Source organism: Hyphomicrobium sp. DY-1 (assembly GCF_047497105.1).
In the GTDB taxonomy this organism is placed as follows: domain Bacteria; phylum Pseudomonadota; class Alphaproteobacteria; order Rhizobiales; family Hyphomicrobiaceae; genus Hyphomicrobium_B.
The window spans coordinates 3,300,960-3,358,630 of the sequence record NZ_CP134870.1 but is presented as its reverse complement, the minus strand read 5'-3'; the positions used below and the strand labels follow the sequence as shown (position 1 = coordinate 3,358,630).

The 57,671-nt window shown below is 60.3% G+C and carries 54 protein-coding genes and 1 tRNA gene (2 of these 55 cut by a window edge); 31 read left to right on the top strand and 24 right to left on the bottom strand.

Annotation, left to right across the window (positions count from 1 at the left end; translation table 11 throughout):
* From RLW41_RS16220 to RLW41_RS16190, 7 genes are all read right to left on the bottom strand, one after another.
* A protein-coding gene (locus RLW41_RS16220; RefSeq protein ID WP_414462131.1) for a hypothetical protein crosses the window boundary here: on the bottom strand, positions 1–518 show its 5' end (the start). 1,480 nt of this gene lie to the left of the window's left edge; 518 of the gene's 1,998 nt are visible here — the first part of the coding sequence; its start codon is at positions 516–518; its stop codon lies beyond the left edge, outside the window.
* Positions 519–689: 171 nt separating this feature from the next.
* On the bottom strand, positions 690–2,903 hold the full coding sequence (locus RLW41_RS16215; RefSeq protein WP_414462130.1) for an OmpA family protein: 2,214 nt from the start codon (positions 2,901–2,903) through the stop codon (positions 690–692).
* Positions 2,904–3,195: 292 nt separating this feature from the next.
* Entirely contained in the window at positions 3,196–4,218 is a 1,023-nt protein-coding gene (locus tag RLW41_RS16210; protein WP_414462129.1) for an NAD(P)-dependent oxidoreductase, read from the bottom strand.
* Between the two features lie 175 nt (positions 4,219–4,393).
* A complete protein-coding gene (locus RLW41_RS16205) occupies positions 4,394–5,731 on the bottom strand; it encodes a cytochrome c (protein ID WP_414462128.1) in 1,338 nt (445 codons plus the stop codon).
* Positions 5,728–7,878, bottom strand: a complete 2,151-nt coding sequence (locus tag RLW41_RS16200; RefSeq protein ID WP_414462127.1) for a molybdopterin cofactor-binding domain-containing protein — start codon at positions 7,876–7,878, stop codon at positions 5,728–5,730. The genes RLW41_RS16205 and RLW41_RS16200 overlap by 4 nt, the downstream gene beginning before the upstream one ends.
* 11 nt (positions 7,879–7,889) lie before the next feature.
* Positions 7,890–8,342, bottom strand: coding sequence for a (2Fe-2S)-binding protein (locus RLW41_RS16195; RefSeq protein ID WP_013946796.1), 453 nt, complete (start codon positions 8,340–8,342; stop codon positions 7,890–7,892).
* A 169-nt stretch (positions 8,343–8,511) separates the two neighbouring features.
* Positions 8,512–9,435, bottom strand: a complete 924-nt coding sequence (locus tag RLW41_RS16190; RefSeq protein WP_414462126.1) for an alpha/beta hydrolase — start codon at positions 9,433–9,435, stop codon at positions 8,512–8,514.
* 317 nt (positions 9,436–9,752) lie between these two features.
* Here RLW41_RS16190 and RLW41_RS16185 point away from each other — a divergent pair, with 317 nt between their 5' ends.
* From RLW41_RS16185 to RLW41_RS16170, 4 genes are all read left to right on the top strand, one after another.
* Complete coding sequence (locus RLW41_RS16185) at positions 9,753–10,403, top strand: DedA family protein (protein WP_409562743.1); 651 nt, start codon at positions 9,753–9,755, stop codon at positions 10,401–10,403.
* 261 nt (positions 10,404–10,664) lie between these two features.
* Complete coding sequence (locus tag RLW41_RS16180) at positions 10,665–12,098, top strand: phenylacetate--CoA ligase family protein (RefSeq protein ID WP_409562742.1); 1,434 nt, start codon at positions 10,665–10,667, stop codon at positions 12,096–12,098.
* 344 nt (positions 12,099–12,442) lie between these two features.
* A complete protein-coding gene (locus RLW41_RS16175) occupies positions 12,443–13,903 on the top strand; it encodes a two-component system sensor histidine kinase NtrB (RefSeq protein ID WP_414462125.1) in 1,461 nt (486 codons plus the stop codon).
* Positions 13,900–14,550, top strand: a complete 651-nt coding sequence (locus tag RLW41_RS16170) for a response regulator transcription factor (protein ID WP_414462124.1) — start codon at positions 13,900–13,902, stop codon at positions 14,548–14,550. Before RLW41_RS16175 ends, RLW41_RS16170 begins: the two co-directional genes overlap by 4 nt.
* A gap of 327 nt (positions 14,551–14,877) precedes the next feature.
* Here RLW41_RS16170 and RLW41_RS16165 read toward each other — a convergent pair whose 3' ends face one another.
* Positions 14,878–15,222, bottom strand: coding sequence for a hypothetical protein (locus RLW41_RS16165; RefSeq protein ID WP_409562739.1), 345 nt, complete (start codon positions 15,220–15,222; stop codon positions 14,878–14,880).
* A gap of 239 nt (positions 15,223–15,461) precedes the next feature.
* Positions 15,462–15,554 (bottom strand) — tRNA-Ser (locus RLW41_RS16160).
* Positions 15,555–15,712: 158 nt separating this feature from the next.
* Here RLW41_RS16160 and RLW41_RS16155 point away from each other — a divergent pair.
* Positions 15,713–16,351 (top strand): hypothetical protein, encoded by a 639-nt coding sequence (locus tag RLW41_RS16155; protein ID WP_409562636.1) that lies wholly within the window; start codon positions 15,713–15,715, stop codon positions 16,349–16,351.
* A 41-nt stretch (positions 16,352–16,392) separates the two neighbouring features.
* Here the strand turns inward: RLW41_RS16155 and RLW41_RS16150 are convergent, their stop codons facing one another.
* The gene (locus RLW41_RS16150) at positions 16,393–16,665 is read right to left on the bottom strand and encodes a sel1 repeat family protein (protein WP_414462123.1); all 273 of its coding nucleotides are present in this window, start codon (positions 16,663–16,665) and stop codon (positions 16,393–16,395) included.
* A gap of 423 nt (positions 16,666–17,088) precedes the next feature.
* Between RLW41_RS16150 and RLW41_RS16145 the strand changes: the two genes are divergently transcribed.
* Positions 17,089–17,361 (top strand): hypothetical protein, encoded by a 273-nt coding sequence (locus RLW41_RS16145; RefSeq protein ID WP_414462122.1) that lies wholly within the window; start codon positions 17,089–17,091, stop codon positions 17,359–17,361.
* 37 nt (positions 17,362–17,398) lie between these two features.
* Here RLW41_RS16145 and RLW41_RS16140 read toward each other — a convergent pair whose 3' ends face one another.
* Together RLW41_RS16140 and RLW41_RS16135 are read right to left on the bottom strand one after the other, a co-directional pair.
* Complete coding sequence (locus RLW41_RS16140; protein ID WP_409562634.1) at positions 17,399–18,043, bottom strand: glutathione S-transferase N-terminal domain-containing protein; 645 nt, start codon at positions 18,041–18,043, stop codon at positions 17,399–17,401.
* An 8-nt stretch (positions 18,044–18,051) separates the two neighbouring features.
* Positions 18,052–19,020 (bottom strand): quinone oxidoreductase family protein, encoded by a 969-nt coding sequence (locus RLW41_RS16135; RefSeq protein ID WP_414462121.1) that lies wholly within the window; start codon positions 19,018–19,020, stop codon positions 18,052–18,054.
* Positions 19,021–19,177: 157 nt separating this feature from the next.
* On the opposite strand from RLW41_RS16135, the gene RLW41_RS16130 reads away from it, so the two are divergent.
* From RLW41_RS16130 to RLW41_RS16110, 5 genes are all read left to right on the top strand, one after another.
* Positions 19,178–19,636, top strand: coding sequence for a hypothetical protein (locus tag RLW41_RS16130; protein WP_414462120.1), 459 nt, complete (start codon positions 19,178–19,180; stop codon positions 19,634–19,636).
* Positions 19,637–19,732: 96 nt separating this feature from the next.
* Complete coding sequence (locus RLW41_RS16125) at positions 19,733–20,287, top strand: DedA family protein (RefSeq protein ID WP_414462119.1); 555 nt, start codon at positions 19,733–19,735, stop codon at positions 20,285–20,287.
* 111 nt (positions 20,288–20,398) lie between these two features.
* Positions 20,399–20,563: a hypothetical protein gene (locus RLW41_RS16120; RefSeq protein WP_013946780.1), complete on the top strand. Its 165-nt coding sequence runs from the start codon at positions 20,399–20,401 to the stop codon at positions 20,561–20,563.
* A 72-nt stretch (positions 20,564–20,635) separates the two neighbouring features.
* A complete protein-coding gene (locus RLW41_RS16115; protein ID WP_414462118.1) occupies positions 20,636–22,000 on the top strand; it encodes a cytochrome P450 in 1,365 nt (454 codons plus the stop codon).
* Positions 22,001–22,161: 161 nt separating this feature from the next.
* Positions 22,162–22,320, top strand: a complete 159-nt coding sequence (locus tag RLW41_RS16110; RefSeq protein ID WP_409562629.1) for a hypothetical protein — start codon at positions 22,162–22,164, stop codon at positions 22,318–22,320.
* Here the strand turns inward: RLW41_RS16110 and gatB are convergent.
* From gatB to gatC, 6 genes are read right to left on the bottom strand one after another with little or no spacing between them, the layout of a single operon-like run.
* Positions 22,317–23,798, bottom strand: a complete 1,482-nt coding sequence (gene gatB, locus RLW41_RS16105; RefSeq protein ID WP_414462117.1) for an Asp-tRNA(Asn)/Glu-tRNA(Gln) amidotransferase subunit GatB — start codon at positions 23,796–23,798, stop codon at positions 22,317–22,319. The two genes, RLW41_RS16110 and gatB, sit on opposite strands and share 4 nt — an antisense overlap.
* Positions 23,795–24,106: a hypothetical protein gene (locus tag RLW41_RS16100; RefSeq protein WP_409562627.1), complete on the bottom strand. Its 312-nt coding sequence runs from the start codon at positions 24,104–24,106 to the stop codon at positions 23,795–23,797. Before RLW41_RS16100 ends, gatB begins: the two co-directional genes overlap by 4 nt.
* Positions 24,096–24,446: a chorismate mutase gene (locus RLW41_RS16095; protein WP_013946775.1), complete on the bottom strand. Its 351-nt coding sequence runs from the start codon at positions 24,444–24,446 to the stop codon at positions 24,096–24,098. The genes RLW41_RS16100 and RLW41_RS16095 overlap by 11 nt, the downstream gene beginning before the upstream one ends.
* Positions 24,447–24,450: 4 nt before the next feature.
* Positions 24,451–25,950: an Asp-tRNA(Asn)/Glu-tRNA(Gln) amidotransferase subunit GatA gene (gatA, locus tag RLW41_RS16090; RefSeq protein ID WP_414462116.1), complete on the bottom strand. Its 1,500-nt coding sequence runs from the start codon at positions 25,948–25,950 to the stop codon at positions 24,451–24,453.
* Positions 25,947–26,363, bottom strand: coding sequence for a hypothetical protein (locus tag RLW41_RS16085; RefSeq protein ID WP_414462115.1), 417 nt, complete (start codon positions 26,361–26,363; stop codon positions 25,947–25,949). The genes gatA and RLW41_RS16085 overlap by 4 nt, the downstream gene beginning before the upstream one ends.
* 4 nt (positions 26,364–26,367) lie before the next feature.
* On the bottom strand, positions 26,368–26,655 hold the full coding sequence (gatC, locus tag RLW41_RS16080; protein ID WP_013946772.1) for an Asp-tRNA(Asn)/Glu-tRNA(Gln) amidotransferase subunit GatC: 288 nt from the start codon (positions 26,653–26,655) through the stop codon (positions 26,368–26,370).
* Positions 26,656–26,864: 209 nt separating this feature from the next.
* Between gatC and ruvX the strand changes: the two genes are divergently transcribed.
* The 10 genes from ruvX (at position 26,865) to rpmG (ending at position 38,725) form a co-directional block, all read left to right on the top strand.
* A complete protein-coding gene (ruvX, locus tag RLW41_RS16075; RefSeq protein ID WP_409562624.1) occupies positions 26,865–27,365 on the top strand; it encodes a Holliday junction resolvase RuvX in 501 nt (166 codons plus the stop codon).
* Between the two features lie 211 nt (positions 27,366–27,576).
* Positions 27,577–28,551 (top strand): aspartate carbamoyltransferase catalytic subunit, encoded by a 975-nt coding sequence (locus RLW41_RS16070; RefSeq protein WP_013946769.1) that lies wholly within the window; start codon positions 27,577–27,579, stop codon positions 28,549–28,551.
* Positions 28,548–29,879, top strand: a complete 1,332-nt coding sequence (locus RLW41_RS16065) for a dihydroorotase (RefSeq protein ID WP_414462114.1) — start codon at positions 28,548–28,550, stop codon at positions 29,877–29,879. The genes RLW41_RS16070 and RLW41_RS16065 overlap by 4 nt, the downstream gene beginning before the upstream one ends.
* Before the next feature lie 50 nt (positions 29,880–29,929).
* Positions 29,930–30,562 carry a glycerol-3-phosphate 1-O-acyltransferase PlsY gene (plsY, locus tag RLW41_RS16060; protein WP_414462113.1) on the top strand — a complete coding sequence of 211 codons (633 nt, stop codon included), beginning with the start codon at positions 29,930–29,932 and terminating at the stop codon, positions 30,560–30,562.
* Positions 30,546–31,727: a DNA-processing protein DprA gene (gene dprA / locus RLW41_RS16055; RefSeq protein ID WP_414462112.1), complete on the top strand. Its 1,182-nt coding sequence runs from the start codon at positions 30,546–30,548 to the stop codon at positions 31,725–31,727. Before plsY ends, dprA begins: the two co-directional genes overlap by 17 nt.
* A 434-nt stretch (positions 31,728–32,161) precedes the next feature.
* Positions 32,162–34,954: a type I DNA topoisomerase gene (gene topA, locus RLW41_RS16050; RefSeq protein WP_414464599.1), complete on the top strand. Its 2,793-nt coding sequence runs from the start codon at positions 32,162–32,164 to the stop codon at positions 34,952–34,954.
* A 23-nt stretch (positions 34,955–34,977) separates the two neighbouring features.
* A complete protein-coding gene (gene rnr, locus RLW41_RS16045) occupies positions 34,978–37,254 on the top strand; it encodes a ribonuclease R (RefSeq protein WP_414462111.1) in 2,277 nt (758 codons plus the stop codon).
* 57 nt (positions 37,255–37,311) lie between these two features.
* Positions 37,312–37,770 (top strand): DUF983 domain-containing protein, encoded by a 459-nt coding sequence (locus RLW41_RS16040; protein WP_409562619.1) that lies wholly within the window; start codon positions 37,312–37,314, stop codon positions 37,768–37,770.
* 6 nt (positions 37,771–37,776) lie between these two features.
* Positions 37,777–38,481: an NUDIX hydrolase gene (locus tag RLW41_RS16035; protein ID WP_409562618.1), complete on the top strand. Its 705-nt coding sequence runs from the start codon at positions 37,777–37,779 to the stop codon at positions 38,479–38,481.
* A 76-nt stretch (positions 38,482–38,557) separates the two neighbouring features.
* Positions 38,558–38,725 (top strand): 50S ribosomal protein L33, encoded by a 168-nt coding sequence (gene rpmG, locus RLW41_RS16030; RefSeq protein WP_013946760.1) that lies wholly within the window; start codon positions 38,558–38,560, stop codon positions 38,723–38,725.
* A gap of 578 nt (positions 38,726–39,303) precedes the next feature.
* Here the strand turns inward: rpmG and RLW41_RS16025 are convergent.
* Together RLW41_RS16025 and RLW41_RS16020 are read right to left on the bottom strand one after the other, a co-directional pair.
* Positions 39,304–40,674, bottom strand: a complete 1,371-nt coding sequence (locus RLW41_RS16025; protein ID WP_409562617.1) for a PleD family two-component system response regulator — start codon at positions 40,672–40,674, stop codon at positions 39,304–39,306.
* Between the two features lie 24 nt (positions 40,675–40,698).
* Positions 40,699–41,133: a response regulator gene (locus tag RLW41_RS16020; protein WP_409562616.1), complete on the bottom strand. Its 435-nt coding sequence runs from the start codon at positions 41,131–41,133 to the stop codon at positions 40,699–40,701.
* A gap of 50 nt (positions 41,134–41,183) precedes the next feature.
* Here RLW41_RS16020 and RLW41_RS16015 point away from each other — a divergent pair, with 50 nt between their 5' ends.
* A complete protein-coding gene (locus tag RLW41_RS16015) occupies positions 41,184–41,546 on the top strand; it encodes a DUF3572 domain-containing protein (protein ID WP_414462110.1) in 363 nt (120 codons plus the stop codon).
* A gap of 7 nt (positions 41,547–41,553) precedes the next feature.
* On the opposite strand, the gene RLW41_RS16010 is transcribed toward RLW41_RS16015, so the two are convergent.
* Positions 41,554–42,438: a cell envelope integrity EipB family protein gene (locus RLW41_RS16010; RefSeq protein WP_013946756.1), complete on the bottom strand. Its 885-nt coding sequence runs from the start codon at positions 42,436–42,438 to the stop codon at positions 41,554–41,556.
* A gap of 130 nt (positions 42,439–42,568) precedes the next feature.
* Here RLW41_RS16010 and RLW41_RS16005 point away from each other — a divergent pair, with 130 nt between their 5' ends.
* From RLW41_RS16005 to RLW41_RS15985, 5 genes are all read left to right on the top strand, one after another.
* The gene (locus RLW41_RS16005) at positions 42,569–43,030 is read left to right on the top strand and encodes a RidA family protein (RefSeq protein ID WP_414462109.1); all 462 of its coding nucleotides are present in this window, start codon (positions 42,569–42,571) and stop codon (positions 43,028–43,030) included.
* Between the two features lie 4 nt (positions 43,031–43,034).
* Positions 43,035–43,787: a glycerophosphodiester phosphodiesterase family protein gene (locus RLW41_RS16000; protein ID WP_414462108.1), complete on the top strand. Its 753-nt coding sequence runs from the start codon at positions 43,035–43,037 to the stop codon at positions 43,785–43,787.
* A 117-nt stretch (positions 43,788–43,904) separates the two neighbouring features.
* Positions 43,905–45,077 (top strand): GNAT family N-acetyltransferase, encoded by a 1,173-nt coding sequence (locus RLW41_RS15995; RefSeq protein WP_414462107.1) that lies wholly within the window; start codon positions 43,905–43,907, stop codon positions 45,075–45,077.
* Positions 45,078–45,121: 44 nt separating this feature from the next.
* A complete protein-coding gene (locus RLW41_RS15990; RefSeq protein WP_414462106.1) occupies positions 45,122–45,541 on the top strand; it encodes an HIT family protein in 420 nt (139 codons plus the stop codon).
* 84 nt (positions 45,542–45,625) lie between these two features.
* Complete coding sequence (locus RLW41_RS15985; RefSeq protein WP_414462105.1) at positions 45,626–46,267, top strand: NAD(P)-dependent oxidoreductase; 642 nt, start codon at positions 45,626–45,628, stop codon at positions 46,265–46,267.
* Positions 46,268–46,338: 71 nt separating this feature from the next.
* Here RLW41_RS15985 and clpA read toward each other — a convergent pair whose 3' ends face one another.
* Both clpA and clpS read right to left on the bottom strand, forming a co-directional pair.
* A complete protein-coding gene (clpA, locus tag RLW41_RS15980; protein WP_013946750.1) occupies positions 46,339–48,792 on the bottom strand; it encodes an ATP-dependent Clp protease ATP-binding subunit ClpA in 2,454 nt (817 codons plus the stop codon).
* Positions 48,793–48,799: 7 nt separating this feature from the next.
* Complete coding sequence (clpS, locus tag RLW41_RS15975) at positions 48,800–49,147, bottom strand: ATP-dependent Clp protease adapter ClpS (protein ID WP_029670871.1); 348 nt, start codon at positions 49,145–49,147, stop codon at positions 48,800–48,802.
* Between the two features lie 660 nt (positions 49,148–49,807).
* On the opposite strand from clpS, the gene RLW41_RS15970 reads away from it, so the two are divergent.
* A complete protein-coding gene (locus tag RLW41_RS15970) occupies positions 49,808–51,469 on the top strand; it encodes a D-alanyl-D-alanine carboxypeptidase (RefSeq protein ID WP_414462104.1) in 1,662 nt (553 codons plus the stop codon).
* Positions 51,470–51,534: 65 nt separating this feature from the next.
* Positions 51,535–51,900, top strand: a complete 366-nt coding sequence (locus tag RLW41_RS15965) for a cupin domain-containing protein (RefSeq protein WP_414462103.1) — start codon at positions 51,535–51,537, stop codon at positions 51,898–51,900.
* 9 nt (positions 51,901–51,909) lie between these two features.
* Here the strand turns inward: RLW41_RS15965 and putA are convergent, their stop codons facing one another.
* Entirely contained in the window at positions 51,910–55,092 is a 3,183-nt protein-coding gene (gene putA, locus RLW41_RS15960; protein ID WP_414462102.1) for a bifunctional proline dehydrogenase/L-glutamate gamma-semialdehyde dehydrogenase PutA, read from the bottom strand.
* Between the two features lie 169 nt (positions 55,093–55,261).
* Here putA and panC point away from each other — a divergent pair, with 169 nt between their 5' ends.
* Both panC and parE read left to right on the top strand, forming a co-directional pair.
* Positions 55,262–56,113, top strand: coding sequence for a pantoate--beta-alanine ligase (panC, locus tag RLW41_RS15955; protein ID WP_414462101.1), 852 nt, complete (start codon positions 55,262–55,264; stop codon positions 56,111–56,113).
* 171 nt (positions 56,114–56,284) lie between these two features.
* Positions 56,285–57,671 carry the 5' portion of a DNA topoisomerase IV subunit B gene (gene parE, locus RLW41_RS15950; RefSeq protein ID WP_414462100.1) on the top strand. Its footprint extends 620 nt past the window's final position, so only the first 1,387 of its 2,007 coding nucleotides appear in the window; it begins with the start codon at positions 56,285–56,287; its stop codon lies beyond the right edge, outside the window.

Sequence of the window (57,671 nt, the reverse complement as noted above, 5' to 3'; positions counted from 1 at the left end):
GGCTCAGTTTCTTGTGCTTCCTGGGGAACGTCTTCGATGTCCGGCACGTCGGGCGGAAGTTCTTCGACGGGCGGAGGAGGCGGCAACTCCGGAGGCGCAGGCTGATAGATATCCGTCACCGGCGGCAGCACTGCAGGGCAAATTTCAATAATCGCGATACGCGGAACGCCTTCGTTGAAATGCGGACCGGTCAACGCGCGCTCAAAACGCGACGGATCGAGCAGGGCCGGCGCCGGACGCGGTTCCGGGCGCCGGAGAACTTCGATTTTCGGCTGAACCGGATCAATTGTCCGCGGCGTGACCGGCGGCATCGGCTGCGCCGCACGCGGACGCACCGGTTGCGGCGGGATGACGATGGGAGGTCCGACCGGCACGTCGGCCTGCACCGGCGCCAGCACGCGCTCAGGTGCTTCATCCCGCGAACCGAACAGAGCGCGTTTCACCGTGCACGCGACGAACGCGCCGAGAAAATACGACGCGAGCAACAGCAGGAATGTTTGCAGCAGTAGATACGTCATTTCCTACCTAATCAGATGCCCGAGGGCGGCCGGATAATCTCGGCTGCGCGTCATCTCTTTTTTTCACGGCACGAGACCCAACCAACGACAAGCCCCAGCGCGAACGCCGCTGCGATCCACCAGATCAACTTCATGAACAGATAGTCCATTTGCGGTCTTCCTCCGTTCCCCTCAGTTGACCTTGACCGTAAATTCGATGCGGCGGTTCTTGGCCCGTCCTTCCGACGTCGCGTTATCGGCGATGGGCTTCGTCGCGCCATATCCGACCGTCGTCATGCGCCGCGGATCGACGCCGTTCTGAGCCAGGAAGTCGGCGACGGCTTGCGCCCGCCGGTTGGAAAGCCGCTGGTTACGCTCATCCGTGCCTTCCGAATCCGTATGGCCTTCGATTTGAATTTTGAAACTCGGACATTCGTTGGCGATCTGAGCCAGATCTCTTAGCGTCTGCGCACTGTCCGCCGTCAAATCCGCCTTGGCGCGCGCAAAGTTGATCGTCCCGTTGGCCGACGCTTGCCGCATCAGCGTCTGACAACTGTCGGCCGCCTTCTCCTCCTGGGACATGACCGTGATCTCGTCCCGGCTCTTGAAGCCCGGCGGCAAATCCGTCGACAGAACGCTGCGGATATCGTTCGCCACCTGATCGCTCTCTGCCGCGCCCTTGATCACGAATTCTTTGCCCGCAATCGAGACTTCGCCGTTTTTGAGCCGCGCCATCTCCTCAAGTCCGAGGTGCGCCGCTGACGACCACGGCTCCGCCGACGCGCCGACAATCTTCATGTTGTCGGTCACACTGGAACCGGCAAAAATCTGCTGCGCGATCTCAACGATACGCAGGCGCGACGCGTCGTCGGGCGCCTCACCCTCGATTGTCACCATGCCGTTTGGCTCACGCGCCGCTTTCCACGTGAGATCGGTCTTCATCTTGCCGGTGAACGCGATGTTCGTCGTCGTTTCGCAGGTCTGCCCGGCGGCCGCCTTCACATCCCCCGGCACCGACTGCGACGCGGCGTAATCATCCGTATCGCCCGACACCTCAAGTTTGTGGTCGGTCAGAACGGACTTGCCCTTTTTGAGCCGCGGCAGCGACGACAAACCGGCGACGACGCATTGCTGCCAGCCATCCGGAGCTCCCGGCGCAACTTGCGATTTGTCGTTGACCTGTTTGCCGGGGAACCGCGCCTTGATTGCATCAAGCAGTGCGCCACGAGCCGCCTCGCTCGGAACCATGCCGACCAGAGACAGCGACGCCCCATCATTTACGATGCCCATGACATAGCCGCTCGGTGGCAGCTTGATCTCCGGCTTCGGGAAACGGATGTGTTCGACGATCCGGAAATTCTGCGGCACATCGAGCTTCAGCGTTCTCTTGACGGCGGTCGCCGTCTGCTCGTCCGGTGCTTCGCCAGAGAAAGCCAGATCGCGATCCGTAAACGCGACATCGCCGGTGCGAAGCTGCGCAAGCTGTTCGAGCGCCACACTCGTCGCCTTGTTCCAGCCCTGCGGCGCCCCGTCGCCGATATCCGAATTGTCGGTAATCGTCATCGCCCGGAACAATGATTTGGCGCGCGCCTTCAACCGCTCGCGGTCGTCGTCGCTCGGCGCAAAGCCCGAAATCTCGACGCCCGCGCCGCTCTTCTTAATGCCCCAGACGAACGGCCGGACGAGCGGCGGCGTAATCGCCTCGCGAGCCAGAGCAAGCCCTGCTGGCCGCTTCTCGGACAGCGCCTCACGAACGTCGCGATAGGCATCCGCAGTCTTGGCTTCGCCTGCGATCGACAGATCCAGCATGGAGAGCGACGCTTGTCCGCGCTTCAACTCGGCCAGATTTTTCATGCTGAAGATTGCAGCAGAGAGCCACGCATTGCGATTGATGCTTCCCCGCGCCAGCCGAGTCTCATCCTGAATCTTGGCGCCAGGAAAAGCTTTACGAGCAGCGTCCAGCAGCGCGCGGCGCGCGTCTTCCGATGGCACGTCACCCGCAATCCGGACGCGCCCATCGTCGGACGACGTCACCGACCAATGATAGTTAGCGACACTCTCAAGCAGCGCAGCCCTGTCGGCAACGACGCGCACGCCCCAAACGTTCTCGACACTCGCGAGAGCCCGCCCCGGATCCCGCTCATCCGGCGCACGTCCCGTCAGCACCGCATCGCGGCCGACGACATGCAGCTTGGCCCAATCGAGTCCCGAACGCCGCAGCGCTTCGCCTGCACGGCGTGACAGATCGAACTCGATGCCGCCCTGTTCGAAGTGCACGGCAACCCAAGTCAAAAGCGCGATCGGGACGAGTCCCAAAAGCCAATATGATGGATTGCAGCGCATGCGCACGCGACTCCGAATGCTTACCGACGTCTCGCTGTCGCGGAACGACAAAAAACCAACCATGAGGGAAGCGATGCGCTAACCCCCGCCCAGCGTGACAATCTTTGATCCGAGCGGATCCCCCGATCCGAAGTATAGACAAGAGGAAAGACCATTCCAAGCAGGCGAGAGCCACAGCACCGCGCCATAACCGGCTGAAAAAGAAAGATTTTTATTCCGTCTTCGCCGAACCGGCTACACCCTGTTGCTCCAGTGCCGCTCAGGCCCGTTGCTCGCACCCCTTCACGGCAACCACATGGCAAAAAAGGTAAAAATCGCTTCTTGTCACCATCGGGCATCGCCTTGGCGGCATCTGTCACGATGACAGCACAACCACCGATATGCCGGCGGCTCGAAGTGCCTCCAGCTCTTGCCCGCCGCCTCGTCTACCCGCATCCGCGTTGAGCCTGAGGCGCACAACTTGGCGGCCGCTCTTTGCCGACGCGACAACGGCCGATGTGTCGCCGCCTTGGGTACTCGCGATCGGATGACGGCGCGCCTCGCGCCGGGCGAAGTCCAACACAGCGGCCTGAACATCGTCGTCGTAGAAAATATCGTCCGCACCCCGCAACGCTCTCACGGCTCCAAGCGTCAGCATGTCCGCGTCATTTCCAACCCCGATAACCGTCACCGCCTCCGGCGTGCGCGCTTCCGGTTCGCCAGCGATCAACTGCGCAATGTCGTCGGCTCCCGGCCCCCGGTCGAGATGGCGAAGAGCGAAATCGGTAAACCGCCGCCAGAAGCGTCGCTTTTGTTCTGGCGTCTCTCCTAAGCGATCGCTCTCCCTGCGAAGATCGCGCGCTGCGGCTGCCCAGAGCCGGAAACTTTCAGGCAGCAAGCTTTCGACCAGCGAGCGAATGGCCTGTCCGAAAACCGGCGCCGCTCCGTCCGTCGAAATCCCCACGACGAGTGGTGAACGATTGACGATCGCGCCGAACTGAAAATCGCAAAGCGCCGGTCGATCGACCACGTTGACCGGTACGCCGGCAGCGCGAGCTGCAGCCGCAAACGTCGCCGCTTCCGCTTCGTCGGCAAAGGAGCCGACGGCCAGCGCTGCGTTCGCCAAATCCTCCGGCGACCATCCTCGCTGAACAAGAAGAATTTGCCCGCGCGGCGGCGCTTCGGCCAACGCGAAAAATTCCTCGGCAAACGCTTCGGCAAAAACTTCTACCAGCGCGCCCGTCGCCGCCAACAGCTCCGCCTTCCAGAGCGCCGGTTCGCCGCCGCCGATGAGCACGACGCGTTTGCCGTCGAGCTTAAAGAAGACAGGCAGCGTTGCGAGGGGCCCGATACGGGCGCCCTGACGTGTTGAAACCGTCTCTTGGTTGGCGTTCGACATCGATAGAGGCTCGTTTCCGTGCCGCAGCTTCAATGCGGCGACTCTACGAGCTTCGTAACGATCCGAGCCGGAGCGAACAAGCGCCTTCCTGCCAGGATTTGATACGTCAATTGGATTGAAAAGCCCTCAGCGGGAGCAAAAAACTCCCGCTGAATTCGTTAACGTGGCTGGCGGCTTACTGCGAAGCCTGCTTGCTGATGCTCCTGACTTCGTCGGCGGTGATGCGCGACTTCTCGGCTCCGAACCGCGCGGTGATGTAGTTCGACACCGCTGCGATTTCTTCGTCCGTATAGGCGGCGCCGAAGGCGGGCATCTTCACAACCCCGTCCGGCGTGTGCCGCGTCACGCCCCAGACGATCGCCTGAGCGACGTTCCTTGCCGTCGGATCGTTGACCGTCCGGCCGCCGATGAAGTCGGCGTAGGAAAGTACGGCGCTCTTGCCGGTCCAGTTGTGGCACGCAGCGCATGCCCCAGCGAAGACCATGGCACCCCGTTGGTTCTCGCTCATTTCATGGTCGCTTGGGAATGCGGACGCCAGCATCGTCTTCGGAACAGGCAATGAGGTATCGGCGATAGCCGGGATCGTCTTCAGATAGACGACGAGCGCATTGATATCTTCAGGCGCCATATGCCGAAGGCTCATATCGATGGCTTCGCCCATCGGCCCCGAAGCGGTGCCCAAGCCTTCGACGTGGCCATGCGCCAGGAAGTTCGCCGTCGTCTTGATATCCCAGCTGCCGATGCCGGTCGTCTTGTCCTGTGTGATGTTGTAGGCACGCCAGCCCGCAGTCACAGCTCCGGCAAACTTCTTCTTGTTGTCGACGGCTTGCAGCAGATTGCGCGGTGTATGGCATTCGCCGCAGTGCCCGAGCGCCTCCGCAAGATAAGCACCGCGGTTCCATTCCGCGCTCTGGCCCGGATTCGGGCGATACCGCTGGTCGCTGTTGTAGAACAACGACCAGAACATCATGCCCCAGCGCTGATTGAACGGAAACATCAGCGTGTTTTCCGGCGTCGGTTGATGCACCGGCTTAAGGCTGAACAGATAAGCCTTGATCGCCAGCGCGTCGTCGTCCGTCAGCAGCGTGTAGGACGGATACGGAAACGCCGGATAGAAACGCGAGCCATCCGGCGCAATGCCCTTGTGCAGCGCATTGATGAAGTTGGCGTCCGTCCAGTTACCGATGCCGGTTTCCTTGTCGGGCGTGATATTCGGCGAGTAAAGCGTGCCGAACGGCAGCTTGAACGCTAAGCCGCCCGCGTAAGGCACGCCGCCCTTGGAGGTATGGCACGCTTCGCAGTCGGCAGCACGCGTCAGGTATTCGCCGCGCGTGATGATGTCGGCCTTCGCGAGGCTAGGCGGCACGCCCGTCGGATTTGTGTCCTTGTAGTCGGCAAGCGCCACTGTGCTGCCACCCGCAAACGCTGTCGGACCCGGCACATAGATGATTATGCCGGCGACGATACACGCGACGGCCGCGAGCGCCAGTAGAACCCAGTAAATGCGTTTCATACAGGCTTTCTCCCGGCCAGCGCCTTGCGATCGATCGGAAGCCGCGTCAGCCGCACGCCCGTTGCTGAAAACAGCGCGTTGACGAGGGAGGCTTGCACGGATGCCGTTCCCGGTTCACCGATCCCGCCCGGATGTTCGGTGCTCGGAATGAGATGCACCTCTATCTTCGGCGCTTCGTTGATGCGCAACATGCGATAGTCGTTGAAGTTGCCTTGCTGCACCCGACCGTTTGCAATCGTGATCTCGCCGAAAAGCGCTGCGGTCAGACCGAAAATCATGCCGCCTTGCAGCTGGGCGACGATCGTATCCGGGTTGACGGGAATGCCCGTATCGACAGCCGTGACGAGCCGATGAACGCGGACCTCTCCGCTCTCATCGACCTCCGCTTCGCAGATGGTGGCAAGGTAGGTGCCCCACGCATTCTGCACCGCAACACCTCGGCCCATCCGCGGCGACAAGGGCGCCCCCCAGTTACCCTTTTCGGCAGCGAGCTGAAGCGCAGCTTTAGCGCGCGGATTGTGATCGAGATGCTTTAGCCGAAATGCGACCGGATCGACCTTCTCCTTGAAGGCAATATCGTCGACGAAACTTTCGATCGTGAAGATATTGTTGTTCGGTCCGACACCGCGCCAGAAGCCGGTCGGTACGGCAGGTGGCTCGGCGCGGATATATTCCACCTTGAAATTCGGGAAGTCGTAGGGCTGATCGATCGCCGCATCTACCGCGTCGATATCGACGCCGTTCTTGAACGCCGGCGGAAGCCAACGCGCGATAACGGCAGATCCTGTAATGCGATGTGACCAGCCGACGATCGTGCCGTCCTTGACGGTAGCCGAAACCGCATTGTGGTAGACGGGCCGATAGACATCGTGCTGCGTATCTTCTTCACGGCTCCATGTCACCTTGACCGGACCGTCAACGTGGACCGCGACGCGCGCCGCCCTGACGGCCATGTCTTGGTCGAGTCTCCGCCCAAAACCGCCGCCAACATAGAAGTTATGCGCTGTTACTTTCTCGACCGGGAGCCCGACGGCCTTGGCGACGTCTTCCTGCACACGGCCGATGACCTGCGTTCCGATCCAGACTTCGCATGCGTCTTTCGTGTAGTGGACCGTGCAGTTCAGCGGCTCCATCGTCGCATGCGCGAGGAAGGGCAATTCGTAAACGCCGTCGTAGCGCGTTCCGTCCGACAGCGCGGACTTCACGTCACCCACGTCCTTCGCGACTGCGCCGTGTCCTGTGCTGGCGGCCCTCAGGGCCTCCCAGATTTGTTCCGAATTGACGTTCGCGTTCGGTCCTTCGTCCCACTTGATGTCGAGCGCATCGAGCGCCTGTATCGCGGCCCACGTCGTATCCGCGACCGCCGCGACAAAATCATCCTCGGCAACGAATTGCCGAAAGCCCTTGATCTCTTTCGCCTTCGCATCGTCGACGTGTCCGACCTTTCCGCCGAACACCGGGCACTGCGCGATAGCCGCAAACTTGACGCCTGCCGGCATCGCATCGATACCGTACTTCGAGGCGCCAGTTGTCTTGTCCGGCGTGTCTTTGCGCTTCACCGGCTTGCCGATAAGCGTGTAATCCTTGGCATCCTTGAGCTTCGGATCTGTAACAGGCTTCATCGTAGCCGCCTGCGCCGCGATCGCGCCATAACTGACCTTGCGGTTGCTGGCGTCGTGAATGACTTCGTTGTTCGACGTCCGGCATGACGAAGGGTCGACACCCCATTGTTGCGCTGCCGCTTCGACCAGCATGCTACGCGCCGAGGCGCCCGCTTTGCGCAGCGGATCCCAGAATGCCCGAACCGACGTCGAACCGCCGGTGGCCTGCACGCCGAAAATTGGATTGATATACGCTTTATCGGGCGGCGCGTGCTGCAAAACGACTTTGTTGAAGTCGGCATCCATCTCGTCCGCCAGGATCATGGCGACAGTCGTGTAAATGCCCTGGCCCATTTCAACCTGGGGCATGACGAGCGTCACGACATCGTCGTCACCGACGCGAATGAACGCGTTGGGTGCAAACGAGTCGCTCGCCGCACGGGCGACGGGCATCCTGAAGCTGACAAGGAGAAAACCAGCGGCACCGGCCTTCAACAGGTCGCGCCGCGAAAGGCCGCGTGTCTCGGCCATGACATTTGTTCGCATGAACGCCTCCCTTACGCCGCAGCGGCTTTTTTGATGGCAGCTCGAATGCGGACATAGGTGCCACAGCGGCAAATGTTGCCAGCCATCGCCGCATCGATATCGTCGTCAGTCGGGTTCGGCTTGTGCGCCAGAAGCGCAGCCGCGGACATGATCTGTCCGGACTGGCAATAGCCGCATTGAATGACTTCAAGGTCGAGCCATGCCTTCTGAATTTTAGCACCTGTCTCCGTCGCGCTGACGCCCTCGATGGTCGTGATCGGGCGATCACCGACCGATCCGACCGACAATTGGCATGAGCGAACCGCCTGACCGTCGAGATGGACTGTGCAGGCACCGCATTGCGCGATACCGCAACCGAATTTCGTTCCGGTCATGCCAAGCACATCGCGCAAGGCCCACAGCAGTGGCGTTTCGGGCGAAACGTCCACCTCGTGCGACTGACCGTTAACTTGAAGGGTGATCATCGAGAGCTCCCGGCACAAAATGATCGACGTTAGACCGACGATCTTTATCGCAGTCTGAGAAGGCTCTTATATTACTTCTATCATTCCTTCGTTCAATGTCGCGGGAATGTCGGAATTCATGCGATTTCCGACATGCGATATAGTCAGACAACGATATCGAATGATCGTTTTAGTCCGAATCTCCGATTGCCATCGCAGTCGTCGCTCCGCGATCCGCTCGAGAAAGATATGAGACAATCGCACGCATCACCGGCGGTGCGAACAAGATGTTTCGATGACCGAAACCCTGGAACGACAGCAACTCCGCTGCGGCGACGTTATTGGCGATCTCTTCAGCCGCCTCGAACGTGACGTCACGGTCGTCCCGGTCGTGAACGACGAGCGCTTTCGCGCCGATAGCCGGCAAAAGCTTAGTGATCGCGAAACAGCGAAGCGCACGGCCGCCGACGCGTTCCAGCCGATGCTCGAAGGCCTGTTGCCCGCCAAGTGTCAGGCCCCAATGCGCGGAAAAATCGGCGGTGACTTGCAATAGACGGTTCGGACAGGCAATCAGCACGAAACGCGAAATATCGAGCTTGCACGGCATCGGCATGCGCCCCTCCGCCGCAACGAGCGAGATCATGCCGCCGAAGGAATGTGCGACGATTGCGCTGATCGGACCAAAATGCGCGGCCACTGCCGCCGTTGCGCGCGCGCAGTCGATCAGGTTCGTTGAATGAGCGCCGCTCAAGCCATGCGCCGGCAAATCGAGCAGGACGACGCGATATCCTGCTCGCCGGATCGGCTCGGCAATCGCAGTCATGAAAGAGGCTTCGGCCGTCCAGCCGTGAACGACGAGAATCGTGCCCCTCGGCGCATCGGTGTCCGGATCGAACGTGTACGTCTGGATATCGGCGACCGGCGTCGGAATACGCGCCCAAGACGCATTGCGCAAATGAAACCGCGCCCGCTCGACGAGCTGATAATGATTTGACGCACGATATTGCGATAATACCGGCGTACAAAAAATCCTGAATGCCGTATCGCCCGCAATTCCCGGAGGAAGCGCGGAAAGTCGCTGCCCATTCAGCAATGTCTTGGGAATCCAAATCATCGGTTATCTCTGAATTCCGATATTCAATTCCGCAAGGCGCAGCCTGCGACGATGGTTGATGCACCGTTTATTGCGCCACGTTTGCGCCAAGTCCGCAATTAAGAACCACGAGTTCGATTATCTTGCCAGCCAAGAGATATACGGAAATGCCGCCTATTGCATTTCGCTGGATGGTGCCGCCGCGAACGGACGGGCCGCCGACCGACGTGAACAATGCAATCCACTCCCGCGAGTTCGATTGACATTAAAATGACAGCACAATTAGTGGTGCTGACGGGCGTTGCGTTTTTGCTACGCCGTCACAGAGAGGGATACGCTTGCTTTCTCCAGAACAGCTCCATCACCTGTTCCAAACCTATGGCGTCTGGACAGTTGCCTTGATCGTCGCACTCGAAAGCCTAGGTATCCCGCTGCCCGGCGAAGCCGTGCTGATCCTGGCGTCGGTCTATGCCGCAACCCATGACGGCAATATCGCGATGGTCATCGCCGCGGCCACGATCGGCGCTATCGTTGGCGACAACATCGGCTACATGATCGGCCGTGAATTCGGCTATCGCCTCGTTCTGAAATTCGGTGCTTACCTCGGGTTGACCGAAGGACGCATCAAACTCGGACAATACCTTTTCCAGAAGTATGGCGGTACGGTCGTTTTCTTCGGCCGCTTCTTTGCCGTGTTGCGATTTCTTGCCGCGTTCCTCGCCGGCGTCAATCAATTGGCGTGGCCGCGTTTTCTTGTCGCCAACGCTTTGGGAGCACTCGTCTGGGCGAGCATTGTCGGCATCTCTGCCTACACGTTCGGACGGAGCATACACGCGGTTCAGGGGCCGGCAGGAATCATCGGCATCACGATCGCTCTGGTCATCCTGTTTGCGATCTTTATCTATTTGAAACGCCATGAAGCGGAACTTCAGGCCCGGGCGGAAGCTTCTCTTCCAGGACATCTTCCCGGCTTTGAACCCCGCGATTGAGTTGCGTCACCATCTGAGCAAGATCGCCATCTGCTGGCCCTCTTCAATAAGTGGCAATGGAAACGTCTTCGTTTGGATTGAACCGGCGGTGTAAAAACATGCTGATCGCAGTTTTCGCTGCCAATTTGTCCGCCGTTGCCATACTTAAGCCGCGTCGAGGGCGGTCATGCCGCTGATGCAAGTTTGCTCGGGTTCTGCCCCTAACAATTATCGTCGTATCTCAAAGGCTTATATCTGATGAGAGGATTTCTCCGGGCAGTCGTGGATCAAGTGAAATTGGCGCTCGCGATTCGCTCGCTTTTGCCACCCCGCCCCGAAGACATGGAAGCCCGCGCCGCGGCGCGGGAAGCCAGGTTTCGCAAACTCCTGAACTACGCCAACGAAAACTCACCGTACTATCGCAAGCGGTTTCAGGGCATCGACTTGAATACCTGCGCCATCACAGATCTGCCCACCCTCACGAAGGCGCAGATGATGGAGAACCTCGACGATATCCTGACCGATCGGGCCGTTCGGCGCGAAGGTCTGGAACGCTTCATGTCCGATCCTTCAAACGTCGGCTCGTATTACAAAGACAATTACGCCGTCTGCCATACATCCGGCAGTCAGGGACAGCCGGCAATTATCGTCCAGGACAAACCCGCGATCTTGACGACCTTCGCAGCGCAATTTGCGCGCGGCACACCGGTTTCGCGGCGCTTTCTGCCGTTCCTGCAGAAGCTCTTCAATCCGGCCCGATTTGCGATCATCACGCAGAAACCCGGTTTCTATCCGAGCAGCACGTTCTTCAACTATTTCCCCGAGCGTGCGCGCCGGTACATCAAGTTGCAGCGCCTTTCCGTTTTCGATCCGCCAGAGGTGCTGGTCGAAAAGCTGAATAGCTTTCAGCCGAACTTCATCACCGGCTACACGAGCGCGCTCGAAACGATCACGCATGAACTCCACGCCGGCCGCTTGAAGCTCAACGGCGATCTCCAGCAGATGACGAACATCAGCGAGCCATTGCCGGAAGCCATCGCCCAGCGCGTCGAGAAAGCCTTCGGCGTTCACATCACCAACGTCTACAGCATGGCGGAATGCATGGCTCTGACATGCGGCTGCCAAGCCACGCACGGCAGCCACCTGAACGACGAGCTGGCCTTCCTTGAGATCGTCGATGCTAACAACCGTCCGGTCCCAAAAGGGACCGCGGGAAGCAAAGTGCTGCTTACGAACCTCTACAATCTCGCCCAGCCGATCATCCGCTATGAGATCGACGACGTCGTCACGATCAGCGCAGAGCCTTGCGAATGCGGCAGCCTGCTGCCCTTGGTCAAGGCTGTCGAAGGCCGCGCCAAAGATCAGTTCTGGGTCGACGTCAATGGCGAGATCCGCGACTTGCCGTATTATGTGTTCCTGCTCGCACTCCATACCGAGACCGATCTCGCTGAGCATCAGTTTCTGCAAACCGGCGTCAACAAGTTCGTCTTGCGAGCCGCGCCGCTCGCTGGCCGCACGTTATCCGCCGAAAAACTGCGCGAACTCATTCAGCGGTCGGTGACGGCTGAGGGCCTTGCCGACGTGATTACGTTCGACATCGAAATTGTCGATAAAATTACGCCGGAACAGTCGGGCAAAGTTCGCCGCGCCAAGAACGTTTTCGGCCCACCGCCATCGGCGCCCAACCCGGCGCACGAACTAGCAAGCGAGCCCTGAGCCGCAGCGAAACCGCACAAATCGAGAATGCCATCTGACCGGAATGAACGACGTCACTACACGTCGTTCATTCCCGACGTACGGCATTCTCCTGCCGCCGCCACCAAGCTCATCAAATTCGACCCAGATATCCGGCAGACATATTGAATTAAGCCTACTCATCAGAAGTCATAAATTTTCCTAATCAATTCAAGCGTCCGTGGACTACCATTTGTCCCATGGCGCATCGAATAGGGCGCGTGCTTACCACTTACGGCGAGCCGCGTTGCACGAACGTCGAATGCGGCCGCACCGAGAGCGCCGGGCTACTTTCGGAAAGCCTGCATAAGACGAGTACGGACCGAATGTTGAAAAATACAAACTTGCCTTCCACTCTGCAGTCAAATTCCCATCTCAATTCCACACTTGCCCTTCTCGGCGCGACGGCGATTTTTCTGATCGATACATTCACGCCGCTCGATATCGCGGTCGCGGTGCTCTACGTGGCCGTCATCATGCTGTCGGCGACATTCCTCAGCCGCACAGGACTGCTCGCCATCGCTGCCACATGCGTGTTCCTGACGATCTCATCGTTTATTATCGCGCACTGGTCTGATCTGGAATCCAGCGCTCTCATCCGTTGCCTTGTTGGCCTGAGCGCAATCATCGTCACGACGCTGCTGGCGCTTAAAAACAATCAGGCGACCCACGATCTACGCGATCAAGCTGCCCTCCTCGATCTCACCCACGACGCGATCTACGTGCGCGACAACCACGACGTCATCACGTATTGGAACGCTGGCGCGGAACAGCTCTATGGCTGGCCCCGCGAAGACGCGATCGGCAAGGTCGCTATCGACCTGCTGAAATCGAAGTTTCCCAAACCGCTAGCGGAAATCACGAGAGACCTTACGGCCGAAGGTCGTTGGCAGGGCGAAATCACCCATACCAAGCGTGACGGCAGCAGCGTGGTTGTCGCCAGCCGCTGGTCGCAGCAGCGCGACGATAAAGGCCGGCCCGTCGCCACGATGGTCACGAACAACGACATAACCGATCAGCAGCTTGCCGAAACGGCGTTGCACAAAGCACAGTCCGAACTTGCCCATGTCACACGCTTGACGACGCTCGGCGAACTGATGGCCTCGATCGCCCACGAAGTGAACCAGCCACTCGCAGCGGTCGTCACGAACGGCGAAGCGGCATTGCGCTGGTTGAAGCGTGATGTCCCTGATCTCACTGAGGTCAATAACTCGCTCGAACGAATGATCAGCAACGGCCGTCGGGCGAGTGACGTCATTGCGCGGCTGCGGGCGCTGACGCGAAAAACCGATCTCATCCGCGCGCCGCTCGACGCCAACGAATTGTTGGAGGATGTCCTGCTCCTCGTTGAACGGGAACTCATCGCCCGGGACGTTGCCCTGCGGCTGGACCTCGCGGCGACCTCGTTGCCGCTACTCGGAGACCGCGTTCAGCTCCAGCAGGCCGTCATCAATCTCGCATTGAATGCCGTCCAGGCGATGTCGTCTGTCACCGATCGGCCGCGCATCCTCCGCATCTCGACCAGGCTCGAACAGGACGACAAGGCAGAACCGCCGCAGAAAAACGCGATTATCGAAATTTCCGACAACGGCCCCGGCATCGATCCGGCTGTTATTAGCAAGCTTTTCACGGCATTCTACACGACGAAGTCCGAAGGCATGGGTATGGGACTATCTATTTGCCGTTCGATCATTGAAAGCCACGGTGGCACGATCGTCGCGACGTCCGAACTCGGACATGGCGCGACGTTCACGATCCACTTGCCAGTCCGGGAGGACGCAGCGTGAAAAGCAACCCTACTTCAGATCGTTCGACCGGCGGCCGCGCCGTCTACGTCGTCGACGACGATCCCGCGCTTCGCGATGCGCTCAGCAGCTTGTTCAGATCCGTCGGCCTGCAAGTTGAGGTGTTCGGCTCCGCCGCAGAATTCCTGGAAAGGAAGCTGCCGGAAATTCCGAGCTGCCTCGTTCTCGATATCCGCTTGCCCGGCGTCAGCGGCTTGGATTTCCAGGCCCAACTCGCGAAGGCCGGCATTCGGATGCCCGTGATATTCATGACCGGGCATGGTGATATTCCAATGTCCGTCCGCGCCATGAAGGCCGGCGCCATCGACTTCCTGACCAAACCCTTCCGCGACCAGGATATGCTCGACGCCGTCTTTTCGGCGCTGGAGATTGACCGCAAGCAGCTCGAATCCGATCAAAGCATCGCGGATTTATCGGCTCACTACGAAAGCCTGACGGCCCGCGAGAAAGAAGTCATGGCCTACGTCACGAAGGGGCTCATGAATAAACAGATCGCGGGCGAGATGGGTCTAAGCGAGATCACCGTCAAAATCCATCGCGGTCATGTGATGCGCAAAATGGCTGTAAGGTCTCTCGCCGATCTCGTGCGCGCGGCCGAGAAACTGGGGCTCTCAAGCGTCAGCGCCTGACCGCTCCGATTGCACAAATCATCTGTCTTCAAAATAGGGGGCGGCGCCTCGAAGACGGGAGTATTCGAAGGCCTTCGGGGACCAAGGGGGATTGGCTCCGCAGACGACTCGCCGCCCGCCCATAGTTCGTCTAGCCCAAGAAAACGCTTATCGAACCGCGAATTTAGAAGGTCTGCCAAGCATCCCGGACATCCCGCCGGCCATTGAAATTCTGCGCACCGTCACGCCATGCCAAATAGTATAAGAGCATCCCGAAGCGATCGATGCTCGGCCCCTTGAGCTCATGCTTTGCGCATTCGAACGCGCGGAAACGAAACGGCTACGCTATCAGCATTTGATATGAAGCTGATAGGTGCGCTCGGCACTCCCAAACAGATCCGATCCGGAATGGACGACGAACTCTTTGACGATCTGCGGCGCCTCGCATTGATTTTTCAGCGCCAGCAGCGCCATACGATCACGGGCCAACTGATTATCGGCGTTGATGCCTAAATCCTTCCCGTTCTTGATCGTGACGAGATAGTCGTATTCAGGCGATGGCGATCGCTCGACGCGGAAATTTTCCGACATCGGAAGTCCCGTCTTCACGACGCCGTTGTTGGATGTGCCCGTGCTGGCGCAAGCGGATAGCCCGGCGGAAACAACGAGTGAGCTTAGCTTGATCCAGTCCATAATACGCCCACGCAGGCTCGACGCGTCTCGCCTGATCTGACAAATCCATTCTTGTGGCAGCCCCGACCCAAGGCGCCGGAGCGACGCTCCGGCCTGTCCCGAAGCTAGCCCCCTGAGCTTCACGATCTGGAACGCCATTGTGAACAAAAAACGGAAACGCCGTCGTCCATCCACGATGGCATCAAGTTCCGGTGCCTGTGCACTGTCTGTTATCTCGGGGTGGGGTGAAGCAAGGGTACTGGCGGAGACGGAGGGATTCGAACCCTCGATACGCCTTTAAAGCGTATGACGATTTAGCAAACCGTTGCCTTCAGCCACTCGGCCACGTCTCCCCAAATCAATGGGCAATGGCCCCCTATAGAGGGCACGCCACGGCAATGCAAGACGCGTTGGATGAAGCAGCAAAAGGATACGGCCTTGTCTGGCTACTGCCGCAAAGTCGTCCTAGTCTCTTGGGAGCAATATTGCTCCATCGAAACGGGTACTGGCTGTGAATTATCGGCCATATTTTCTGACGGGCATGGCCCTCCTGGCGCTTTCAGCCGCAGCATCGGCGGGGGCGACGGAACTCTGCGTCAAATGCACCGGCCCCGACGCGAACTACGCTTGCGTTGTAGGCAACACTTCGAACCCGACACTCGACACCGTATCGAAATTCTATTGCATCACGAGCCTCGCTAAAGCTGGCTCGCATGCAAGTTGCGCGATCGATCGTAACGTGACTGCGCCCTGCCCTGGCGAGCGCCGGAACTTGCCGATTCCGGCTTTCCTCAATGGCGGCGACGATGGCGCTCCACCGGGCGACGTTCCCGCAGCGAAGCAGGATCACTCCAGCTTACAGACCCAAGACGCAGCCGCTACCCCGCCGGTCGCCCCGGATGGCGCCGCAGGCGTACCGCCCAAGCCGCCTGTAGAGGAAGCGCCCGCCCAGGAAGCGCCGCCGAAGACGGTGCAGGAAATGGTGGAAAAAAGCGGCCTGTCGGCGAGCAACGGCCTCAGCCAGACACAAAAAACTGCTGGCGAAGCCGCAAAATCCGCAAGCACGGCGCTCGAAAAAGCTGGCTCCGCCGTCGGCGGCGCCGCCAAGAGCTCGTGGAAATGCCTCTCGTCGTTTTTCTCAAAGTGCTGAAGCCGATCATAGTGGCTGCGCACGGCGCCCGTGAAATGGCCTCAGTGCACTGAAGCCAACCACTCGCGCGCCAACCGCTGCGCCCGCATGATCTCGGCCTTGCTCATGTCGCCAGCAAGTTCCGACCGATAGCGCTTTGCATCGTCGTTGCCGCGAATCGCTGCGATGTTGAACCACTTATGAGCCTGAACGAGATCGATCACTCCGTCACGTCCCGAGCAATAGCTGAGACCGAGTTCGAAAAGAGCGTCCGACTGCTCACCTTGAGCGGCGTACTCCGCAGTCTGGCGGAACAACATGTCCACACGTGCCATAACTGAATACTCCCAAACCTGACCGCCCAAACGGACTTGATGTCGAAGCACGGCCTGTTACGCGCGCCTTCAAATCGCTGACATAAGGCGCAATCGAACAATCTCAGTCCTTGGATGAAATCTCGTAAAAACCCGCACAAAATTACTGTAAATGCCGGGTAAACTTGCTTTATTTCGAGTTATGCGCCGTCACGCGGTGACCCATTTTTTCCACAACATTACGGTCGGTGACAGGGCGTTAAGCCGGGTTGCCATCATTTGCTAACCATGCTTGAAAAAAGCCATCTGACGGCCGGTTACGCGGACGGGGCGCAACGGCGTTCAGATGGGGTTCAGCGAAATGCTGGTAACCATAATAACCGGGCCGTAACCGTGCCCGGACAGCAGGAGGGTTCAAGCTGCCAGGCGGCTTGATGAGGGATAATGGATCACGCGATGGTCTGCCGCGTGCTGGCGGCGACAGCATTGTTGGCGCTCGCGGGTTGCGCCCAGGAAGGCGTGCGCCCGTCTTATCTCGGCCTGTCGGATCTTGCCGGGAACAGCCCTACTTTGAAGCAGCCGTCGCCCTCGACCGGCGACGTACCGAATATCCTTCGTCACGTTCAATCGAACAAAGTCCTCGGGGCCATGGCGTTCCAACGCATGACGGGCCGGACAGTCGATCCTGACAGCCTCGTCCGCGGCGACAGCGAGTAAAAAGCTCGCAGTAACAGGCCATCTGAACTGACGAGATTTAGGGCTTCTTGACTGCAAGACCTTTGATCACCGCCGGCCGTGCCTCGATATCGGCGATCCACCGCGCAAGGTTCGCAAACTTGCTGATGTCCTGGTCGAGTGTCTTCCAGTTGTGCATCCATGGAAAACACGCGATGTCGGCGATCGAATACTCGCCCGCGAGATACGGCCTATCGGCGAGCCGTTTGTTCATCACCGAAAACAGCCGCTCGACCTCTTTCTGATAGCGATTGATCGCGTAAGGAATTTTCTCCGGGGCGTAGTGGGCAAAGTGATTGTATTGCCCCGCCATCGGACTAAGACCGCCAACCTGCCAGAACAGCCATTCGTCCACGTCCGCCTTGACGCGCTCGTTCGCGGGATAAAACGCATCGAACTTGCGCGCGAGATGACGCAGGATGGCGCCCGATTCAAAAATCGCGAGCGGATTGCCGTCCGGTCCATCGGGATCGACGATGGCCGGAATCTTGTTGTTCGGCGAAATAGCGAGAAACCCCGGCTCGAACTGCTCGCCCTTGGTCAGATCGACAAACCGCACGTCATACGGCACGCCGAGTTCTTCGAGCATAATCGAAATTTTATATCCATTCGGCGTCGTCCAGAAATAGAGAATGATCGGCTCGTCTTCGAGATCGTCCAGCATCTTCCTCCTCAGGGAACGAGAATGACCGAGCCCGTCGTTCTTCGAGCCTCAAGATCGCGATGAGCATCGGCAGCACGAGCGAGCGGATATCGATGGTTGATCGAGATCCGAATTTTTCCGCTCAGCACCATCTCGAATACGTCTGCGGCGTTTTCTTCCAAATCCTGAGTTGTCGCCGTATAGGCTAAAATCGACGGTCGCGTGGCGAACAGCGAACCTTTAAGCGCCGTGAGCTCAAAAGGGGGTACCGGTCCCGACGCATTGCCGAACGAGGCCCACAAGCCTCTCGGCCTGAGGCAATCGAGTGATCGCGGGAACGTATCCTTGCCGATGGAATCGTAAACGACGTCGCATCCCTTTCCCGCCGTTAACTCTCGAACGCGCTCGACGAAGTCTTCGCGGGCGGTGTTGATCACGTGCGTACAGCCGTTTTCGCGGGCCAGTTCCGCTTTCTCATCGCTGCCCACCGTGCCGATCATCGTCGCGCCGAGCGATCGAACCCATTGGCAGGCGATGAGGCCGACGCCTCCTGCCGCAGCGTGAAACAACAGTGTCGTGCTTGCATCGACCCGATAGACGTCGCGCAGCAGGCAACGTACCGTCATCCCTCGAAGCAGCATCCCCGCTGCCGTCTCGTAGTCGATCCCGTCCGGAATTTTGACGAGGCGGTCGGCCCGCACGGTGCGCACCTCCGCGTAGCCGCCGATCGCCCCCGCATAGGCGACACGATCGCCGACCTTCAATCGCGCCACTTCGGGCCCCAAGGCGATCACCTCGCCCGCGCCTTCCGAGCCGATCGTCATCGGATATTCAGGAAGCTTGTAGAGACCACTCCGATGATAGATATCGATGAAATTGACGCCGATGGCGTGCTGACGAAGAAGCACCTCGCCTGGTCCCGGGACCGGCATTGCGACTTCTTCGTAAACAAGAGCCTCGGGACCTCCGATAGAATGCACGCGGACCGAATGTGGCATCGAATGTTCCTTCCGATCGAACTTGTGGACCAAGTGATGCCGTTTCACAGCGAATCCCGCTAGTGGCTTGGCAAGGGTCACATCTTAGACTGCCCTCTGCCACGAGCCTGCCACGCTGACTTTCTACCCGCAGGGGGCAACGACAACGGAATATATCTTGCGAAGCCCGCCGACTGTGCAGCGCCCCGAAAAGCCGCGTACCGCCTTGATGCTCGTCTTGGCGTCGTTGGCCGTTGGCGGCTGCGCGGGCAACCAGGCCGCTCTCGGCGATCCGGCGCGCGGCCTGAAATGTGTTGATGACAGCCACGTCTGCATCAGCCAACGCAAGATGGTCTACGATTCCTACATGGCGGATTCGACCCGCTCTTGGATCAATCAGCCCGCAGGTCCCCACGAATACGCATCCGGCGTACGCCTCATGGCCCTCAGCAAGAAGCGCAAGGAACTCTCCTGCGCCGAGTTGCAACACGGCAAAGAAGAGGCAGACCGTGGGCCAACCGTGTTGACGGGAGGCGCCTATGTCGGGATTACGTCAACTCAGGTCGCGCGCGGCGCGATGCTGTCCCGTGAAGTCTCGAAAGAACTCGCGAAGGAAATTGCGCGCCGATGCAGGTGAGGCTTGACGCGGCCCGTTGGCACCCCATTTTGCCGTGATGGCGTTTTCGCCGTGCACGCCGACAAACAATAATAACACCAGCGCGAAAGCTTCAGAATGAGCGTGCATGACTTCGTCGATGCAATCGTCACTTTCGTAAGAGCGAACGAAAACTGGGCCGTGCCCGTCGCGTTCGCCGTAGCCTTTCTCGAAAGCTTCTGCTTTCTGTCCATTCTCTGGCCCGGCACCGCAATTCTCGTTGGAATTTCCGCGCTGCTCGCCAAAAGCGGTGTGGAATTAAGCGTGCTTTGGCCGGCCATCGTGGCAGCAGCCGTGGGCGGATCGTTTGGCTACGCGCTCTCCTATTGGATTGGCCTCTATTTCAAAGATGGCATCCGCGAGATGTGGCCCTTCAATCGCAACCCCGCGATGGTCGAGAGCGGACAGGCGTTCTTCGATAAGTGGGGTGCGCTAAGCGTGTTCTTCGGCCACTTCTTCGGGCCGATCCGGGCGGTCATTCCTGTCGTGGCCGGCATGTACGCTTTGCCGCAGTGGCAATTTCAACTCGCCAATATTGTATCAGCGTTCATTTGGGCGGCCGGCATTATTGCCCCATCCTATTTCGGCTTTGGCTATCTTCTGGGCACAGAATCCCCGCCCCCGACCCCATAACGCAGCCTGAGCTTGCGCGACGCAGCGCGATCCCTTAGAGGAACGCCCAATGCTGCGCTTCGATGCGCGGCCTTCTCATCCACCCCTTTCCTGGCATCGAGGCCGTTTTTCATGTCTAAGACGTCGTTGAAGAATATTCAGAAGCAGAAGAAGAAAGCCCGCCGCACCATCGACCGTCCGGCTCAGTCGCGGATCCAGGGCAACACGGCCGCCGCTCGCAAGCGCCTCAAGAAGCTTTCCGGTATCGCCCGCGCGAAAAAGGCAGTGGCCGCCTAGACATCGGGCCGCCGCTACCTAGCTATACTCCGTCAACGCCGGCGCATCGTGACGACGTGAGCAAGAAGCCTTATGACACCTGCGCTCTATCCGCCGACGGTGACACCGCCGGCGCAGCCTTTGCCGCTGCTTCCCTTCCTGAGGCGTTTCATCCGCAATCCACTGCGGGCAATTCCTCAGGCGGTCTATGAAGAGCCGGTCGTTACCTATGGCAAGAAGCGTCCGCTGCTTGCCTGGGTGACAAACCCGACGCTCATCGAAAACATTCTCGTCAAAAACGCCGAGCAGTTCCCCAAGACGCGCCTCGATCTGCGCGTCCTGCGGCCCATCGTCGGCGACGGCCTGCTGACCGCCCAGAACGAGAGCTGGCGCTGGCAGCGTAAGATTGCGAGCCCGCCGTTCCGTCACGCCGAGCTTTTGACGTATGTGCCGACGATGGTCGACGCGGCCGACGAATGCATCGCGCAATGGCGTCAGCGCGGTTCTGCGCCGTTCACGACCGACGTCGAAGCCGCCATGACCGATGCGACGTTCGCCGTCGTAGCGCGCACCGTCCTCGCCGGCATCAACACCGCCGAGGGCGATCGCATCAAGGCTTCGAGCCGTTCCTATCTCGATCCGATCTCATGGGAAGTTGCCGCGTCGATGCTGCAGTATCCCGAAACCTATTGGCATCCCGGCAAAGCCCGCATGCGTCGTTCTGCAGACGAGCTGAGGGCAATCATGCGCCGCCTCGTCGCGCATCGCCGTAGCAGCGGAGCATCAGGTAACGATCTTGTCGCCCGCATGCTGGCGGCGAAAGATCCCGACACCGGCCAACCGATGTCCGACGACATGCTCGCCGACAATCTGGCAACCTTCCTGTTTGCCGGCCATGAGACGACCGCGAAGGCCCTCACCTGGACCCTCTATCTTCTCGCCCGTGCAACGGAATGGCAGGACCGTCTGCGCGACGAAATTTCAGCCATCGCAGGTTCGGCGCCGATCACGCCCGAAACCGTCACCAAATTGCTGACGGTGTCGCGCGTGCTGAAAGAGGCGATGCGCCTCTATCCGCCGGCTCCCGTCATGACGCGCGTCACGGCAGCGGAGATGGATATTGGCGGCAAGACGCTGCCGAAATCGACACTGATCGTCATGCCGATCTTTATCATCCATCGCCATCACGCATTGTGGGAAGACCCCAATCGCTTCGATCCGGATCGCTTTCTTCCCGAGAAGGAAGCTCGGTACGCGCGCACCCAATTCATGCCCTTTGGCTATGGCCAGCGCATTTGCATCGGCTCGTCGTTCGCCATCCTCGAAGCGACCGCCATCCTGGCAACGCTTCTACGCCACGCCCGTTTCGAATGGGACGGCAGGCTCGCGCCGGAACCCGTCAGCCGCGTAACGCTCCGGCCGAAAGGCGGCATGCCGCTGACCGTCCGCCCACTGTGAAGTTGCTCCACGCGCGCACCGGCGACGTTAGGAAAGCATTTACGCCGCGTTAGCGAAGTCCAAATTTTACTGTCGCAATTGCAGGCTTGGCGTGAGCGCGGCTGAAAACAGTCAGTGCTATGATTTGTCGCATCATAAGAACCGCCTCCAAGGAGAGGCCAATGACGATGACAAAAATAGCCTACCTGATCGCAGCAATCGCACCGGGCGGACTGATCCTACTGGCGTGCCTCGGCATCGCTCACGTCGCAATGACCGGCCTGAAAGACAGAAGGGCCAGACTGGCCCTTCAAAGGGTGCCGGTCAAAGCCGGACGTTAAATCCCGAGCTTGCCTTTCAGGATCTCGTTGACAGCGGCCGGGTTCGCCTTGCCGCCAGTCGACTTCATCACCTGACCGACGAACCAGCCGAGCATCGAGGGCTTTGCCTTCGCCTGCTCAACCTTGTCGGGGTTGGCTGCAATGATGGCATCGACGGCCTTCTCGATGGCGCCCGTGTCCGTCACCTGCTTCATGCCACGCTTTTCGACGATCTCCGCCGGATCGCCGCCCTCAGTCCACACGATCTCGAACAAATCCTTCGCGATCTTGCCCGAGATGGCGTTGGAGCCGATCAGATCGACGATGCCACCGAGTTGCGCCGCCGAGACGGGGCTGTCCTCGATCGACTTGCCTTCCTTGTTCAAGCGCCCGAACAGCTCGTTGATGACCCAGTTGGCAGCGAGCTTGCCGTCGCGGCCCTTGGCAACCGTCTCGAAGTAATCAGCCGATGACCGCTCGGCGACGAGCACGTCCGCGTCGTAGCCCGACAACCCGAAGCTCTTCATGAAACGCGCACGCTTCTCATCGGGAAGCTCCGGCAGCCCCGACTTCAAATCGTCGACGAAACCTTGTGTCAGCTCCAGCGGCAGCAGATCGGGATCGGGGAAATAGCGATAGTCGTGCGCTTCTTCCTTCGAACGCATCGACCGCGTTTCGCCTTTGCCGGAATCGAACAGTCGCGTTTCCTGATCGATCTTGCCGCCATCTTCGATGATGTCGATCTGACGGCGCGCTTCGTACTCGATCGCCTGTCCGATGAAGCGGATCGAGTTGACGTTCTTGATCTCGCAGCGTGTGCCGAGTACGTCGCCCGGCTTCCTTACCGACACGTTGACGTCGGCGCGCAGGTTGCCCTTCTCCATGTCGCCGTCGGACGTGCCGAGGTAACGCAGAATGGTACGCAGCTTCGTGATGTAAGCCTGCGCCTGCTTCGACGAACGAAGATCTGGCCGCGAGACGATCTCCATCAGCGCGACGCCTGAGCGGTTGAGATCGACGTAGGAATAATCCGGATGCTGGTCGTGCAGCGACTTGCCCGCATCCTGTTCGAGATGCAGACGCTCAACTCCGATCTTCAGCATCTCGCCATCCACTTCGATCTCGATCTCTCCTTCGCCAACGATCGGCTGCTTGAACTGCGAGATCTGATAGCCCTGCGGCAAATCCGGATAGAAGTAGTTCTTGCGGTCGAACACGCTCTTCAGATTGATCTGAGCCTTGAGACCCAATCCCGTGCGGATCGCCTGCGCCACGCATTCGCGATTGATGACCGGCAGCATGCCGGGCATCGCCGCATCGACGAGCGACACATGGCTGTTCGGATCCGCGCCGAAGCCGGTCGAAGCGCCAGAAAACAGTTTCGACTTTGAGGCGACCTGGGCGTGGACTTCCATGCCGATCACCACTTCCCAGTCGCCGGTCGCGCCTGCGATGAAGTTTTTCGCCTTCGGCTTTTCAGCGACCTTCTGAGAACTCATTTTCCGCCTCCAGTCCGGGCCTTCATGGCGTAGCCGATAGCTGCATAGATAAAGCCGAAAATAAGGGACACGATGAACACACCCGCCGCAGCCCGGCCCAGGTTTGGCGCGTCCCAGATGCGCAGCAACGTCACGATGTAAAGCAGTGCCGCGCCGGCCGCCGCGCCGCCAAATCCAGCGATCAAAATCTTGGATTTATCATCAGCGCGCTGGCCGAGCATATACGCCACGATGATCGTTGCCGGATTGAAGATGCCGTAAAGCAGAACCTCCGTCAGCGGCACGTCCGGCTGAAAGTCAGGCCCCACCGTTTGCTCCCGGCTTGTCACTGCTGTCTTGCACCTGACGAAGCTTCTCTTCCTCGTACTGCACGAACCAACCGATCATGTTGCGCCATTGGGCGCCGACCATCTCGATCATCTCAGGCGGCATCCCTTTTTCGGAGGCCCGCGCTTTGACCCGATCGATGACCTGTTGAATGCGCCACTGAACGACGGCGCCTTCGCGCGTCGACATCTTGAGTTGCCACGCCCTGTCGACGTAGCCGTAGCGCTCGGTGATCAGATCGACGAGCGCATTATCGATCCGATCGATCTCGCTGCGCACCTGGGACATGTCTGCGCATTCCCACGGACGTTTTGGGTCCATGATCTTAGCCCTTCATCCACCATGCGTCCGGCACGGCAAACCGTCCGGCAGCGTCTTCAATAACCTGTGCGGTCCGAAACAGCGTTTCCTCGTCGAACGGCTTGCCGATGAGCTGCAGCCCAAGCGGCGTGCCCTGCGAGGAAAGCCCGCCCGGAATGGACATGCCCGGCAGACCGGCCATGTTCACCGTCACAGTAAATATGTCCTCTAGATACATCGCCAAGGGATCGCCAGACTTTTCGCCGAATGCGAACGCGGGCGACGGCGTAGTCGGCGTCAGCACGACATCGACCGAATTCCAGGCGTCGTCGAAGTCCTTCTTGATGAGCGTGCGGACCTTCTGCGCCTTGAGGTAATAGGCGTCGTAATAGCCTGCAGAGAGCACATACGTGCCGATCAGGATGCGGCGGCGCACTTCCTTGCCGAATCCGGCAGCGCGCGTCTTCTCGTACGTGTCGATCGGATTGTCGCCGCTAACGCGCAGGCCGTACCGCATGCCGTCATAACGCGCGAGGTTCGATGAGCACTCGGCGGGCGCCACGATGTAATACGCGGGAAGCGCATATTTCGTGTGCGGCAGCGAGATGTCATGGATCGTCGCTCCGGCTGATTTCAGCCATGCGATGCCATCGTCCCAGAGCTTCTGAATTTCGGCCGACATGCCATCGACGCGATACTCTTTGGGAATACCGACGCGCAGGCCTTTGACGCCCTTGCCAAGCGCCGCCTCGTAATCGGGGACCGGCGCATCGACCGACGTCGTATCCTTCGGATCGTGGCTCGCCATGGCTTTCAGCATCATCGCGCTGTCGCGAACCGTCTTTGCGATCGGCCCGGCCTGATCGAGCGACGAGGCAAACGCCACGATGCCCCAGCGCGAGCAGCGGCCGTACGTCGGCTTAATGCCCACCGTACCCGTCAGTGCTGCGGGCTGGCGGATCGAACCGCCCGTATCCGTTGCCGTCGCCGCCAGACAAAGGTTGGCCGCAACCGCCGACGACGAACCGCCCGACGAGCCACCGGGAACAAGTTTGTCGGCCGACGTTTTGCCGTCAGCGCTTTTCCGCCGCCACGGGTTGACGACGTTGCCGAACGCGCTCGTCTCGTTCGACGATCCCATCGCAAACTCGTCGTTGTTGAGCTTGCCGAGCATGACCGCACCGGCGTCCCACAAATTCTGCCCGACCGTCGACTCATACGTCGGCTTGAAATCGTCGAGGATTTTCGAGCATGCCGTGGTGCGTATGCCGTTCGTGCAGAACAGATCCTTGTTGCCGATCGGCAAGCCTTCAAGCGGACGCGCATTGCCTGCTGCGATCCGCTTGTCGCTTTCTTTCGCCTGTGCGCGCGCGTGTTCCGGCGTCGGCAAGACGTAAGCATTCAGGGCGCCATTGCCCTTGTCGATTGCCGACACAAAGGCATCCGTCAGCTCAAGCGCCGTGAATGACTTCTTCTGAAGTCCGTCGCGGGCTTCAGCCATGGTGAGTTTGGTAAGATCGGTCACCGCTCGACTTTCCCTTTCAAACCTTTGCAGCGCTCATAAACCAGCGCCTCCGTTCCGCTTCTGACCTCGATGCGGTCGGCATCCAGACGCGTGAACGTCACCGTCTGTGCGTATTCTTCTGCGCCTTCTGAGCACTGCATCTTGCCCTCGAAGACATTCGACTTCACTTCGCGTAGCGCTGCAAAATTGCAGCCGCCTTCCCAACTTCCCGTTCCTTCACGCGTCAACGTCAGCGGATAGGTCGCGATGTTCGGCGCATCCTTGCCGTTCTGGATATCCTCGAGTTTCTTGCATCCGGTTGTCGGCGAGTAGGTCCCGTCGCCGACGAACGCAGCGTCAAGCTTCGTTTCCTCAGCCTGCGCCATCCCGGGAGCCAGCATCACTGCTGCAACAGCAAGCAACGCGTGAAACATTCGGTCACTCCACGACCTTGGGGACCACGAAGAAATTGTCTTCCGCCATCGGCGCATTCGCGGTGATCTGGTCGGCAATCTCGCCGTCTGTGACGACGTCGTCCCGCATCTTGAGCTTTTGATCGACGACCCGAGTCATCGGCTCGACCGCCGACGTATCGACCTCATCGAGTTGCTTGACCCAGTCGAGAATGCCGGAAAGCTCTTTCTCGAGACCCTTGGCCTCCTCGTCGCTCACCTTGATACGGGCGAGGCGCGCGATACGGCGAACGGTCGCTTCATCGACCTGCATGAAAAGTCCCTTCAAGAAATCGGGGGATTGCGCCGCTCTCATAACCGGGCGAACGCCACCAATGCAACCAGCGGCGGCATTCCGCAAGGGGTTCAAGTCACGGAAACGGACCGGGAAAGCCGGATAAGGCCCATTGGCGATGCCAATTTGTCGCCGGACCTGCTAGAGCGTCGCGTCATGCCCCCTTTGCAGCCGAGATTAGGCGCCCTGTGACACAACCCACCGTTTCCCCGCCGTCGGGACTAACCACCGAAGATCACCATCACTTTCGCGTCGCCACGACCGGCGCGGGCCGGCTGATCGGGATCGACGCCGGAACGAAGACGCTCGGCCTTGCCCTGTCTGACGTACGGCGCACGATAGCGTCCCCCCTCGAAACGATCCGCAGGACAAAGTTCACGGCTGATGCGGCACGACTGTTCGCCATCGTCGCCGAGCACGGCGTCTCGGGGTTTGTGCTTGGCCTGCCGCGAAATCTCGACGGCACTGAAGGCCCACGCGCCCAGGCCACCCGTGCGCTTGCCCGCAACCTCAACAAGTTGTCGCCGCTGCCGATTCTGCTCTGGGACGAACGCCTGACGACCGCCGAAGCCGAACGCATGCTAATTGACGCCGATCAGACCCGCAAACGCCGCGCCGAGGTCATCGACAAGCTCGCTGCCACCATAATCCTGCAAAGCGCCCTCGACCGCCTGAAGCAGGACAACTGAGCGGCAATCGCCCAAATGTCATCCTCGGGCTTGTCCTGAGGATGACAAAAGGCACAGCTGGTGACCCCGTCGAACGGTGCGCCACACTCGCCTTGTCCCCGACTTTCGGTCACACGAACCGTGGCATTTCAGGCTCCGTTAAGAGGTTTGCGATTGATGTCGCGCCCCGACCTTGCGGCCCCGCAAGACTCCCCCTATAGAAGCGCCTTTAATGACAACGAAATCGAATTCCAACGCGCTGAAGGTTTTTCCGCGCCGCCATTTGCTGACCTGCGAAGGTTTGTCAGCCAATGAGATCAATTTTCTTCTCGATCTCGCGGACCGGAACGCTGATCACATCCGCAACAATGGCCGCAAGCGGCAGGTCCTCGCGGGCCGAACGCTGATCAATCTCTTCTTTGAATCATCGACACGCACGCAGTCGTCATTCGAGATGGCGGGTAAGCGCTTGAGCGCCGACGTCATGAACATGAATGTCGCGACGTCATCCGTCACGAAGGGCGAAACGCTCGTCGATACCGCCGTGACGCTCAACGCCATGCGGCCGGATATCATCGTCGTGCGCCATCACGCGGCTGGCGCAGTCGAACTTTTGTCTCAGAAAGTCGATTGCTCGGTCATCAACGCTGGCGACGGCGCACATCAGCATCCGACGCAAGCCCTTCTCGACGCGCTGACGATCCGTCGCGCAAAAGGCCGCGTCGCCGGACTGACGGTCGCGATCTGCGGCGACATTCTCCATTCGCGCGTCGCGCGCTCCAACATCAACGTCTTGAACGCGCTCGGCGCTCACGTCCGCCTCATTGCCCCGACGACGCTTCTACCCTCCTCGCCCGAACGGCTCGGCTGCGAAGTTTTCACCGACATGTGGAAAGGCATCGAAGGCGTCGATATCGTCATGATGCTGCGTCTGCAGCGCGAACGGATGGAAGCATCCTACGTTCCCTCCAGCCGCGAATTCTTTCACTTCTTTGGCCTCGATCACGAAAAGCTCGCTCGCGCGAAGCCCGATGCGCTTGTCATGCATCCAGGGCCGATGAACCGCGGCGTCGAGATTGCCTCGACCGTTGCCGATCATTCCAGAAGCGTCATCCGCGAACAGGTAGAAATGGGCGTTGCAGTTCGCATGGCCGTTCTTGAAGCCTTGTCTGCGCACCTTCCCGGCTTCGCGGAGGATGCGCCATGAGAAAACCGATCGAAAAGCCGAAGAGCGTCGGCCCCGCAACCGTCTTCATCAATGCTCGCCTGATCGACCCGGCATCGAACCGCGATGAGCCCGGCGGCCTTCTGGTCAAGGACGGCTTGATCGCCGATCTCGGCAGCCATCTGCGCCGCAACGCACCGGAAGGCGCGTCGGTCATCGACTGCAAAGGTCACGTCCTGGCCCCTGGTTTGATCGACGCACAGGTCTTCACCGGCGAACCGGGTTACGAACATCGCGAAACGCTGAAAACCGCGAGCCATGCAGCCGCCGCAGGCGGCGTTACGACCATCGTCGTCATGCCGGACACGAATCCGGTGATTGATCAGGTCGCACTCGTCGATTTCATTCAGCGTCGCGCCCGCGACAACGCCCTCGTACACGTCCACACCATGGCCGCGATGACGAAAGGCCTGCAGGGCGAGGAAATGACCGAAATCGGTCTGTTGAAACGCGCCGGCGCCATTGCCTTCTCGAACGGCAAAGCGAGCGTGGTCAACACCCGCGTGATGCGCAACGTCCTGAGCTACTCCAAGGACTTTAGCGCGCTCGTCGTGCACCACACCGAAGATCCCTATCTCTCCACTGGCGCGATGAATTCCGGTGAAGTCGCCGCGCGTCTTGGCCTCTCCGGCTCATCGAAGATCGCCGAAACCATTATCTTGGAACGTGACGTCCGCCTCGTCGAAATGACCGGCGGCCGATATCACGCGGCGACGATCAGCTGCCAGGAAAGCCTCGACGTCATCAAGGCCGCCAAGGCAAAAAAACTGCCTGTCAGCTGCGGTGTCTCGATCAATCATCTGACGTTAAACGAGAACGACATCGGCCCGTACCGCACGTTCTTCAAGGTGCGTCCGCCTCTGCGGCGTGAGGAAGACCGCGTCGCCATGGTCCAAGGCGTCGCCAACGGCGATATCGACATCATCGTATCGAGCCACGACCCACAGGACGCCGACACCAAGCGGCGACCATTTTCGGAAGCCGCCGACGGCGCCGTAGGCCTCGAAACGCTGCTCTCTGCCGCGCTCCGGCTCGTTCACTCCGGCGACATGACGCTGTCGGCCATGCTGAAAGCGCTGACCATCAACCCCGCGCGACTGCTCGGTCTGCACTCCGGCCGACTTGCGAAGGGCTCCATTGCCGACCTCGTCCTGTTCGACCCCGGCGAACCCTGGGTCGTGAACAAGGATCTCCTGCGTTCGCGCTCCAAGAATACGCCCTTCGATGAGGCCAAGATGCAAGGCCGCGTCTTGAGGACGATGGTCGCGGGCCAGACCGTTTATGAATACGCTGGCGTCGAACGCACCTAAGCATTACCTCTCTCGGCGACGCTCCATTTCGCACACGAGAGATTCCACTCATGAGCTTGTTGTCACCCTTGGCTTTGCTGACGGACAACGGCTCATGGCAGCCGCACGCTGTGGCGGCACTTCTAGGTTATCTGCTCGGCTCCATTCCGTTCGGCCTACTGCTGACACGCGCCGCCGGACTGGGCGACATCCGCAGCATCGGCTCGGGCAATATCGGTGCGACCAACGTCCTCCGCACGGGCAATAAAAGGCTCGCCGCCGCGACGCTTCTGCTTGATGCCGCCAAAGGCGCCGCCGCCGTCCTGATCGCACGCGCCTGGCTCGGCGAAACCGCCGCAATGGTGGCCGGTCTCGCAGCCTTCCTCGGACACATCTATCCGGTTTGGCTTGGCTTCAAAGGCGGCAAGGGCGTCGCGACGTACCTCGGCGTTCTCATTGCCCTCGCTTGGCAACTCGCACTGCTTTTTGCCGTGCTTTGGCTTGCAGTTGCGAAAGTCGGCAAGATATCCTCGCTTGCGGCCATCGTTGCGACGATTGCCGTTCCCGTCGCCGCCTGGATATGGGGAGAACGCGCGCTCGCCATCACCGTCACGTTGATGAGCATCGTGGTGCTCATCAAACATCGCGCCAATATCGAACGTCTGATGGCTGGGGAGGAGCCGCGGATTGGCTCCAAAACCTGATCAGCCAGAGCTTTTCAATCCTTCGCCGCCGCCTGCCGGGCTCTCCGACGAAGAACGGATTGCCTGCCTGCGCCTGATCCGCTCGGAGAACGTCGGGCCTGTTACCTTTCGCGATCTGATCAATTACTATGGTGGCGCAGCAAAAGCGCTGGAGATCCTGCCGACGCTGTCACGGCGTGGCGGCTCAGGGCGGCCGATCCGAATTTGCCCAAAAGCCGACGCCGAACGCGAACTCGCGACTGCTGCACGCATCGGCGCAATGCCGTTCTTCACCGTGGAGCGCGACTATCCGCAGGTTCTGGCGGGCATCGAAGCTCCCCCGCCTATGCTTTATGTGAAAGGTGATCTGGACCTGTTGAAACGGCCGTCCATAGCGATCGTTGGCTCGCGCCAATCCTCAGCGGCAGGCATGCAACTAACCAGATTGTTTGCGAGCCAATTGGCGGAAGCAGGCTTCGTCATCGTGTCCGGCCTTGCCCGCGGCATCGACAAAGCCGCACACGAAGCGTCTTTGGGCAGCGGAACGATCGCTGTGGTCGCAGGAGGCATCGACTGGGTCTATCCGCCGGAACACGCCGAGCTTCAGGCCCGCATCGGTACGGAAGGCTGCCTCGTCACGGAACGCCCTCCCGGATTGAAACCCCGCGATAAGGACTTCCCCCGGCGCAATCGCATCATTGCGGGCCTCGTCTACGGCGTCGTCATCGTCGAAGCCGCCGCCCGCTCGGGCACGCTGGTCACTGCGCGCTACGCGAACGAGCTCGGCCGCGAGGTCTTCGCGGTCCCCGGCCACCCACTCGACCCGCGCGCTGAAGGCACTAACCGCCTGATTAAGCAGGGCGCCACTCTGGTGACGGACGTCTCGGACATTATTGAGGTCTTGAGGCCGATCCTTGGTGTCGAAGAACGCCGGTTCGATTTCACTGACCGAGAGCCACAACCGACCGCCCTCCCATCACCTCCCGCGCCCGAGATGGCATCGGAAGATGTTCTGAATGCCGTTCTGACGGCTCTAGGACCTGCGCCCGTCGCCACTGACGCCATCGCCCGCCAAACGGGCCTTAACGTCCAAGCCGTCCAGGTTGCCCTCCTGGAACTCGATCTGGCGGGGCGCATCGAGCGGCAGGGGCAAAGCCTGGTCGCCCTGAAGGCGACTGCGATTTGAGCCCTACGACCGCTCCTTGCGCTCGTTAGGAGCCTCGCCTGAGCGTCTCGCGCTGTGCCTCGGCGTGCGATATCGCGAGCATGCGAGACAGCTTCCGGCACCCATGCTGGTCCGCCATTTGCTGCAATTGTCCCAGCAAATCAGCGAGATACTCAAGCCGTTCCCGCCGGTCATCCCTCGAACCGCCGGAAAGCCGATTATGATGCAAATCGTCCATTGTGCTTGCGATCATTCCCACCACCATCCATATCCGGAGTACATCTTACTCTCCGAATGATTGCAATATAAATAAATACACAATTTAAAATTGAAAATCGGCCGATTTGACAGCGCCGCGGCGATCAACCATGTTCCCGGCCCGCCGGGCGGCCGAGATGAAGCCCGCAGATCCGCAGCATTTGCGGGTTGAACGGCGTGAGGAGCGAAATCGCCAGATGAACGTCGTCATCGTCGAATCCGCCGCTAAGGCCAAGACGATCAATAAATATTTGGGTTCGGGGTACAAGGTCATCGCGTCCTACGGGCACGTGCGCGACCTGCCGGCCAAAGATGGCTCTGTGGAGCCCGATCATGATTTCAACATGCACTGGGAAGTCGATACGAAATCCCAGAAGATCATGCGCGAAATCGCCGAAGCGGTAAAAAAAGCCGACAAGCTGATCCTCGCGACCGACCCTGATCGCGAAGGCGAAGCCATCTCCTGGCACATCCTGCAAATTCTCAATCAGAAGAAGGCGCTCGGCAAAGACACCGAAGTCGAGCGCGTGGCGTTCAATGCCATTACCAAGCAGTCGATCCTCGCCGCGCTGAAAGAGCCGCGCAAGATCGACGAACCGCTGGTTGACGCCTACCTCGCCCGCCGGGCGCTGGATTATCTCGTTGGTTTTACGCTGTCTCCCGTCCTATGGCGCAAGCTTCCGGGCTCGCGTTCGGCGGGCCGCGTCCAATCGGTGGCGCTTCGCTTGGTTTGCGACCGCGAGGCCGAGATCGAGGCGTTCAAGACCGAAGAATACTGGACGATCGAGGCGCTCCTTTCGACCGCCAAGAACGAAGACGTCCGCTCACGCCTCGTCGCCATCGACGGCACGGTGCTGAAGAAGCTCGATATTAAAGACGAGGCGACCGCGACGGCGATCCGCAAGGCGCTGCTCGGACAGGATTTCCGCATCGCGTCCGTTGAGAAGAAGGCCACGAAGCGCAATCCGTTTCCGCCGTTCACGACGTCCACGCTCCAGATGGACGCCTCCCGCAAGCTCGGGTTCTCGGCCAAGCAGACGATGCAGATCGCCCAGCGCCTCTACGAAGGTGTCGACATCGGGGGCGAGACGGTCGGCCTCATTACTTACATGCGAACCGACGGCGTCCAGATCGTGCCGGAAGCCGTCAGCCAGATCCGCGACGTGATCTCGGCCGAATACGGCAAGAACTACACGCCGTTCGCACGCGAATACAAAACCAAGGCCAAGAACGCCCAAGAAGCGCACGAAGCCATCCGCCCGACCGATCCGCGCCGCAAGCCGGACCAGGTCCGCAAGCACCTCGAAAAGGATCAGGCGGCACTTTACGACCTGATCTGGAAGCGCACCATCGCCAGCCAAATGGCCGCCGCCGACATCGAGCAGACGACGGCAGAAATCGACGTCAAAGGTTCTGACGGCAAAGCTTATGGCCTCCGCGCCAACGGCTCGGTTCTGATGTTCGACGGCTTCCTCAAGGTCTACGAGGAAGGCCGCGACGACCGCGTTCGCACCATCGAAAAAGGCAAGGACGACACCGCCGACGAGGACGACGACAGCCGTCGCTTGCCGCCGCTCGCGGTCGGCGATCGCCTGAAAGACAAAGAGATCAGCGCCGACCAGCATTTCACGCAGCCGCCGCCGCGTTTCTCGGAGGCAACGCTAGTGAAGCGCATGGAAGAGCTCGGCATCGGCCGCCCGTCGACCTATGCCTCGACGATGGCCGTGCTCGTCGACCGCGATTACGTCCGCATCGAGAAGAAGCGTCTGATCCCGGAAGATAAGGGCCGCCTCGTCATCGCGTTCCTCGAAAGCTTCTTCAAGCGCTACGTCGAATACGATTTCACCGCCGACCTCGAAGAAAAGCTCGACCTCATCTCCAACGACGAGCTGGAATACAAGCAAGTGCTGCGCGATTTCTGGCGCGACTTCATGGCGGCCGTCGGCGAGATCAAGGATCTTCGCGTCGGCGATGTCCTGGAAGCGCTGAACGAAATGCTTGGACCGCACGTCTTCCCCGATAAGGGCGACGGTAGCGATCCGCGCCTCTGTCCGAAGTGCGGCACAGGACGCCTGAGCCTGAAAATCTCAGGTAAATACGGCGCCTTCATCGGCTGCGGAAATTACCCTGAGTGCAACTATACCCGTCAGTTGACGCAAAGCTCCGACGGCGACGCCGCCGCGCTCGACGGCAAAATCCTCGGCTACAACGATGACGGTCTTGCCGTCACGATGAAGACGGGCCGCTTCGGACCTTACATCCAGCTCGGCGAAGCCGAAGGCGACGAGAAGCCGAAGCGCTCGAGCATTCCGCGCGGCATCGACGCTGCGACCCTCGATTTCGAACGCGCGATGCAGCTTCTGTCGCTGCCGCGCGATGTTGGCGAGCATCCCGACGAAGGCGGCATGATTACAGCCGGTCTCGGCCGTTTTGGGCCGTTCATCGTACATGAGAAGGACGGCGCGAAAACGTACGTCAACCTCGAAAGCCTGGAAGACGTCTTCACGATTGGCCTCAATCGCGCTGTCACGCTCATCGCTGAAAAGCGCGCAGGCGGCGGCAAGAGCCGCTTCCAGCGTAACGCACCGAAGGTCGTTAAGGACCTCGGCGTGCACCCGAGCGAAGGCGGAGCAGTGCAGGTGCTCGAAGGCCGTTATGGTCCCTACGTCACGCACAACAAAGTCAACGCCACCGTTCCCAAGGCGAAGAACCCCGCCGAGCTGACGATGGACGAAGCCGTCGCTCTCATCAACGAGCGCATCGCCAACGGCGGTGGCAAGAAGGGCAAGCCCGCGCGCGGTGCCAAGGCAAAAGCCGCGAAGGACGACAAACCCGCGAAAGCGCCAAAAGCTGACAAGGCCGCCGCACCGAAAGCCGCGAAGAAGCCAGCTGCGACGAAAACCGCAGCGGCCAAAGCCGAAAAAGCGCCAGCCAAGAAAGCGCCGGCAACGGCCGCTGGAGCCAAGAAACTCGCGAGGGCAAAGGCCTGACCGCAAAACGACGAGGCGCAAAGGTGGCCCGCAAATCGAGCCCGGCGCGAGCCCCGGCCGATGGCGGTCTGCCGAGCAAGGAGCAGATTCTCGAATTCCTGAATTCCGCTCCGGGCAAAGCCGGCAAGCGCGAGATCGCTCGCGCCTTCGGCGTATCAGGCGGCGCGAAGATTGCGTTGAAGCGCCTGCTCGCCGAAATGACGGACGAAGGCGCCCTCTCAGGCGACAAGAAGCACCTGCGCGAAAAGGGCAAGCTGCCGCCCGTCACGACGCTTGAAGTCACCGGCCGCGATGACGACGGCGACCTTCTTGCTAAACCTCTTCAGTGGGAAGAGTCCGACGGCAAGCGCCCAGTCGTTCGCGTTGTCGCGACCCGCGATGGACGCGACGCGGAGATCGGCATCGGCGATCACATTCTGGCGCGCCTACAAAAGTTGCCCCGCGGCAGCGGGCAGGCGTCTTACGAAGCGACGCCGATCAAGAAGCTGCCGCGCGAGAAGCGCCGGCTGCTCGGCATCTTCCGCGCGTCGAAGCGCGGCGGCGGAACCATCGAACCGATCGACCGCAAGGAATTGAAGAGCTGGCCGATCCTGCCCGACGACATGGGTAGCGCGGAAGATGGCGACCTCGTGCGCTTCCAGCTCAATCGCCGCGGCCGCTTCGCAACGCCGCGCGCAGAGATCGTCGAAAGCCTGGGCAACCCCGACGATCAACGCAAGATTTCGCTCATCGCCATTCACGCCCACGGCATCCCAGAGGACTTTCCTGAATCCGTCCTGCAAGAGTGCGAGACGCTCCCGCCTCCGACGATGGACAGGCGCACGGACCTCAGAAACGTCCCGCTGTTGACGATCGACCCCATCGACGCCCGCGACCATGACGACGCCGTCCATGCCGAGCCCGACACCGATCCGAAAAATTCCGGTGGCTTTATCGTCACCGTCGCCATCGCTGATGTCGCCCACTACATTCGTCCTGGCTCGAAGCTCGACCGCGAGGCGCAACTGCGCGGCAACTCGGTCTACTTCCCAGATCGCGTCGTGCCGATGCTGCCGGAGAAAATCTCGAACGATCTGTGTTCGCTACGTGAGCTTGAGGAACGCCCCTGCCTCGCCGTTCGCATGATCTTCGGCAAGCATGGCGAGAAGCGAAAGCACACGTTCCTTCGCGCCATGATGAAGTCGGCTGCGAAGCTCTCCTACCAGGAAGCGCAGGCCGCCATCGATGGTAAACCCTCCGACAAATGCCAACCGCTAATGGAGCGCGCGCTGCTCCCGCTGTGGGCTGCCTATCGCGCCGTCGCGAAAGCCCGCGAAAACCGCGGCCCGCTCGACCTCGATCTGCCCGAGCGCCGTATCGTGCTCGACGAGGAAGGCAAGGTTGCGCGCGTCGTCACACCGGAACGACTCGAAGCCCATCGCCTGATCGAAGAGTTCATGATCCAGGCGAACGTCGCTGCCGCCGAGACGCTCGAAGAAAAGCGCCTGCCGCTCGTCTATCGCGTTCACGATCAGCCCAGCCCCGAGAAGCTCAAAGGCCTGCGCGACTTCCTCGAAACGCTCGATATGAAAATTCCGCACGCGGGCGCACTGAAGCCGGAAGCCTTCAATCGCGTGCTTGAGCAGGCGAAAGACCTTCCCGTACCGGATCTCATCAGCGAAGTGATCCTGCGTTCGCAATCGCAAGCCGAATACAATCCGAAGAACATCGGCCACTTCGGCCTGAACCTCGTCCGCTATGCACACTTCACGTCGCCGATCCGCCGCTACGCCGACTTGATCGTCCATCGCGCGCTGATCCGCGCATTGAGCCTCGGCCCCGACGGATTGACCGATGATGAAATTCCGCGTCTCGCGAGCGTCGCCAAGGCCATCTCAGATACCGAGCGCCGCGCCATGTCCGCCGAGCGCGAGACGACCGACCGTCTGATCGCCGCTCACTTGGCCGATCGCATCGGAGTGACGTTCACGGCGCGCATCGCGGGCGTGACGCGCTCGGGTCTTTTCGTGCGCTTGAAGGACACCGGCGCCGACGGCTACATCCCGATTAGCAGCCTCGGCAACGACTACTATCACCACGTTGAAGCTGCCCACGCGCTGATCGGCGCCCGATCCGGCGAAGGCTATCGCCTCGGCGACACCGTCGAGGTCCGCCTGCTTGAAGCCATCCCATCGGCGGGGGCATTGCGCTTCGAAATGCTGACGGAGCCCTCACCCGGCAATTTCGGCTCGGGAAAGACATTGCGGCGCAACACGGGTGGCAAACGAAAATTCGGAAAGTTCCGCAGGCAACGACGCTGACGCCGCAGGCCGGCGCCTGATCTTGACCTGAAAGATGAGAGGCCCCATCACGGAGTCATGGCAAATTTGGCCGACAAGATCATCGATGCTGATGCCCAGACGGACCGTAATGTCTGGCAGGCCATGAGGCGCGGCTGGCGACAGCGCTGCCCGAGCTGCGAGACCGGCCGGATCTACGGCAAATATCTCAAAGTCAACGATGTCTGCTCCGATTGCGGCACGGAACTGTTTCATCAGCGCGCCGACGACGCCCCACCCTACTTCGTCATGACGATCACCGCGCACGTCATCGTCGCCGGCATTCTCATCACCGAACAGCTCTATTCTCCGCCAACCTGGGTTCAGCTTTCGATCTGGATGCCGGCGCTGGTGATCTTAAGCCTCTGGCTGCTGCCGCGCGTCAAAGGCGCATTGATAGGGTATCAGTGGGCGCTGCGGATGCACGGCTTCGGTGATCCGAGCCTCGACGAGCCTGAGAAATGGCCGCCGCCTCCGGCCGAGACGGACACGCGGTAACGAGCCGTGTCCGCGGAACCTCTCGAAAATTCTACGTCCGATGTTCCCGTTCGCGACGCCGCGTGCCTACTCGTCGCCGACCTCAGCAACGCTGAACCCAAACTGCTGATGGGACGCCGTCATTCCAATCAAGTCTTCCTGCCCAACAAATGGGTCTTCCCCGGTGGCCGCGTCGAAGACGAAGATCGCCACTTCGCAAAGCAGTTCTCAGGACAATTCTCGCCTGCCGATCTGGCCGATGAGATCAAACCTTTTGCGCTTGCAGGCATCCGCGAGCTTTTCGAGGAGACAGGGCTGCTGATCGGCAAAGAAGGCGCGCTGCCCGAAACATTGCCTGCCTGGCAGACGTTTGCCGCATCAGGGCACGCCCCTGCTCCCGCGAACCTTATTCCGTTTGCGCGCGCGATAACGCCGCCTGGCCGTGTTCGCCGTTACGACACCTGGTTCTTCCTTGCAGTTTCCGAAGCGGTCTCTGCCGATCGCTCTGCGACGGACGACGAGCTGCTCGATCTTGGGTGGTTTACGTTATCGGAAGCCGCGGCGCTGGATTTGCCAAACATCACGCGGCTTGTGCTTAATGACGTGGCCGAACTTCTCGAAGCCGCGCCGGTATTTCGCAACAGCGCCGAACGCCTGCCTTTCTATTATTCCGCAGGCTCATCCTTCCACCGCGACCTGATATCGTGTAAAGTCGCACCTCCGATGCCTTGACACGGCAAAGTTGACGCGTATGTTGCGCGCTCCCTGGCCAAGGTTTCTTGGCATTTTTCACTTAAGGCCACGATCCATGGCAAAGCCAGTCACGCAGAAAATCAAATTGTTGTCGTCCGCCGGAACCGGTTTCTTCTACGTCACGAAGAAAAATCCGCGCACGGCAACCGAAAAGCTTGTTTTCAAGAAGTACGACCCCGTTGCGCGTAAGCACGTGGAATTCAAAGAAACAAAAATTAAATAAGCCGTGCTGCTGCTCAGCCGATTACGGCTGAACTTGACGGATATCAATCGTGTTGAGGAAGCTCTGGCTGATGATGTGGCCAGGGCTTAAAGCAAACTCGGCAGCGGGGTAAATCGTTCCGAGACAGCTTCGCAACCCTGGCCACGACCGGGCGAGGTTCAAAGAGGGCGTTGTTCCCCACCCAGCTTCGCGATCGATCCTCCGCAACCGTTCGAGGAGGCCACTCGTGTGGTCGCTTGGTTCGATCATACCCACTCTACCAGGCTTTGCGGCGGGCCCGATAGCGCGGGATTTTATAGGCGTCACCTAGCGGCGAGTGCACGCAAGGCCGACGTCAAAATCGTAAGAATTCCTATTTATCCCCACTTAGACGCGTAGATTGGTGCCAGATTACGACGCGGAAAGCAACAACTGCTTTACTGTGTCGCCGGCGCTACGATTCACGCAAGCTTGCTTGTATGGCGTTCACGACTAACCGCCAGAAAAGCATAGCTATTTTCTGACATCTGCGTGACGGTTGCGTTGTTCTCAAATTGCGGCTTGCCCGCAAGCAACGTGACTTTCGGCTAAAGTCTCATTTACGCGGCGTCGACCACAACGCGGTTCCGGCCGCGTCTCTTGGCGATGTAAAGGGCGCTATCCGCCCGCTTGAACATCGTCTCCGGCGTGTCGTCTGCCGTCTCCAACGTGCCGATCCCGACGCTCGCCGTCACCCGGATATTCTGACCATCACCGATCCGGAATTCATCGGAGGCAACGCATGCGCGCAGGCGCTCGCCGACCTGATAAGCGTGCGTTAGATCAGTGTCCGGCATAATGATCACGAACTCCTCGCCGCCGAACCGGCAGGCAAGATCGATCCCGCGCGTATTGCGCCGCAAGCGCACGGAAAACTCCCTCAGCACTTCATCACCGACATCGTGCCCGTAGGTATCGTTGACGTTCTTGAAGTGATCGATGTCGGCGACCAGCATCGACAGGCTGCGCCCGGTCCGGACCGCTTCCGAAACAAGCGTCCGCAAATGGCCTTCCATGTAGCGACGGTTATGTAGCCCAGTCAGCGAATCCGTAATCGACAGCTCGACGCTTTCCGCGAGCCGATGGCGAAGAAAATCCGAATGCCGCTTCCGCTTGATCTGGGTTTTGACACGCGCCAGCAGTTCATGGCGATCGATCGGCCGCATCAGGTAGTCGTTGACGCCCATATCGAGGCCGCGCAGCAGGCGCGCTTCATCGCCAGGCTCGACCAGCATGATGACCGGTAGATGCCGCGTCCGTTCGAGCGATCTGACCTGCGAGCAAAGCCGCAAGCCGTCCGAGCCGCTCAATGAAAGACTGACGATGAGCAGATCAAATCCGCCCTCCGCGAGCCGAACGAGCGCGGTCTGCGCATCCCGTTCGAGATGCGCGTCGTTCGCGCGCGACAGCACTTCGAGCAGACGCGTCGCCGACCGCTCATGATCGTCGACCAGCAGAACACGCCCCGTCCTCGCCGACAGAGCCCGCGCGAGCGAACCGTCGTCGGGAATGCCCATAGTACGGCCCGTCGACGCGCGCATCATCATTTCGTCGTTGAGCATTTTGAGGCGTGCAAGGTTCCGCACGCGCGTCACGAGCGCGATGTCGTCGACCGGCTTGGTGAGGAAATCGTCCGCACCGCTCTCCAGCCCGAGCACCTTGTCGGACGGCTGATCGAGGGCGGTGACCATGACGACGGGAATGTGGTGCGTGAGATGACTGCCTTTGATGCGTCGGCACGTTTCGAAGCCATCCATGCCCGGCATCATGACGTCGAGAAGCACGACGTCAACGCTCTCATGCTCAAGGATATCCAGCGCCTGCTGCCCGCTGTTCGCCGTGAGAACTTCGAAATATTCCGCCTGAAGCCTCGCTTCGAGAAGCTTCACGTTTGCCAGAATATCGTCGACGACGAGAACGCGCGCGGTCATGAGCTGAAAAATCTTTGAAGAATACTAGGCCTTCGATGCACCGATGAACTTCCGGACGGTTTCGAGGAAAGACGTGACGGAGATCGGTTTCGAGATGTACGCTTCGCAACCGCCTGAACGGATGCGTTCTTCATCGCCTTTCATCGCGAAGGCCGTGACCGCGACGATGGGAATTTGGCAAAGCGTATCGTCGTCCTTTAGCCAGCGCGTGACCTCTAGCCCGGATACCTCCGGCAGCTGAATGTCCATCAAGATGAGATCGGGACGATGCTTGCGCGCAAGTTCGAGAGCCTCGAAACCATTGCGCGTCTGAATTGTCTGATAACCGTGCGCAACAAGGAGATCGTTGAAGAGCTTCATATTGAGCTCGTTGTCTTCAACGATCAGGACAGATTGCGCACCGAGCCGCGGCTCGGGCGAACGACGCTCGACGCTCATTCCCGTTTCCTGATACGTCATAGCAACCGCCTAGGCTCCTTGCGGCCGTTGTGCACCGATTCTCCGTTGAATTGGCGCTCGACTTTGCCCCTGAAAGCGGTAACCAACAGTTAACGACACCTCGACGATTAGGTAACCATATGTTCCGATCGAAGCCCGCGCGATTGACCGAGGAACGAGCAGAAGCACTCGCGTTGCAGATACTGACGTACGTGCTCGCCGACCCCAAGCAGATTTCGCGCTTTCTGGCGCTGACCGGAAGCGACCCGCACGACCTTCGCAACATCGCCTCTTCGCGCGAGATGCAGCTGGCGACGCTCGAGTTTCTATTGTCCGATGAAGGGCTTCTTCTGGCATTTTGCCAGGAGAACGGGATTGACCCGGCGCTGATTGCACCGGCCCATCAGCTACTCGCCAGCCCGATCGACGACTGAAGTAAATTTATTTCGTCGGCGCCGCCGTGGCGGGGCACTTACCGGGTTCAAGGAAAGTCAGCTCCTTGAGATCGCCCCTGATCGAAAACTCACCGTAATCGATCTTGAGATCGCTCGTGACGCCATTCTCGAAATAGCGGAACGACAGCTCGTAAGCGGGCGTCTGATCTTCGTGCTCTTTGCCGGCATCGAAATAACTGATCGTCATCGGCCAGGATTCGACCTTCGCCAGCTGATCGGCACCCTTGAATGTGCCGACAGACGCATCCGGACCAGTCCCGAACTTTTTGCCGATGATCGTGTTGGTTAGGTAGTATTTCTCGCCCTTCTCCGAACCGTCGTAGAGATTGGCGGTGAACATCTTGACGCCGCTCTTGGCGGCTTGAACCAAGGTCGAAGCGTGCTGCATAGGGAAATAAATGTCGGTCGGCAGCGATAACCGCTTCTTGGCGGGCTTCACGAGATCGACACCGACGACCGGCGTCGCGCCCTTCGTCCTTAGCGCATCACCTTGGCTCGAATCCGCTAGCTCATCATTCTGATATTGCGTCGATGAAAAACGGAGCTTTTTGGCGTCCGCCTCTTCCCAGCTGGAATTTCTAAGATCGCTGACCGTCTCGACGCCGTCCTGGTTCGTCATCACAGTGACGAAGCGCATGTTCTGCGTATAACCCTCGCACGGCGAGCCCTTCAGCTCATAAACCATCCGGCCGACGATTCCGGTCACGCCCGAGCCAGCCGAAGCATCGCCCAACGATAGATCGTATACGGCGCGATGCGGCGAAAACGGCACAAGCTCTGCAGCTGCCGCAGAATGGCTCGCCATTCCCGATGCAAGGCCCGCTACCAGGGTCGAAAGCGCTACCAAAGCGTAGCCAAAACGCGTCGTCATCGAACTTAGCTCGCTCTCCGGGCAGAAAAGGCTATAGGTACCGCAAACAAGATGGCAGATAAAGCATTTACAAAAGGGCGTTGCGACGGCCACAAGCTACTGAACAACCTAAACATCGAGTAATCTTTCAATGACCTCCATCGAACAGCGGCTGGCCGAATTGGGCTTAAAACTCCCCGAGGCTCCGCAACCCGTCGCCAACTACGTGCCGTTTCTTCTTTCGGGCGATCAACTCTTCATCTCAGGCCAGATCGCCAAGGACGGCGCTGGCCGCATTCTCACGGGAACGCTCGGCGCCGGTGTCTTGATCGAGGAAGGCCAGGAAGCCGCTCGCCACTGCGCACTCAACCTGCTGGCGCAGGCCAAGGCCGCCCTCGGCGATCTCGGCCGCATCGTGCAGGTCCTGCGGCTCACAGGCTTCGTCGCCTCCGCGCCCGACTTTTACGACCAGCCGAAAGTCATCAACGGCGCATCCGACTTGATGGTCGCCGCCCTGGGCGATTCAGGCCGCCACACCCGTTCCGCCGTTGGAGTCGCGAGCCTGCCGTTGAACGCCTGCGTCGAGATCGACGCCATCTTCAAGGTGCGCTGACGTCATGGCCGATCATGCCGCGTTTTTCCGGCCCGTCGCGCACCGTGGGCTGCACGACAGCAAACGCGGCATCATCGAAAACACCTGCCCCGCATTCGAAGCGGCCATTGCTGCCGGTTACGGCATCGAATGCGATATCCGTCCGATCAAACGCGGCGTTCCGGTCGTTTTTCATGACGAGACATTGCAAAGGCTCGTCGGGGGCCGCGGCCTCGTCGCCGACCTGAAGGAAAGCGACCTCAAAACGCTGCGCCACCGCGACAGCAACGCACCCATTCTCACGCTCGCCGCACTGCTCGATCTGGTCGCCGGACGCGTGCCACTTCTGATCGAGATCAAAAGCGAGTGGGAGCCGCCGAACAAAACGTTCATCGCCAATATCGCAGCGGCAGTCGCGGCGTACCCAGGCCCCATCGCGTTGATGTCATTCGACCCCGCCGTGATGGTCGCGATAAGGATGGCCGCCCCTGAGATCATGCGCGGTATAGTCTCCGGCAGCTATGAAGGACCGGGCTGGTGGCCGCGCAAGATCGGTAAAGCCCGCGCCAAAGACCTTCGCGATCTGCTCGAATCGGGCGCCGTCGCACCTGATTTCTACGCCTACGAAGTCGATGCGCTGCCAACGCCCGTCACCGAATTCGTGCGCCGGACGTTAGGTCTTCCCGTTTTCACCTGGACGGTCCGTACCGCCAAACAGCGCCGCATCGCCGAAACATGGGCAGATGCCATGATCTTCGAAGGCTTCCGGCCCGAGTAGTCGCAGCCCGCGACACTGCGTGCCTCCCGCGCCGCGCGTGACAGCCCTGCCGTGTAATCGCTTTGATCCTATATCAAGGCGTTGCATAGACTTTGCGCAGGCGCGACAAACGACCTAATGCCGATATTTTCCGACACCGCCGTCAATCTCGTTCCTTCGATCGCGACACTCGACGCCGCGCAGTGGGACGCATGCGCCAATCCAGATCCGGCGACTTTCAATCCGTTCGTCAGCCACGCCTTCCTGAAGGCATTGGAGGATTCGCATACTGTTGGCCGGCAGACCGGCTGGCTGCCGCGCCACCTCGTCATCAATGACGATGATGGAAACATCGCTGCCGTAGCCCCCGCCTACGTCAAATCCCACAGTCAGGGCGAATACGTTTTCGATCACGGCTGGGCAGATGCTTATGAGCGCGCAGGCGGGCGCTACTATCCAAAGCTTCAGATTGCCGTCCCGTTTACGCCGGTTCCCGGCCCGCGCCTTCTCGTCAAACCAGGCGAGAAAGCGCGGGCCGACGAACAAGTGCTGGCAGCCGCCGCAATTGAAGTCGCGCGCCAGGGCGGACTGTCATCCGTACACCTGACCTTCCTGAATGCCGAAACGGCCGAACGTTTGAAAGACCTCGGCTTCCTAACGCGTGTCGGCCAACAGTTCCATTGGCAGAACGACGGCTACGTATCATTCGATGATTTTCTGGCGTCGCTCGCCTCGCGCAAACGCAAGGCCGTAAAAAAGGAACGGCAGGCCGCCCTGGCACCCGGTATCGAGATCGAGCAGATCTCGGGCAAAGACATCACCGAAGACCATTGGGACGCGATGTTCACGTTCTACATGGACACTGGCAATCGCAAATGGGGCCGCCCCTACCTCAACCGCACGTTCTTTTCGCTGCTGGGCGAGACGATGGCCGAACACTGCCTCCTCGTATTCGCCAAGCGCGACGGGCGCTACATCGCAGGCGCTCTCAACATGATCGGCGGCGATTGTTTGTACGGCCGCTACTGGGGCGCCACGGAGCACCATCCTGCCCTGCATTTCGAGGTCTGCTATTACCAGGCAATCGATTATGCCATCGCCAACAAGCTGCCGCGCGTCGAAGCGGGCGCCCAGGGCGAGCATAAGCTCGCGCGCGGCTACCTGCCGGTCGAAACCTATTCGGCCCACTGGATCGCCGACCCATCGTTCCGCCGCGCCGTCGAGCGTTTCCTGACGCAAGAACGTGAGGCCGTCGCCCAGATGAATGCCGACTTGACCGAAATGGGTCCCTATCGCAAAGACGAGGCCTGAAGCGGCCCCGGCCGGGTGCCGCGATACCGGGCCGAGCGAACACCATGTCCTACGACAATTCCAATATTTTCGCGAAAATCCTGCGCGGCGAAATCCCGTGCCACAAAGTCTATGAGGATGCTGACGCCATCGTCTTTATGGACGTGATGCCCCAGACGTCGGGCCACACGCTCGTTGTGCCGAAAACGCCGTCGCGCAACCTGCTCGATGCCGATCCGGCTGTGCTCGCAAAGATCATCCCGCTGGTGCAGAAGGTCGCCATCGCCGCCAAAGCCGCCTTCAACGCCGACGGCATCAGCATCGCCCAATTCAATGAACCGGCTGGCGGACAGACAGTGTTTCACCTGCATTTCCACGTCATGCCGCGCTACGAGGGCAAACCCCTTCAGCTGCATGCGCGCCAAATGGAAGATGCCGCCATTCTTGCAGCCAACGCCGAGAAGCTGAAAGCAGCGCTGGCGTAACCTAACTAGGTGACGAGCCGGGCGTGCTCCCCTTCACGGCACGCCCTCGGAAGCCCACTTCTACACTCCATAAGGAGGTGCGCCATGTCCGTTGTCCTTATTATCGGCGCTAGCAGCGGGATCGGCTACGAAACTGTGAAAGCCGCTCTCTCTGCTGGTCACGAAGTTCGCGCATTCTCGCGCTCGGCAAAGAACATATCGATTAGCCACCCTAAACTCGTGAAGCTCAACGGTGATGCGCGCTCGAGCGCAGATGTCAGTGCCGCGATGCAAGGCGTGGACGTTGTCATTCAATCACTTGGCGTCAAAACGCTAACCGAGCTTGCCTTTGGCACAACGATCTTTTCCGAAGCAACGCGCATCATGGTCGAGCGGATGCAGCAGACTGGCGTTCACCGCCTTATCATGGTGACTGGTATCGGCGCCGGGAACAGCCGCGGCAGAACCAACTTCCTCTACGACTACATGCTGTTCCCATTGTTTCTGCAGCGCGTCTATTCCGACAAAGACATCGCCGAAGATATCGTTCAGAAAAGCAACCTCGACTGGACTATCGTCCGGCCGGGATTGCTGACAAATGCGCCGGCCAAGAAGCGCTATAAGGTTCTAAATGACATGAAAGATTGGCGCGGAGGCGCAATATCCCGCGCCGATGTCGCGGACTTCATGGTCAAGAGCCTCGCTGATCCAACCACGTACGGCAAGACGCCGATCCTCGTCGACTGACTTTGCTCCAAACAAAAAAGCACGGGAGTTTACTCCCGTGCTTTTGTATTTCTTCGCGGCAGGAGCTGCGATTACTCGTCCTTCTTCTTCCGCGGCACGCTCGGCACCGCACCCGATCCGTTGGGCTTGTCACCCTTCTCCTTCGGACCGGGAAGTGCCTTCTTTGGCGTCGCGTCGGCCAGGACCGGCTGCGGGCCATCGTCTTCGTCGGTTTCTTCGTCGTCCGGCGTCTTCACCTTCTTCGAAGGATCGAGCGGCAGGAAGTCGAACGTCAGCGTCCGATCCGGCCCTTTGCCGGCGACCAGCACCTTCACCGTGCCGCCGTTTTCGAGCTTGCCGAACAGCAACTCTTCTGCCAGCGGCTTCTTGATGTACTCCTGGATGACGCGCGCCAGCGGACGAGCACCGAACTTCTCGTCGTAACCCTTCTCCGCAAGCCAGCGCGTCGCCTCATCCGACAGCTCGATCGAAACGCCGCGATCTGCGAGCTGCGCTTCGAGCTGGAAGATGAACTTCTCGACGACCTGCGCGATGATCTCGGGCGACAACCCGGCGAACGGCACGACGGCATCAAGACGGTTGCGGAACTCAGGCGTGAACAGCTTGGCCACGGCTTCCGTATCCTCGCCTTCGCGCTTCGTCCGATTGAAGCCCATCGGCGGCTTGGCCATGTCGGACGCGCCCGCGTTCGTCGTCATGATCAGCACGACGTTGCGGAAATCGACCGACTTACCATTATGGTCCGTCAGCTTACCGTGATCCATGACCTGCAACAGAATGTTGAACAGGTCCGGATGCGCCTTCTCGATCTCATCGAGCAGCAGCACGCAATGCGGATGCTGATCGATGCCATCAGTCAGAAGGCCACCCTGATCGAAACCGACATAGCCCGGAGGGGCGCCGATCAAACGGGAAACCGTATGCTTCTCCATGTATTCCGACATGTCGAAGCGTAGCAGTTCGACGCCCATCAGGTTCGCAAGCTGCTTGGCAACTTCCGTCTTGCCGACGCCAGTCGGACCGGAAAACAGGTAGCAGCCGATCGGCTTCTCGGGCTCGCGCAAACCGGCACGCGCCAGCTTGATCGCGCTCGAAAGCGCTTCGATCGCCTTGTCCTGACCGAACACCAGCCGCTTCAGGTCGCGCCCGATGTGCGCAATGACTTCAGCGTCGCTCTTCGTGACGGTCTTCGGCGGAATGCGCGCCATCGTTGCGACTGTCGCTTCGATCTCCTTAGTGGTGATCTTTTTCTTCCGCTTGCTTTCGGGAAGCAGCATCTGCGACGCGCCGGTTTCGTCGATCACGTCGATCGCCTTGTCCGGCAGCTTACGGTCGTGGATGTACTTCGCCGACAGTTCGACCGCGGCCTTAATGGCCTCGTTCGTGTACTTGATCTTGTGATAGTCCTCGAAGACCGACTTCAGACCCTTCAAGATCTCGATCGCATCCTCGACGGACGGCTCCTTGACGTCGATTTTCTGGAATCGACGGACGAGAGCGCGATCCTTCTCGAAGTGCTGGCGATACTCCTTGTAGGTCGTCGAGCCGATGCAGCGCAGCGCGCCCGACTGAAGCGCCGGCTTCAGCAAGTTCGAAGCATCCATCGCGCCGCCCGACGTCGCACCCGCACCGATAACGGTGTGGATCTCGTCGATGAACAGCACGGCTCCCGGGAAAGCTTCGACCTCCTTCATCACGGCTTTGAGCCGCTCTTCGAAGTCGCCGCGATAGCGCGTGCCGGCAAGCAACGCGCCCATATCGAGCGAGAAGATCGTCGCGCCCTTGAGAACGTCGGGAACTTGCCCCTGCACGATCTTGCGCGCCAAGCCTTCAGCGATGGCCGTCTTGCCGACGCCCGGATCGCCAACCAGCAGCGGGTTGTTCTTCTGCCGGCGGCAGAGAACCTGAATCGTGCGCAGCACCTCTTGCTCGCGCCCGATCAGCGGATCGATCTTGCCGTCACGGGCCTTTTTATTGAGGTTGACGCAGTAAGTATTGAGCGCGTCGCCGGGCTTCTTCTCTTCGCTCTCTGTCGAATTGACTTCCTCGTCGACGCCGCGAACCGTCCGCGGCTCGAACATGCCCGGCCGCTTCGCGATGCCATGTGCGATATACTGCACCGCATCGAAGCGCGTCATTTCCTGCTCCTGAAGGAAGTAGGCGGCATGGCTTTCGCGCTCCGAGAAAATCCCGACCAGAACGTTCGCGCCCGTCACCTCTTCGCGTCCGGATGTCTGCACATGCACGATCGCCCGCTGAACGACGCGCTGGAACGAATTCGTCGGATGCGCATCCCTGGCCGACTTGGATACGATCGGCTTCAGTTCCGTATCCAGATATTCGATCAGGCGCGCCCTGAGCTGCTCGAGATCAACCGAGCAGGCACGCATCACGGCGGCCGCATCTCGGTCGTCAACGAGCGCTAGAAGCAGGTGCTCCAGCGTCGCAAATTCGTGGTGACGGACGTTTGCATACTGCACCGCCCGGTGCAGCGAGGCTTCAAGATTTTTGGAGAGCGATGTCAATCGAGTCCTACTCTTTCTCCATGGTGCATTGAAGAGGATGGCCATGCTGCCGCGAGAAGTCCATGACCTGCGTCACCTTGGTTTCAGCAACCTCGTACGTATACACGCCGCAAATACCGACACCTTTATGGTGGACATGAAGCATGATGCGGGTGGCATCTTCCTGTCCCTTGTTGAAGAAACGCTGCAGCACGAGAACGACGAACTCCATCGGAGTGAAGTCGTCGTTCAGCAGAAGAACTTTATATAGGTTCGGCTTCTTCGTTTTGGGACGGGTCTTCGTGACAATACCCGTCTTGGAGTCACCATCGCCGTCATCACGGCGCGGACCATCGGGCGGCTCATTCGCTGCCATGCGGGCAGCGTGCACCAGGGAGTGGATGTCCACCTTCTTCATCGCGTGCCTCGGGCAAACCCCGAATCCATCGGATCTCCTAAAGCTATCCCGCAACCTTCAACCGTTGGAGGCAGAAAAGTTACGCTTTCACTGCAAACGCATGCCCGCAGGGACAACTGTCTCTCTCGCCAAATGTTCAAGCTAAACACCCGTGTTCATCAAGCCTGTAATATAGGCACGCTGACGAGCAAAAAATAGAACGAGCCATGCGGCGCTTCAGACAGGCTCGAAGCATGGGACAATGTCGTTTCAACAGATGCTCGCCACCCTCATGCCCCCCTCTTGGCCCTTCCGCAGATGCCGCGGCGGCCAACAGTCCGGTCTCGCCCCGCGCGTCGTCATGCGGGCCATAATCAAGACCTTAGCGCCCAATAATGGGACATCCAAAGGGGTAAATTTTACCTTGCTCCTTAACGCTAACGAAGTCCTTCAGCTCCTACAGTGACGCTGGCACCTGGAAAGCGCCGAAAGCCTCTTTGACGCCAAAAAGGTGCCCAAAAACAATGCTCTTCTTGCCGATATCGGCGGGTGGGGCGCCAGTGGGAGACGGTCGGCAATCCCACGAACAGGGTGTCAGTCATTGCCGCTTTTCGAGGGCGGCCAGAGGGATAGAGCGTCGTGTTGCGACGAGTATTTGCGTACGCATCAGCTTTTCTCATCGTTTTCGCCGTTGGCCTGACGAGCGCGGAAGCTCGGGGCAACCGCCACGCTGCGTTCATCCTGGACGCCAACACCGGCGCTGTTCTCCACAATGAAGACGGCGACGCGCCGCGTCATCCCGCGTCTCTCACCAAGATGATGACGCTGTATCTGACATTTGAGACGCTCCAGACCGGGCGTCTGCGTATGTCCGACAGGATTACGATCTCCGAGCATGCTGCCGATCAGGCGCCCTCGAAGCTCGACCTCAAACCGGGCGATCAGATCACAGTCGAAAACGCCATCAAGGCGATCGTCACCAAGTCCGCCAACGACATCGCCGTGGCGCTTGCAGAAAAAATCGGCGGCTCCGAAACCAATTTTGCCCGTCTGATGAATGCCCGCGCCCGCGCATTCGGCATGTCAGGTACCCACTACGAGAACGCCTCGGGCCTCCCGAACGACGAGCAGATTACCACGGCACGCGACATGGCGACCCTCGCGCTGCGCCTGCAGGACGATTTTCCGCAGTACTACCCGTTCTTTTCCACCCGGGTATTTTCGTATGGCGGCAAGTCCTACCGCAACCACAACACCATGCTGAACACCTTCGCAGGTATCGACGGCATCAAAACCGGATACACGCGCGCTTCCGGCTTCAACCTCGTGACGTCGCTTCATCGCGGCGAGAAACATTTGGTCGGCGTTGTCTTCGGCGGCCGCACCGCGGCGACGCGCAATGCCGAGATGCGCGCGCTGCTGACGCGGATGCTGTCGCGCGCCTCCCGCAACAAAACCCGCAAGCCGCTGCTGCTCGCCCGTCTAAGAAGCGAGCCGAAGATCGCACAACGTCCCATAAAGCGCGCGCCGGCCCGCACGGAAGCTCCACAACCGGCTGTCCAGGCCGACGCCGATGAAACGCCGGTCCGTATCTTCAAAGTCCGTGCGGTGCCGATCTCGACGAAGGCCCGCGCGCCCTCGTCCGACGACACGACCGACATGGAAGACACAAGCCCCGAGGAAGCCCCGGCCCGAGCCGTTCCGCCGATCCAGACAACGCCCGGCTACACGCGCGTCGGCAACGCTTCCCCGGTGACGGGAGCCCAGGTTGCGCCAATTCGCCCATTCGCTCCGGCAAACCTTGCCAGCTCCAGCACCTCGTCGATAACCGCGCCACCTCGCCCTCAGCAGCGCGTCGCGGCCTATGAACCGCCGCCGCCGGCGCTTGCCCCACGGCCGCAGCGGCGTCAGCAGCCGCAAGAGACCGAATTGCACGACCCGCCGGTTATCCGTGGCATGCCGCCGTCTACGCTCGGCGCCCAAGCCCGCGCGTTAGGTGACACGTCAGGCGTTCGGTTTGAACCGCGCCGGGATACGGCCCGGACGGCAAATGGCGGTCGCTATGCCGTTCAGATCGGCGCCTATAGCTCCATCGACGACGCCCAGCGCGCCTTGAGCAACGTCCAGGATCGTGCCGGACGCCTTCTCGCCGGCGTTTCCTCCGTCACCAACCCGGCGATGAAGAACGGCCACCAGATCTTCCGGGCCCGCTTCACCGGCTTCAACGCCAATCGTGCCGCCTCGACGTGCAACGCACTGCGTCGCCAGGCGGTCGATTGCTTCGTCATGGCGGGCGAGTAACGCCTTGCACTGGAAAGCAGCGCAGACGTAGCATCGCCGCCCAGCTTGCAATGTAAGGCCCGCCCGTGACCGCCAACAGCGAAATTCCCGAGCTCGTCGTCTTCCAAGGCGTCCTTCCGCCCGGCGACGTTTATCACCCAGCAGCCGATCGCATCGTCTCTGGGAACCCGGTGCAGTGCGCACAAAACCTGTTTCAAAGCCCCGATGGCCATTTCAGCTCGGGCATCTGGAGCGGCGATCCAGGAGCATGGCGCGTCGTCTTCACCGAAACCGAGTTCTGCTACATCTTGGAGGGCCTCATCGTCGTCCGCGGCGATGATGGTTCCGAGGCGACCTTCCGCGCTGGAGACGCCTTCCTGACGCCCGCAGGCTTCACCGGAACCTGGGAAGTCATCGAACCCGCCAAGAAGTTCTACGCGGTTTATGAGTGACGAAGCCTCCTAACTCTTCCCACTCAGCAGTGTGTAATTGCCGCCGGTCGCGGTGATATCGGTCGAACGCGTCCGCTCGGTCGCAAAGCGCGCGAGATAGTTCGGTCCGCCAGCTTTCGGCCCGGTGCCGGAAAGCCCCTCGCCGCCGAACGGCTGGACGCCGACGACCGCCCCGATCTGATTGCGGTTGACATAGAGATTACCGACGTGGGCGTTCTCCGCCACGTAATCGGCAACGCTCTCGATGCGGCTGTGCAGCCCAAGCGTCAGGCCGTACCCAGTTGCATTGAGCGCAGCAACGACCTTGTCGATATGCCCGCGCTCATAGCGAACCATGTGAAGGATCGGCCCGAACACTTCATGATTGAGCCTGTCGAGCCGGTCGATCTCGTAAAGCGCCGGTGTGACATAGGTCCCGGCCCGGCAGGCTTCCGGCATCGCAAGATCGATGATCTCGCGTCCCTCACGCTGCATCAAGACCTTGTGGCTTTCGAGATTGTCCTGCGCCGCTTCGTCGATCACCGGGCCGATATCGGTCGCGTAATCCAGCGGGTCCCCGACATCAAGCGCTTCGATGGCGCCAGCGAGCAGCGCACGGATACGCGGCGCATTATCGTCTTGAACGAAGAGAATGCGAGCCGCCGAGCAGCGCTGACCGGCGCTATCGTAGGCCGACCGCACAGCATCGCGCACTACCTGCTCAGGCAACGCCGACGAATCCGCGATCATCGCGTTGATTCCGCCCGTCTCGGCGATGAAGGGCACGATGGCCGAACGCCGATCCGCCAGCGCCCGCTGAATGGCCCAGGCCGTTTCGTTCGATCCCGTAAATGCAATTCCTTGCAGGCGCGCATCTTTCACCATCGCTTCGCCGAGCTTGCCGCCACCCGTCACGAGTTGCAGCGCCTCGCGCGGGACGCCCGCTTCATGCAGCAGCCTAACGGCCAAAAAGCCTGAGATCGGCGATTGCTCGGCAGGCTTTGCGATGACAGCATTCCCCGCCGCAAGTGCTGCCGCCACCTGACCGGTGAAAATTGCAATCGGAAAGTTCCACGGAGAAATGCAGCCGAACACACCGCGCCCGCGCAGCGTCAGCGTGTTTTCCTCGCCCGTCGGGCCCCGGAGCACGACCGGATCGGAAAAAAGCCGCCGCGCTTCGACGGCGTAATAGCGCAGGTAATCGACAGCTTCCCGCACCTCGGCCTGCGCCGCTTCGATGGTCTTCCCGGCCTCGCGGATCAGCGCCGCCATCAGCGCTGCACGATCTCGCTCGAACAGGTCCGCAGCAACTTCGAGAATGCGCGCCCGCTCGGCAGCGTCGGTTTTTTCCCATAACGGCGCTGCGTTTTTCGCCGACGCAATCGCGTCTTCGAGGTGCTGCGGCGTCGCAAGCCGCACCGTTCCGATCCGATCGCGATGGTCGTGCGGTGACGCGACAACGCCTGCTGCCTCGCCCCCCGCCGTCACAACGCCGTTGATGATCGGCCCCGCCGCGAATGGCGTTTTCAGGGCTTTCGCGATCTCGGTTTGCAACGCCTCGCGCACGCCGGTCTCGGTCAGTGCCAACCCAGCGCTGTTCTTGCGTTCGGGCAGAAAAATATCGCGCGGGCGCGCAATCAGCTTCGGCCGTTCGCCCGCGCTGAATTCCCGATCCGCGATCTCGACCGGATCGGCGATGATCTCGGAAATCGGCGTTTCTTCATCGCCCAACCGATTAACAAACGACGTGTTGGCTCCGTTTTCGAGCAGTCTCCGCACGAGATAGCCGAGCAGATCCTCATGCCCGCCGACCGGCGCGTAGACGCGGCAGGCGCGATTGAACTTACCTTCGCCGACAACCTGCTCGTAAAGCGCTTCGCCCATGCCATGCAGGCGCTGATATTCGAATTCGACGGCTCCTCCCGCCACGGCCGCTGCCGCAATCGTATGCGCGTTATGCGTCGCAATCTGCGGATAGAATGCGACGGGATCGGAAATCAGCAGCCGCATCGCGGCCAGATAGGAAACATCCGTGTGCAGCTTGCGCGAGAATACCGGGTAATCTTCAAGCCCGCGCTCCTGCGCCCATTTGACCTCGCTGTCCCAGTACGCGCCTTTGACGAGCCGCACCGGAATGCGCTTCCCCGTCTGCTCACTCAGCCGCCGGAGCCAGCGAAGCATCGGAATCGCGCGCTTCCCATAGGCTTGCACGGCTATCCCAAGCCCATTCCAGCCTTCGAGCTGTGAACTGACGAATGTGTCGCCGAAAAGCTGCGCCGTGAGATCGAGTCTGTCCTGTTCTTCGGCATCGACCGTCAGCCCGAGACCCTTCGCCCGCGCCGCGCGCGCCAGCGTCAACAGTCGGGGGCCGAGTTCCGCACGCAGTCGTTTCTCTTTCCCCGGCTCGAACCGCGGATGCAGCGCTGAGAGCTTCACCGAGATCGAAGGGCGCCCAAAGATCGCGTCGGCATGCTGCGTCGTGAATGGCCGGGCATCCGCCCCGACGGCATCGATCGCCGCCATGTAGCGCTGGAAATAGCGCTCAGCATCCTGTTCCGACCGCGCCGTCTCGCCCAGCATGTCGTAGGAAAACCGGTAGCCCTTCTCCTCATAAAAGCGCGCTCGCGCCAATGAGCTCTCGATCGTCGAGCCCAGCACGAATTGCTCGCCGAGCAGCTTCACGGCATGGCGGATGGCCAGCCGGATCGTCCCCTCGCCCGAACGCGCGACAAGCCGCTTCATCGCCTGAAACGGATTGGCGCCTTTCGCTTCCTTGAGCCGCATGATGCGGCCGGTCAGCATCAGGCCCCAGGTCGAGGCGTTGACGAACAGATTATCGGAATGGCCGCGATGCTTCTCCCAAGCGCCCCCGGAAATCTTGTCGGCAATGAAGGCGTTGGCCGTTTCGGCATCCGGGATGCGCAGCAGCGCCTCAGCGAGGCACATCAGGATGACGCCCTCATCGGTCGCCAGCCCATACTCGTGCATGAAAGCATCAATGCCCGCATGGCTTGCTTTGTCGGCGCGTGCGGTATGAACGAGGCGGCGCGCGATGTCGGCCGTGCGCCGGCGTTCGTCTTCAGTGAAAAACGCCCGCTCGATCAAAGCCCCGACGAGACGCGGCTCGTCCATAAGATACTGGGCGGCGAATTCGTCCCGTGGTGGGAGAGCCCGCTGTGTCACGCTGTCCTCACGCCGCAATGTCGCGACCATGTCCTACCCGCTGATATAGGGCGGCCGATGCGATTCGCCCGTTAAGGAATACTAGCAGATCGTTAAACCGCCGCCTCCCCCGGCTGTCGGCCGCCCACCGTGTCCCCTTGACGGTTCGCCTCTATTCCCGGCACCTCTGGCCGAAATTTAAGCTCGGGGGGCTTCGCCTGTGTCCGATAAAATCAAGATCGTCCGCACCGTCCACGACCTCAGAAAGGCGGTCGCCAAATGGCGCGGCCGCGACCAGACGGTTGGCCTTGTACCGACGATGGGCGCTCTCCACGCCGGGCATATTTCCCTGGTGAAACTGGCGAAAAAGAAAGCCGACAAGGCCGTCGTCTCGATTTTCGTCAACCCCACGCAGTTCGCCGCCAACGAAGACCTGTCGCGTTACCCGCGCGATGAAGCGGGCGACCTCGCCAAGCTCGCTGCTGCCGACGCCGACCTCGTCTGGTCACCTGGTGTTGAAGAGATGTACCCAGACGGTTTTTCCACAGGCGTCCGCGCCGGGAGCGCTGCCAAGGACCTGGAGGGCGCATTTCGTCCCTGTCATTTCGATGGCGTCGCAACCGTGTGCGCCAAGCTTTTCAATCAGGTGACGCCCGACATCGCAGTTTTCGGCGAAAAGGATTTTCAGCAGCTTGCCGTGCTGCGCCAGATGGTCCGCGACCTGAACATGCCGCTGAAATTGATCGGCTCACCGACGAAACGCGACGCCGACGGACTGGCGCTTTCCTCGCGTAATGCCTATCTCTCGGAAGCCGAACGCAAGATCGCGCCGGCTCTTTACGCAGCAATTTCCGCACTTGCCAAAGATGTCGCCAACGGGGCCGACATTCCGGCGGGCGTGGCTGATGCCAAACGCAAAGTCACCGCGGCAGGCTTCACGAAAATCGACTATATCGAGGTCCGGGATGCCGAAACACTCGAACCGGCATCAACCGCAAGTGGGCGGCCGATGCGCGTTCTCGCCGCCTGCTGGCTGGGCAAAACCCGGCTGATCGATAACGTCGCAGCCTGATCCAGCCCGCGAGTTGCTGGACCGACACAGAACCGAAACGCCATGGTAGCCCCGGCCCGGCTCGGGCTATAAGAAGCTCTCTGAGATTCGCTTCAGCGGCCCAGCTGTCAGGCGTCCCCGCCGCTTCTTTCCGAATGCGTGGTTATGCCATGGCACGATTGGGGGCCGCTAATGAGCCGATCGCAAACTGACCTTTTTCCGGAATTCGAAAGCGAAATGACTGAGAAATTGTCGCGTGCCCGCAAGCCTGTCGAAAGCGCCTATAGCGAACAGGACATCGAGGTCCTTGAGGGTCTGGAGCCCGTGCGCCGCCGCCCCGGCATGTATATCGGCGGCACCGACGAAAAGGCCATGCATCACCTTTTCGCCGAGGTCATCGACAACTCCATGGACGAGGCCGTTGCGGGCCACGCCACCTGGATCGAGGTCGAGCTCTCGGCAGACGGCTTTCTGACGGTCACCGACAATGGCCGCGGCATTCCGATCGGCCCGCATCCCAAGTACAAGAATAAGAGCGCGCTCGAAGTCGTGATGACCGTTCTGCACGCGGGCGGCAAATTCGACTCCAAGGCCTACAACACCTCGGGCGGCTTGCACGGCGTCGGCGTGTCCGTCGTCAACGCGCTGTCGGAAACGCTCGAAGTCCAGGTCGCACGCGACCAGCAGCTTTATCGCATGGTGTTCTCGCGCGGCGAGCCGCAGACCAAGCTCGAAAAGCTCGGGTCCATCATGAACCGGCGCGGCACGAAAACGCGCTTCAAGCCAGACGAGAAAATCTTCGGCAAAGGCGCTGCGTTCAAGCCTGCGCGCCTGATGAAAATGGCCCGCTCGAAGGCCTACCTGTTTGGCGGCGTCGAAATCCGCTGGAAGTGTGCACCGGAGCTCATCAAAGACGACACGCCCGCCGAAGCGACTTTCCACTTCCCCGGCGGCTTGAGCGACTATCTCACGTCATCGATCGACGGCCGCACCCGCGTCACCAAGGAAATCTTTTCAGGTCGCTTCGAGAAGGACGAAGGCCACGGTTCAGTTGAATGGGCCGTCGCCTGGATCTCCGACGAAGACGGTTTCTCATCGTCCTACTGCAACACGATCCCGACGCCAGAAGGCGGCACGCACGAAAACGGCCTGCGCCAAGCGCTCTATAAGGCGCTCCGCGCCTATGGCGAACTCGTCGGCGTAAAGAAAGCCCAGCAGATCACTTCCGAAGACGTGATGGGAACGGCCGCTTCGATGCTGTCCGTCTTCATTCGAGAGCCGGAATTCCAGGGCCAGACCAAAGACAAGCTCGCGACCGTCGAGGCGACGAGGATCGTCGAAACCGCTGTGCGCGACGCCTTCGATCACTGGCTGGCAGACTCTCCGCAACAGGCAACGAAACTGCTCGAATGGACGATCGACCAGTCCGAAGAACGCCTGAAGCGTCGCCGCGAAAAAGAGGTCGGCCGCCAATCGGCAACGCGCAAGCTGCGTCTTCCCGGCAAGCTCGCCGACTGTTCGATCCAGCAGGCCGCCGGCACCGAAATCTTCATTGTCGAGGGTGACTCGGCCGGCGGCA

Bases quoted from the DNA above. Each gene is read 5' to 3' on its own strand.
- RLW41_RS16215 (WP_414462130.1), bottom strand. From the start codon at position 2,903: ATGGTTGGTTTTTTGTCGTTCCGCGACAGCGAGACGTCGGTAAGCATT.
- RLW41_RS16210 (WP_414462129.1), bottom strand. From the start codon at position 4,218: ATGTCGAACGCCAACCAAGAGACGGTTTCAACACGTCAGGGCGCCCGT.
- RLW41_RS16205 (WP_414462128.1), bottom strand. From the start codon at position 5,731: ATGAAACGCATTTACTGGGTTCTACTGGCGCTCGCGGCCGTCGCGTGT.
- RLW41_RS16200 (WP_414462127.1), bottom strand. From the start codon at position 7,878: ATGCGAACAAATGTCATGGCCGAGACACGCGGCCTTTCGCGGCGCGAC.
- RLW41_RS16195 (WP_013946796.1), bottom strand. From the start codon at position 8,342: ATGATCACCCTTCAAGTTAACGGTCAGTCGCACGAGGTGGACGTTTCG.
- RLW41_RS16190 (WP_414462126.1), bottom strand. From the start codon at position 9,435: ATGATTTGGATTCCCAAGACATTGCTGAATGGGCAGCGACTTTCCGCG.
- RLW41_RS16175 (WP_414462125.1), top strand. From the start codon at position 12,443: ATGTTGAAAAATACAAACTTGCCTTCCACTCTGCAGTCAAATTCCCAT.
- RLW41_RS16165 (WP_409562739.1), bottom strand. From the start codon at position 15,222: ATGGACTGGATCAAGCTAAGCTCACTCGTTGTTTCCGCCGGGCTATCC.
- RLW41_RS16150 (WP_414462123.1), bottom strand. From the start codon at position 16,665: ATGGCACGTGTGGACATGTTGTTCCGCCAGACTGCGGAGTACGCCGCT.
- RLW41_RS16145 (WP_414462122.1), top strand. From the start codon at position 17,089: ATGGATCACGCGATGGTCTGCCGCGTGCTGGCGGCGACAGCATTGTTG.
- RLW41_RS16140 (WP_409562634.1), bottom strand. From the start codon at position 18,043: ATGCTGGACGATCTCGAAGACGAGCCGATCATTCTCTATTTCTGGACG.
- RLW41_RS16135 (WP_414462121.1), bottom strand. From the start codon at position 19,020: ATGCCACATTCGGTCCGCGTGCATTCTATCGGAGGTCCCGAGGCTCTT.
- RLW41_RS16125 (WP_414462119.1), top strand. From the start codon at position 19,733: ATGAGCGTGCATGACTTCGTCGATGCAATCGTCACTTTCGTAAGAGCG.
- RLW41_RS16120 (WP_013946780.1), top strand. From the start codon at position 20,399: ATGTCTAAGACGTCGTTGAAGAATATTCAGAAGCAGAAGAAGAAAGCC.
- RLW41_RS16115 (WP_414462118.1), top strand. From the start codon at position 20,636: ATGACACCTGCGCTCTATCCGCCGACGGTGACACCGCCGGCGCAGCCT.
- RLW41_RS16110 (WP_409562629.1), top strand. From the start codon at position 22,162: ATGACGATGACAAAAATAGCCTACCTGATCGCAGCAATCGCACCGGGC.
- gatB (WP_414462117.1), bottom strand. From the start codon at position 23,798: ATGAGTTCTCAGAAGGTCGCTGAAAAGCCGAAGGCGAAAAACTTCATC.
- RLW41_RS16095 (WP_013946775.1), bottom strand. From the start codon at position 24,446: ATGGACCCAAAACGTCCGTGGGAATGCGCAGACATGTCCCAGGTGCGC.
- RLW41_RS16085 (WP_414462115.1), bottom strand. From the start codon at position 26,363: ATGTTTCACGCGTTGCTTGCTGTTGCAGCAGTGATGCTGGCTCCCGGG.
- gatC (WP_013946772.1), bottom strand. From the start codon at position 26,655: ATGCAGGTCGATGAAGCGACCGTTCGCCGTATCGCGCGCCTCGCCCGT.
- RLW41_RS16070 (WP_013946769.1), top strand. From the start codon at position 27,577: ATGACAACGAAATCGAATTCCAACGCGCTGAAGGTTTTTCCGCGCCGC.
- RLW41_RS16065 (WP_414462114.1), top strand. From the start codon at position 28,548: ATGAGAAAACCGATCGAAAAGCCGAAGAGCGTCGGCCCCGCAACCGTC.
- plsY (WP_414462113.1), top strand. From the start codon at position 29,930: ATGAGCTTGTTGTCACCCTTGGCTTTGCTGACGGACAACGGCTCATGG.
- topA (WP_414464599.1), top strand. From the start codon at position 32,162: ATGAACGTCGTCATCGTCGAATCCGCCGCTAAGGCCAAGACGATCAAT.
- RLW41_RS16040 (WP_409562619.1), top strand. From the start codon at position 37,312: ATGGCAAATTTGGCCGACAAGATCATCGATGCTGATGCCCAGACGGAC.
- rpmG (WP_013946760.1), top strand. From the start codon at position 38,558: ATGGCAAAGCCAGTCACGCAGAAAATCAAATTGTTGTCGTCCGCCGGA.
- RLW41_RS16025 (WP_409562617.1), bottom strand. From the start codon at position 40,674: ATGACCGCGCGCGTTCTCGTCGTCGACGATATTCTGGCAAACGTGAAG.
- RLW41_RS16020 (WP_409562616.1), bottom strand. From the start codon at position 41,133: ATGACGTATCAGGAAACGGGAATGAGCGTCGAGCGTCGTTCGCCCGAG.
- RLW41_RS16010 (WP_013946756.1), bottom strand. From the start codon at position 42,438: ATGACGACGCGTTTTGGCTACGCTTTGGTAGCGCTTTCGACCCTGGTA.
- RLW41_RS16005 (WP_414462109.1), top strand. From the start codon at position 42,569: ATGACCTCCATCGAACAGCGGCTGGCCGAATTGGGCTTAAAACTCCCC.
- RLW41_RS16000 (WP_414462108.1), top strand. From the start codon at position 43,035: ATGGCCGATCATGCCGCGTTTTTCCGGCCCGTCGCGCACCGTGGGCTG.
- RLW41_RS15995 (WP_414462107.1), top strand. From the start codon at position 43,905: ATGCCGATATTTTCCGACACCGCCGTCAATCTCGTTCCTTCGATCGCG.
- RLW41_RS15990 (WP_414462106.1), top strand. From the start codon at position 45,122: ATGTCCTACGACAATTCCAATATTTTCGCGAAAATCCTGCGCGGCGAA.
- RLW41_RS15985 (WP_414462105.1), top strand. From the start codon at position 45,626: ATGTCCGTTGTCCTTATTATCGGCGCTAGCAGCGGGATCGGCTACGAA.
- clpS (WP_029670871.1), bottom strand. From the start codon at position 49,147: ATGGCAGCGAATGAGCCGCCCGATGGTCCGCGCCGTGATGACGGCGAT.
- putA (WP_414462102.1), bottom strand. From the start codon at position 55,092: ATGGTCGCGACATTGCGGCGTGAGGACAGCGTGACACAGCGGGCTCTC.